The organism is Melioribacteraceae bacterium (assembly GCA_035362835.1).
Taxonomy (GTDB): Bacteria; Bacteroidota; Ignavibacteria; order Ignavibacteriales; family Melioribacteraceae; genus DSXH01.
This window is the reverse complement of the sequence record DAOSDY010000001.1, coordinates 1,211,100-1,268,770: the sequence shown is the minus strand read 5'-3', so window position 1 is coordinate 1,268,770 and position 57,671 is coordinate 1,211,100. Positions and strand designations below refer to the sequence as shown.

The window sequence follows — 57,671 nt, the reverse complement described above, 5'->3', positions numbered from 1 at the left end:
GAAATTCTTCGGGCGTCAGGGCCCGATCCGTAAACCTGACCAGTTTTATTTCTCCCTTAAAAAAAGATCGCTTATTCATTCTCATGCCTAAAGATACATTTCCGTCTTTGATCGGGATATAGTTAATTGTGCCGGACATTTCCTCCCGACCGTTTACGAAATGACGGACAACTCCCTTATCATAAACGAGAACGGCATGATACCACTCCTGCAGCGGATGAATATAATTTTCCGCGTAGAGCGTTCTGAATGTTGTATCGGCATTTATATGTGTATCCAGAAACCACTTGTTCCCATCGGTGAGTCTTAACTCAATTAACATTCTTCTTGGTTCATACCCGGGAGCCTGAATGTGCAAAAAGCGCTGTTCTTTATTCACCGGGTTTGATGATGTATCCGGTTTGAAAATAATTTCAACGGTGAAAGAATTTGCGCCGTCAATCGGGTTGGCATGAACAATGATTCCGTCATCAACTCCGTCGAACCTTACTGATTTTCCTTTTTCGGTTTCTACTTCAACCGGATTCCCGAATAGAGTAATTGGATTTCCACCGATTTTATTTAAGTTATCGACCTGCCAGGTAACCTGCCCCGGCTTACTCTGAGCAAACAAACCTGTTGAAAAAGAACAAACAATAATTAAGAGAATCTTATAAATATTTTCCCGGATCATATTTCTAATTCCCCGTAATAACTGCGAGTGATTTATTTAAGCATTCGATTTCTATCGGAGTAGTACCTGTAAGTTGCCCATCGGGCGTTAATTTTTTCACCGGCTCCGTCTCAATTTTTATTTTTTTTGCCTTAAATGTCTCCACTTCTTTCATTTTAATATGCTCGCCCGTAAATATCTTGGGCAGACACTGAAGAAGCCGGGTTCTCGATAATTTGTTGAGAAGCGTAATGTCGAGCAGCCCGTCGTCGACCGACGCATCGGGGGCCATCAGAAAATCCTTTCCCGTATAGCGCGAGTTTGAGATCTCAACAAAAACATTCTCCCTCTCTATTTTTTTGCCGTCAATTTCCATTTTCAGCGTGAAAGGTTTTAAAGAAACAGTCCTGTGCAAAACTCCTAATATATAAGAGAGATGGCCGAAGGCTCTTAATTTAAAAGCTGTTTGCGCCACATCTGTAACAAATCCCAGACCGAGAATATTTATGAAATAGAACTGATCGTTTCCGGTTCTGCAATAACCGACATCAACATGTTTGGTCTTTGCGGCAGATATTTTTTTAACTGCTTTGCACCAGTCTTCGGGATGAAGGTCCAGGTCCCTAGCAAAAGCATTGCCTCTTCCGACGGGTATAATTCCGACAGGAATTTTTCTCGACGAACTGTTCAGGAAATAACCGTTTATAGCTTCGAACAGCGAGCCGTCTCCCCCCGAGAGCGCAAGTAGATCATAGTTTTCGAAGTCGAGGTTTTTTACTATTTCGGTCGCGTGACCGGCATATTCGGTTTGTACGGCTTCCAGTTTTTTTACATCCGGCTCAAATTCTTTATTTATTTTATGAAAAAGTTTAGATCCGTTTCCATTGCCGGATGCGGGATTATTAAGATGAAATACTTTCATTTGGTCCTTATAGATTATTAGAAAACAAGAAAAACCGCATTTGTTATTTTGAAAGATATTCTATTATTGAACTGCAAAACCGGGGAAGATCGTCCGGTCGCCTGCTTGAAATCATGTTGCGGTCAACCACCACCGGTTCATCCACCCAGACGGCCCCGGCATTCTCAATATCGTCTTTTATTCCGGGTGTTGATGTGGACCTGTAACCTTTCATTATTTTAGCCGAGATTGTAATCCATCCGCCATGACAAATATGTGCTATCATTTTCCCCGAGTTGTTGAACTGTTTGGTCAGCTGGAGAACTTTCGGGTCCCTTCTCAGCTTATCGGGCGCAAATCCTCCCGGTGTTACAAGTCCATCGAAGTCTTTTTCCTCCAGATCTTTGTAAGATGCGTCGGACTTGCATGGATAGCCGTTCTTTCCCTGATAAACTTTATTGGCCTCGGGGCCGGCAACAACAACCGACGCACCTTCTTCGATAAGCCGGAGTTTGGGATACCACAGCTCCAGATCTTCATAAACATCGTCAATAAATAATAATATTTTTTTACCCGATAGCGATTTCATTATAATTTACCTTACAATATCATTTTATTAATTCATTCAATACTACTCAGCGTAATGCATTATTACTTTAGCAATATGCTCTTCGCAGACTTTGCAGAATGGTTTAGCGCCTTTTGTAAACATAATACAATCGAGCATCGACCTGTACATTCCCTTGGCGTTGTAGCCCGCACCCTCAAAAGCACCGACCTTTCCAATAAACTTTGATGATTTCAAATATTTATCCACTTCCTCGCTCCGTGCTTTATCTTTTGCATCATACTCAGCCTGTGCAGCTTTTATTATTGCTTCCCGTTCATTTTCTCTTTTCATTTTTGCAATGTTGTTGTTCATCTGTTTTCTGATTGTCTGCCAAGCATAATCAGTTCTATCATATTCCTCTTTTTCCCAGGGAGTTGGTATTTCAATTCCAGGAGTAATATGATTTTTCCATTTCAGATTATTTTTGTCGTAGAGACGGGTAATATTCGGTTCAACGGGTTCAATTCCTTCGGTATACATATCGTTATACGCTGTTTCGGAAGTATAATATTCATCGGCAAGGCCCGCGAACGAATGTCCGAATTCATGAAGGAATAGATAGTTGCAGAACTGATTATCGGCAACGAAAGTGCAGTATGTGTTGTACAGTCCCCCGCCTCCGTATCGCGATCCGTTTACCATAATATAAATCGCGTCATATGGAACATGAGAGGCTATATCGCGCAGAGTTCTGTTATCCTCTGTGAGTATGTATCTTTCCGATCCCATTGCGTAATAAGTTGTGTTAAGAACCGTTTTCTTATAAACATTGGCGCCAGGCTCATCAATTCCGCTTTCGGCAGAAGCTTTGAATATTCCGTACACATTAAATTTATCTTTGTGTTTCTTATACGGTTCGTGATTTAATAAAACATCTGTAAACCTCTTGAGATCGCGGTCGAACTTTTCGGATTCACCGGCAGTGTAGCCGTCGCCTATAATTACAACATCAACCCTGTTATGCGGATCGCCCGATTTGTGGCTGTTGATTGTCCTCACTCCGGCATCAGCGATTGGATCTTTTATTATGTAGAGGTCGTCTGGATTTATAATAGTTGAAAAAATTTCATTTAACTGATTCCGCTTGTCCCGTTTTTCAATCACAAATTTAATTTTAGATTTAGGATAAGGAATGATCGCGCTTTCGTGAAAAGATCTTTGAATTCCGTTTACGGCTTCTCCTGTCGTCTGATATTCTTTGAAATAACTGTCGAATCCTTTGGAATAAATTAAACGGCCTGAATTCAGATCATAAATTTTATGATAGTATGCCCCGTTATTGAAATTATCGATCAGGTTCTTAGTGCTCCCGGCCCATATTCCGTACTTATATATAAAATCGATTGTTATAATTTCGGTGACGGAATCACCAATATGAAAATAGTCGATCCGCATGGTCTGATCTTCGAAATACTCATTGAAGTTTACCGTTTGCGCGTTAATAAGAAATGGAAATAATAATATGATAAGGATTTGAATCGTCTTCATTGTTCTCTCTTAATTGTTATATAAAAAATAAGAAATGAATAAATGATTCGCCCGTTGATTTTCTTTTGGCTGTGCAAAGTGAGTATTAAATATTTATCTTCACCCTGTAAAATAAATGCAACCGATGAAATTACTTATAAGAATTCTTATACTATTTGCCACCTGGCCTTCCGTTTCCCCGGCACAGAATGACGGGGGATTTATGATTGCCCGGCTAAAATACAACGGCGGAGGCGACTGGTACAACGATCCTTCTGCCGAAGTAAATCTTTTAAGATTTATAGCACAGAACACTAATATAAAAACTAATCCGAAATATGAATTTGTAGATTTATCAAGCGGCAACGTATTCTCATATCCTTTCCTTTTCATAACTGGTCATGGTAATATTGTTTTTTCCGATTCTGACGCGCGGAAGCTGCGCACTTATCTTGAGAACGGAGGATTTCTTTATGTTGATGACGACTACGGACTAGATAAGGCTTTACGAAGGGAGTTAAAAAAAGTATTCCCGCAAAAAGATCTTGTAGAAATTCCGTTTGATTACGGACTTTATAATTGCATGTTTGATTTCCGGAACGGGCCCCCAAAGACTCACGAGCACGATAATAATCCGCCCCGTGGATTCGGAATTTTTCATGAAGGAAGATTGTGTGTTTACTATACATATGAAAGCAATCCGAGCGACGGCTGGGCCGACCCGGAGGTTCATAAAAATCCGCCCGCTAAAAGAGAAGAGGCTTTAAAGTTCGGAACCAACATTGTTGTGTGGGCGTTAATGAACTGATAGCAGCATTGAGAGAGAAAACATTTTAATAGCAACACGATTTTATTCGATGGATAATAATCTTATTAGCAAAATTTATAAACGTCTGGCCGAGGTTGAATCCCTGGACAAAAGGCGTGAAGCACTTGCCGGGACCGGATTGTTCATTCTGTTTTCGGTTGCTATTGTTACCTCGGTTTCCTTGTTTAATCTTATGTTCAATTTTAGTTCTTCAGCGCGGACAATTCTGTTCTGGTTATCAATAATTGCAGTGTCGGTATTCCTTATTGTTAAAGTAATTACACCGCTGGCGGCTTCCTTCTTCGTAATATCAAAACCCGATCATTTCTCGGCAGCAAAAAAAGTCGGCAACGTATTTCAAGAAATAAAAGATGAGCTGATCAATGCATTCGAAATCAGATCCTCTGTATATCCGGGTTATTCATCAGATTTGATTGCAGCGGCTTTTAACAGGATTTATACAAAATCGGAATCGATCGATTTCAGGAAAGCAATTAATTTCGGACCGGCCAAAGGGAGAATCCGTATTGCTTTAATAATCACGATTCTAGCAATCCTGCTGTTCCGGTTTTTTCCAGATCTTTCAGCTTCGGCATACCGGATTATCAATTATGATCGCGAATTTTTGATTCATCAAAAATTTTACCTTCATATACTTCCCGGCAACGATGAGATAACAAAGGGGGATGATGTTTCAATAAAGGTAAGCGCTTCAGGCGAAATCCCGAACATTTTAACACTCTTTACCAAATCAAATGAAAAAACGGAATTCGAGGAAATAGTATTAAATCCTGATTCTTCCGGAGTTTTTTATTATACCATCCGAAATGTTAAAAACTCCTTTCAATATTATGCCGCCTCTTCAGGGATTGAGAGCGATAAATATACTATAGCGGTAATAAACCGGCCGATTATAACGCGGCTTGACCTCACTATAAATCCTCCGGCATATTCCGGGCTTGCAAAGTCGGTTCAGCGTGATAACGGAAACATCTCCGCACTTCCCGGAAGTGAAATAGAAATATCGATTGACGCTTCAAGAGATCTTTCCGATGCTTTAATTATGTTCGATGACAGTTCACAAATTAAAATGGGGGTTGTAGAATCCAAAGCATCTGCCCTGTTTTCAGTCAATAAAGCATCGGCATATTTAATTTTTGTAAAAGATAAACAGGGTGTTGAAAATTCGGACCCGATCAGATACTCAATAGAACTTCTCAACGACAGGCCTCCGGAAATTGAATTGATCAGTCCCGCAGAAAATGTGAAGCTTGGTACAGACGGCCGGGTACCTGTTATTTCAAAAATAAGAGACGATTACGGTTTTACATCTCTGCTGCTTAAGCACCGTCTTATCGCATCTAAATACCGCGAACCGATGAATGTAGAATCTATAATTCCCATAACAATTAACAGCAACCGGCTTGAGGATGAAGTATACTATGTATGGGATTTAGCGCCTCTATACCTTGCGGAAGGTGAATCGATCTCTTTCTATCTTGAAATTTTTGATAATGATGAAATTTCCGGACCCAAATCCGCTCGCACCAAGGCGATAACAGTATTTGTTCCCTCACTCGATGAATTGTACCGTCTTGCCGACAATTCCCGGGAGGAAACAACCGGAGAGCTTGCCGAAACGATTAAAGAAGCTGAAGAATTAAACCGGGAGCTTAAAAAGATAGGCGATGAACTTAAACAGAACAGCCGGGAAATTTCCTGGCAGGAGAAGGAAAGAATTGAAAAGGCTTCGCGCAAATTTGAAGATCTGATGGAAAAAACCGGGAATATAGAAGACAAACTGAGCGGGATGCGCAAAGACCTGATGCAGAATAATCTGCTCTCCGAGGAGACTCTTCAGAAATATAACGAGCTTCAGGATCTGCTCGAACAGCTGAATAGCGAGGAACTTCGCCAGGCATTTAAAAGAATGGAGGAGGCGCTTAAAAGCCTTTTGCGGGATAATGTACAAGTCTCGCTCGATCAGATCAAAGCTAATGAAGAATATTTCAGAAAAAGCTTGGAGCGTACTCTAAATCTTTTAAAGAGAGTTCAGATAGAACAAAAGCTGGACGAGCTTATTAAAAGAGCCGACGATCTATCAGAAAAAATCGGGGAGCTCTCTGATAAAACCGAGAGGGCTGATCTAAACGACAAAAGGAAGCTGGGTGAGATTGCGGCACGGCAGGATGATTTAACGGAAAATCTAAATCAGTTGAAGAGCGAAATGGAAAAGCTTGATAGAATGATGGATGATTTAAAAGATATGCCGAAAGAAGAAATGGAAAAGCTGCTCGAAGAGTTCGCTAAGCAGAACAATACTAAGCTTTCCGAAGAAGCGGTCAGGAATTTACAAAGGATGCAAAAATCCGAGGCGCTAAAAAATCAACAGCAGCTCTCTAAAAATGTTCAGAGCTCGCGGGAACAAATGGAAAGTCTTCAGTCTGCTCTCCAGCAGATGAACCAAATGAAAACTTTTTACGAGATGATGAAGATTCTCGATGATCTGCTCGCTTTATCAAGGAGTCAGGAGAATTTAAAAAATGAGAGCAGGGATTTATCCGCTATGTCGCCGGAGCTTTCCGGTTTCAGCAGGAAACAAAGCGAGATGCAGGGTAATCTGAGCCGCATACTTCAGAAAATGACGGCTTTATCTCAAAAGACATTCGCAATTACTCCGGAAATGGGGAAGGCTCTCGGTAAAGCTTATTCCGAAATGCAGCAGTCGATTACATGGATGCAGAACGGGAACCCGGCTCTTTCGGCACAGCGTCAAACCGAAGCGATGAGAAACCTGAATGAGACCGCCGGTTTGATGAAGAGGGGGATGGACCAGATGATGAGCGGCGGCCAGGGAGGCGGAATGATGGGCATGATGCAGCAGCTTCAGCAAATGGCCCAGCAGCAATTGGACCTGAACCGCTTAACTCAAATGATGAATCGCGGGCAAATGTCGCAGGAAATGATGGCTCAGATGGAAAGACTGGCAGGGCAGCAGGAACTGATCAGGAAATCACTTGAAGAGTTGAACCGCGAGGCGGTAGAAACAGGACGCTCGAAACAACTTGCGGCTAACCTTGAAAAAATACTTGAAGAAATGAAAGAGGTCGTATCTAATCTTCAATCGGATAAACTCGATGATGATATCATTAAACAACAGGAAAGGATCCTATCAAAACTTCTGGATGCACAGCGCTCAATAAACGAAAGAGATTTTGAAAAGGAAAGAAAATCAAGTACCGGAAAGGATTTTGTGCTGACTTCCCCGCCTAAACTGATTCTTACAACCGAGGAGGGAAAAAACAAACTGAGAGACGAACTTATGAAAGCAATAAGAGAAGGTTACAGGAAAGATTACGAGGATCTGATTAGAAAATATTTCGAAGCCCTCGAGAAGGAGAACCGGTAACCGTTTTTTACTGCCCGGATATTGTAATAAAGAGCATTTATAAGTCTATCCCTTGAAGCATATCTTATCCTGATATAAATTGAGACCGGCGAAATAGCAAAATTTGTAAACTCGGGGCGCGGATTCCATTTTATGATCTTCTATAAGATTATTTTCCTTTTACTATTCGGCGCGGTTTTATACGCACAGCCGAAAATATTGCAAAACATACGCCCGATTTCACCGTCGGAAAAATATGTTGTAACAAACTGGAACTCCAATTCTGGACTTCCCCAGAATTCTATTAACCGGATTGTCCAGGATCAGAACGGATATATCTGGCTGGCTACTTACGGCGGACTTGTCCGTTTCGATGGATTAAATTTCCGAACATACTCAACAAGTCAATATCCGGTTCTTCAGAGCGATCGAATTAATTCTCTTTTCCTGGACAGCAGAAACCGCTTATGGATTTCAAACGAACTTGGAAAGCTAATCGTTTTTGACGGAAGAACATTCACCGATATAACCGGCATATTTTCGGACTCTCATTTTAATGTTTATCAATTTGCGGAGGACTCGAAAGGCAATTATTATATTTGCAGCACCAACCGGGACATGTTTTACTATGCCAACGATAAGGCAACAAAAATTGATTCCTTAATAAACGGCAAACCCATAAAAGATTACGATTATATTTCCTTCAGCCACAGGACAAAAAACGATACCTTATTCGCGATGTTCGATAATCAGGCGTTGCTTTTTTACAACGGCCGGATAGTTAAAGAAAAACTCCTTCCGCTTCCGTATGGATTTCATAATCAAAGTATATATAATGAAAAAGGGATTTGGATTTTGTTCGGCCTGAAAATATACTATTCTGCAACATTCGACGAGCTTTCAAATCCCGTAAACTTATTTCCGGATAAATTAATCAGCACTATATTTATGAAAGATTCGTCTATTCTTGCCGGAACATATGACGGGTCTGTTGTATTAATTAAGAATAATTCACTGGAAACAATTATTCCAAAAGGCAGAATATCAACCACCGTTTATTCACGCGTGTTCATAGACTCAGAAAACAACTACTGGGTGGGAACACAACTTTACGGACTTTTTCTAATTAAGAAGAAATTCATATATACTCTCGATAAAACTTTCGGCATTGACGAACTAAATACATACCCCATCTTTAATTCTTCTGACGGTTCTATCTGGATCGGTCAGAATCCGGGTATTCAGAAAATTGTGGACAATAAAAGAATAGTAACCCCATTTAAAGAATATGAAGCTTCAAATCCAAAAACGATTACATGGGCCTTTACAGAGGATAAAAATAACGACATCTGGATTGGTACAAACGGAACCGGTATTTATAAATCAAAAAACGATAAATTAGAAGAATTTATAGATAAAGACAGCTTAAGACAGAAAGCCGGCACAAATTTCTTTTCCGCTTTTACCGATAATTCCGGAAGAATCTGGTTCGGTTCAATCAGCGCGGTTACAATCTATGAAAATGGAAAATTTCGGGTTTATTATCCCGATAAATCTCGGAGAAACCTTTACAGACATTTTATACAGGACGAAAAGGGCATAGTGTGGATTGCCTCCGACGAGGGGCTGTTCAAATATGAAAACGGAAACTTCCATTTTGTTCAAGAGGCTAATGCAAAATCCGCACGCGCGTTATACATCGATAAGAAAAAACGTCTTTGGGTTGGAACCTACGGAAACGGTCTAAGAGTAAAGCTGGGCGATCGATTTGTTACAATTACCAGAAAGGACGGATTGTTTAACGATATTATTTCCGCAATAGCAGAGGACGGTAACGGGAATTTCTGGTTTACGTGCAACAACGGAATATTCAGAATCCGGGAAACAGAAATAGAAAATTATCTCGGGAATAAAAAAGATTTTCTTATTTCTATCAATTACGGCTCGGAAGAGGGATTGGCAAACATCGAGTTTAACGGCGGTTGTCAGCCAAGCTGGCTGCGGGATTACGAGGGCAATCTATGGTTTCCGTCATTCGGAGGTCCCGTAGTAATCGATTTAAAATCATTCAAGGATATTGTTGCCGAACCCAAAATTTTTATTGAATCACTGGAATTAAAGGATACTATTTATCATCCCGGCGATGAAATTATATTACCTAGCGATTACACTAATTTTACAATTAGATTTAACTCCCCTTCATTTTCATCTCCCCAGAATGTCCGGTTCAAGTACAAACTCGTCGGACTGGATAAAGAATGGCTTAATGTTGAAGGCAGGAGGGATGTGAGTTATCAAAAACTACCGTATGGAGACTACGAGTTTCAAATTTTCGCATCGGACAGTTACGGTAACTGGAGTATAAGCCCGGCATCAATTAAATTCAGTATTGAAGCAAAGATCACGGAGACGCCTGCGTTTTATATAATCGCCTTCTTAATTGCTGTATCGGGTATTTTCCTATTCTTCTATTACCGCTTGCAGAGCGCTAAGCGACATCGTTTGAACCTGGAAAAAATAGTTGAAGAACGGACTCAGGGCTACAGAATAGCAAAAGAGGAAGCCGAAATGGCTGCACGCGAAGAAAAGAAGCTTAGAGACAAAGCAGAGGAAGAGAGCCGCCAGAAAAACGAAATTCTCAGGATTGTTTCTCATGATCTTAAAAACCCGGTCTTTGCTGTAAAAGGATTTGCTGAAATACTGATGGACGATGTTGAATTAAAATCCGAAGAGAGAGAAATCGTTAAAATGATTGGTGAGGCCGGCGAAAGGATGCAGGACCTTATCTCACAACTTCTAAATTTCAGCAGGTTTGAGGGACAGAATTTCTCTATCGAAAAAAGCATTTTTGGTGTTACATCTGAGATCAACAAAATAATTACCAGGATGCTTCATTATTCCGACAGAAAAAATCAGTCTATTATTAAGAATTTCGGTCCCGGGGAATATTTCATTTTTGCTGATAATATATTATTTGTACAGATAATAGAAAATTTAATCAGCAACGCAATAAAATATTCTAATCAGGGTAAGGATATTATTGTAGGACTGAAAGAAGAAGGTGATAAAATTATAATTACAGTTAAAGATAGCGGACAGGGGTTCAGCGAGGAGGATATTAAGAATCTTTACAAACCGTTTGTAAAATTATCCTCTGTTCCGACTGCCGGGGAAACAAGCTCGGGACTTGGACTGGCAATAGTAAAAAGATTTGTCGAGCTTAACGAGGGGTCTATTCGGCTGGAATCGCAGAAAGGAGTCGGATCTACATTCACACTCGAGTTTCAGAAAGCAAAATAATAGCTGCCGCGCTCTCCCATTCGAAGAGCGCGGCACATTTCCTACCATCTTAAATCATCTTTTTCATTTAAAAGCTCTTTCAATCTTCTGTTTACAATATTCTCGCGGTTCTGCTTGCGGGTATTCAGAGATTCTTTCAGTTCCTGAAGTCGTTTTTCAAGACTTCTGATTTCTTCCTGTTTAAATGTCTCGCGGATATCGAAGAGTTTTCCAAGAGCATTGCTAAGTTCGCTACGCATTTTCTGCTGCTGTGCTTCATCGGCGCTTTTATACTTTAGCAGAATCAGTTCGACATCAATTTCCGCCTCCATCTGTTTTTTATTTACTTCGCTCTGTGTATCTGATTTTTTTTGGGATAAATATTCACCTCTCGCGGTTTCATAAAGCGCAACCCCGGTAGAATAGAAACCGTCGATTGAATAAATGCTCCGGTTTCTTAAAAGCTGATAATACTTATTCTTATTAAGTTTCTTTATCTCTTCGAGCTTGGTCTTTGTTTCAGGTGAAAGGTTTTTCAGATATTTTTCCTCTTCCTCCTGAGTCATTTCCCCCCCGAAAACTCTCAACGCATGTTTTGAACGATCGCTATCAATCGTAACCTGAGAGTAAGTTCTTGCTGCCGAAAAAGCAAGCAGGAGAATTAATATTATTAATGAGTATTTTTTCATTTTTCCCTCCTAAGATTATATGTTTGAATAAAACATCCTTTACTTATTAATAAAATGATTCCGGATCGCTGTTAGTTTCAAGATTGTTCAGGCGGCTGTTTATTCCATTCACCTCGCGGTTCCAGCCTTCCAGATTATCATATTTAATCAGTTCAATTCTGCTTCCGATATCGTTCAATTCCGTTCTTATCTCTGCGCCTTCCCAGTCAAGAAGTTCTCTGCTCACAGTTTTAATTGAATTCGGCTTGTCGGACATTAGCGAAATCAGAATTGCCGCAACAACAAGTACACTCGCAAAGACAACCTTGCCAACAGTAATTAGTTGGCGGCCCCTTTTTCCAAATAACCGGGGAAATATTTTATACCTATTTGACTTAATGCTTTTTCCGATCATCCTGTCGAACGAACTATCATCGATATCAAAAACGAGTTTTTCAGACGCCGTTGAAATAAGCCCTTCTGTTGACGATAGAATCTCCCTGCAATGATTGCACTGATTAAGATGTCTGCGCCAGAATTCCATTTTCTCGTCGCCCAGTGTTCTGTCTATATAAAGCCAGATATCGTGCTCGAACATTTTACACGTCATTTTTTCATTATTCGACATTTTGAAACCTCAACATTTTTCTCAGCTTCTTAACTGAGTAGTTCATGTGCGAAAGGACGGTATTAAGGGATTCGCCTGTTATCTCGGATATCTCTCTAAATGTCATCCCCCCATGAATTCGTAATAGAAACACTTCCTTTTGTTTTAAAGAGAGCCGGTCAACCGCCCTGGAAATTATTTCACCAGTTTCCGAATCAACAAGTTCTCTGTAGGGATCATTTGTTAATGCCGGGAACTCCATATCACCAATTTCATAAATATCTTTCTCTCTTTTATTCATTCTCAATTTATCCATTACCGTATTATGTGCAATCGAAAAGATCCAGGAAGAAAATTTGTTCTGATCTTTATAGTTTTTTAGTCCTCTCCAGATTTTAATCAGCGTTTCCTGGAAAAGATCCTCGGCCAGTTCCCTGTTTCCGCAAAGCTTAAACAGATAGGAGAGCATCCTTTGCCTGTAGAGCTTTATTAAAGGTCCGAATGCAGCAGATTCCCCCATTCTGCACCTGTCTATTAAATTATTCTCGTTTAATAGAGTCATATTCTTTTATTTTCTAACATGGTAAACGTATAAAAGGAAAATTTATTGTATTGGACGGAATTTTCTGAAGTAATGTTTCCGGGGAGCCGTAAAGTTATTGAAAGCAGTTTATTTCTCTTTTTCTTTTACTTCCAGTTCCTGCATTTTTGAGATAAAATCTTTTGAACCTGCGCCAAGACTGAGAACAGTTCTCATTGCCTGCTCAACCGGGTAATCAATTTTTGTAACATATTCTTTTCTGATATGATAGATATACCCGCCGGTGGGAGCCGGTGCCGAAGGGACAAATACTGTAATATAGCCGTTCGGACTTTCGTCTGTAATGAATGCAGTAATAATAGTGTCGTTATGAAAGGGGCGAATGAGCGCAACTCCTTTAAAGATCATTTTCTCTCCGCCGAAAAGCTGGATTACAGTTTCTTTTATAATTCTGTAAATCGGTATCCGCTTCAAGAGACGCTCTTCAAAAATCTGAAAGAAGAATTTTCCAAGCCGTGTCTGAACCAGAAGACCGACAAGAAAAAAGAGCAGGAGCATAATAATAATGGCAATAACGGCGGCAATTACCTCGCTTACACGGGCGGTTTCTACTAGAAGGTTTGTAATCGGGCGGATATTCTCTATCAGGAATTCATAAAACCAGTTAAGGACAAAGATCAGCACAATAATCGGAAGGACAACAAGAAACCCGCCGAAGAAAGTGGTCTTAAGAAACAGGTTCAACTTATTCATAAAAAAATCCTATTCGTACCGTTGCATTAAATCCGGGATTAAGATACTCAATATTTTTGTTTATCTTGTAAAGTAAAAATAATCATTGGCAACTTAAAAAAAGGACCGATTTGTATGAAGAGATTTTTTTTCATTCTTCTTTTTCCGGTAATCCTCTTTGCGGGTTCATTCGAACCTAATTCGCTGGACCGGCAGATAATCGATCATACATTCAACGAGGAATTCGACCGCGCATTTAAGCTGTCACAGGACCAAATAAAATCAATGCCCGGTTCCCCCAAGTACTATTATTATTATATAAACGCAAGGATACTGGAGTATTACCAGAGAATAGCAGAAATGGATCCGGCTAAACGTGATGCCGGCCGAAAAGTTCTCAACAAAGAGATAATTGATTATTGCGAAGGGGTAATAGAAAAATTCGAAGACTCTAAACTCAATACCGAAAATAAATTCTATTTCGGATCTATCTACGCATACCTTGGAAGAATATACGGAATTGACGGCTCCTGGTGGAGCGCATTCAGAAGCGGAATGAAAGCTAAAAATATTATGGATGAGATACTTGAATCCGATCCGAAGTTTTACGACGCCTATCTTGTGCTTGGTATGCTTCATTATTACGCCGACCGCTTAAGCGGTGTTACGGGATTTATTGCCGGCGTACTTGGAATGTCCGGCGACCGCGATAAAGGACTCGCCTATTTGAACTCGGCTTACGAAAAAGGAAAACTTACATACGGTCAAACAGCTCTTACTCTTATAGAAGTCTATTCGAGTCTGGAGGATAATGATGCTGCTTCGATTAGATACTTTGAAGAATTTCTAAAAAGATTCCCGAAGAGCAAAAGAACACTGAACTCCTACTGTCAGCGGCTATTAAACCTTAACGAATTCGAGAAGGTTGAATCGCTGATTAATTCTGACAATCAGAAACTGATCGAAGAATACACAAAAGCCCGATACTACGACGCAACCGGAAAGTCCGACCCGGCAATCAAACACGCAATCAATTCTCTGGAGAACGAAAAGCCGACCTGGAGAGGAGCGGCAGGCAATGCAAAATATATTATAGTTACAAATGCATGGCTTACAGGAAATGCTTCCCTTCTTAAGAAGTACGAATCGGAACTTGATGAAAGGTATAAAGAATCTTTTAACACCATGCGCCGGTTTGAAAAAGAGAGCCGTTGGCTTCACAAGTTTATTGTCGAGATTGCTTCAGGTAAATCCATTCCGGAATTGGAGAAATCTGCTTCGACCCGGCCCGACCTTAGTAAGGCTGATGATCTGGAGCGCCGGTTTAATCTGATTTTCGGTTTTGTTTATTTTAAGAAGAATCAGTTAAATAAAGCCGAACAGTATTACAGACAGGCACTCCGCTCCGCGGAAGATAGAGACAAGTATACAGCTTATAAATATCTTGTTGATATCTACATGAAACAGACAACAGAGCCAGCCAGGGTAAAACAATTGCTCGATGATATCGATGATCTTGAAAACGACAGACTCACATTCAGAGCAAAGGATCTTGAGAGAAAATACAATTTGTAAATAATTAGGGGACGATTATTCGTCCCCATTTTTATCTTTATTTAATTGAGTGAAAAGCCACCCTGTTTCCCTCGCTATCAATAAACAATGCCATATAACCGATATCCTCGGCAATAAATTTTTTATCCATAATAATTTTACCTCCGGCAACCTCGACTCTTGAAAGTGGTTCACTTAAATCCGGATTTGCATTAAGATAGATAACCGGACCATCCTGCGTGGGATTATAAAATTCTCCCTGACACAGTGCACCGCCTACTCCATCCCCCTCCATCGGGAAAAAAGCCATTTTGAGTCCGCCCAAATCTGTCCGGTAGAATTCTCCGCCGATCACCTGCGAATAAAATTTTACTGCTCTATTTAAATCCTTTGCGGGAATTTCGAACCAGTTTATAACATTAGCCATTCTACTGACCTTTCTATTTTAATTAATAGATTTATTTAACTGCTATTACCAGCAATTCGTAATCATCTTTCGAAAGCCGGTCGTTTCTGCTGAAGGCCCCGATTTTACAGCCGAAAATTTCCGATCCGGAAAATCCGACAGTTTTCAGATACCACGTCAATTCAGAAGGCATAAAATATCTTTCGTTGCACCGGAGTCTCATTTCCACACCGGAATCATCCGTCATTGTTATTTCTGAGTGGTCTCTTAAAGTCATTGGATCAAAATTATTCTGCACCGAAAAGACATTTTCGGAATCGCCGTTTATAAAATCTTTAACCGAGTTATTAAGGGGAAATAGTGCGTTAAGGGCAGTAAAGATAAATTTTCCGCCGGGTTTAATTGAGTTAAAAACATTCTGGAGGATTCTGAAATTCATTTCGTCCGTTTCCATCAGGGAGAAGGCCCCTTCGCAGATTAATATTGCATGATCGAATTTTTCGTTGAAATTAAAGTCCCGTGCGTCTTGAACCAGAAACTCAGGATTAACTCCCTGAATGTGAGCTTTTTCCCTTGCCCGTTTTATCTGCGCTTCGGAGAGATCAATTCCCGTGATTCTGTAGCCCCGTTTTGCAAGTTCAATAGAGTGCCTACCGGTACCGCATCCGACGTCGAGCAGATAAGCGGACTTATCATGTCCAATCTCATTTTCAATAAAATCGACTTCACCTAATGTTCCCTTTGTAAAAATCTCCTCGTCATACTTCCTTGCATAATTAGAAAACATTTCCTCGTACCATTGTTTCATTTAATACTCCGTTATTCTAATGAACAGATTCAAGAAGTTTGATTAGTTTTCTTCCTCTTGCCTTTACGCCCGGCGCGCCGTTAACCATTTGTCTCTGAATTTCGTCACGAACACTCTTTCTCATCTTTGTATGATTTATTGAGAGCTCGGCAAGAGTCTGCATACACATTACTTTAACAATTATACTCTCTTCTTCTTTAAGCCACTTAAAAAGGAATCCGGCCGCCCTGTTCATCTCCACTGAAGTAAGTTTAAGATAACCGATCATCGTCGCTACATGCCAGAGGACTTCCTTCTGTTTGAATTTCGGTAAGTTCTTAAGAATTGTTGATTTCTTTTTTTGAATATAGGCGGGGAAAGCCCTTGCGACTTTTTCAACCGCATCGGCGCATCGTGCCCGGATTATATTATCTTCGTGAAATATTCCGTTGAACACTTCATCGAACAGATCCGGGTCGCTTGTTACAAGCTTTACAACTTCATTGGATTTACCTATTGAGCGAAGATCGTGACCTTTAAGCAGGTCGTAAATTGTAAGCATCTATTTCCAGGCGGTAATTTTTAATTCGTTTCCAATGGATATCGTTCCGCATCCCCGGTGTACCAGGTTCTGACCGAACATAACTTTGTTATCAAAACTCCGGTATTCCGAAAGGGTCTTAAGCGGTTCTTCGTTTTTTTGCGCATTCTCCTGATTTATTGTAGTAACAACACAGCGTGCGCACGGTTTTACAGGAAAAAATGTAACGTCGCCTAATATAAAGCTTTTAATCCGGTCCTCGTCAAAAGGATTTCCGCCTTTAAAAACCAGATTCGGTCTGAAACGGTTAACGGGTAATTTTTCAATTAAACGGGAATTGAGTTCATCGAGCGAGGATTGTCCTATCAATAAAAACGGGTAAGCGTCTGCAAAGCTAACAATTTCATTACTGTGCGCATACCGGGTATCAACCGTGCGGTTTGTTTCGTCCGGCATAAAGACCATCCGGCACTTAACTTCGATCATATCACTGAACCATTCATCTGCTTCACTATCAACAAATTGCGTAGATACCTTGTCGTTCCAAATTACAACTTCAGTTTTGATACCGGAATTTCGCTCAATATTAAAACCAAAATTTTCCTTTTTAATCCTATGGCTAAATTCAAGTCTCCCGTTTTCAATCTCCACATCTATAAGTGCCATCTGGGGGTACACCCGCTGTGTTATAAACTTACCGGATTCATCTACCAGAAGCCATCGCCGGTCATATTTCAAACCGCGTTCAGTAACTTCAGAACTTTTAAGTCGGATTCCGCCGAGCGATTTAACGGGATAAATATACAGATCGCTCAAAACATATTTTTCTAATGAGAGCACTTTATTCTACAATCAGTTTCAGTGTTGAGGATTTAGTTCTTGCGGCAATCCAGTTTTCAAAGCGTTTTCTTTCGCCGGCGGAAAGACGCGAACCGAATTTTGCAAACGCAACCGTAACAGTATCGAGCAGATTTGTTTTTGAATTTGCAATAACCGTTTTATCAACAAAGAATTGAACAATACCGGGATATTGCGCTTTTGCTTCTAAGAAAATCTCATCTACCGGATAACGGGCAAGCCCGGCTTTTGCCAGTTCGTTTTCCAGGAATTCGATTCTTTTCTCTTTCGATTTAAGAAGCTCTTCGTTCTTTTTATATAAATCCTCAATTAATCCGGTTTTTATAAAATCCAGATTAAATTTTTCCTGACCCTCAACACCCTGATTGACAAATAGTTCGGCGTCTCCTATTCCGTATTTTTCAAGTTTCTCTTTAGTCAGATCGAGTGTTTTATCATCAAGTGTCTCGCCAACCAGAAAAACCTCAATCATTTTTTTACCTTTCTCAAGAATGATATTCTTGCTTAAAATGTGAGTGTTTCTGAAAGCGAGCTCGTTATTAATGAAGAGATTTGCATTCCTTTCGAAAATACTTCTGTCAACAATATTATAGGCCATAAAGAGACTCGGTACTACCGTAACTAGGATGATTACAAGTATATAACGTTTAACTTTTCTCTCTGTTGCTTCATCAATAAATTCCTTCTGTGGATATTTAAGAAAACGAACAATAACAAGTGTTGCGAAACTGATGAAAACACTATTAATAAAGAAGAGGAAAAACGCTCCGAGGAAGAACGGTATATTGCCAGAAGCCAGTCCATAACCGGCGGTACACAAAGGGGGCATCAATGCAGTCGCAATCGCTACTCCCGGGACTACATTGCTGACATGTTTTCTGGAAGCGGCAACAATACCCGCCAATCCGCCGAAGAGAGCGATGAGAACATCCCAGATTGCAGGTGTCGTTCGGGAGAGGAGTTCGGACTGCGCCTCACCGAGCGGCGAGATGAAAAAATAGACCGCCGAAGTAATAACGCTAATACCAACGGCTACAGCTAAATTCTTAAATGCTCTTTTTATAAGATCAAAATCGTTTATTCCTACTCCCAAACCGATTCCCATAATAGGGCCCATTAAAGGCGAGATAAGCATTGCACCGATAATGACGGCAGTTGAATTTACATTCAAACCGACGGAAGCAACAATGATAGCAAATATCAAAACCCAGAGGTTCGTACCGCGGAATTCGATCCCCTTTTTAATAGTTTCAATTGTCTGCAGTTCATCCGCTTTATCCTCATCCAGGTTGAACCTGTCTCTGAGAAAATTGCGTATCAAAGCAATTAGTCTGAGATTTTTTGATATTTTCATGGCAACACCGTCTTAAATTTCTTTTAAATATAATAATATTTTTGCGTGGAATTCAGTGCGTGGTTATAAGGACTAAGCGTTTCTATCGACCGTTTAACACTATTAAAGTAATTTCCGGTGTGGAATTGTACCTGATTGGGGCAAGAGACATTCCGAGTCCGCGGTTCACAATTGCCAGCATATCACCAATATGGAAATCCCCTTTTACATATCGGGTTTCAATCAGGGTAGGAGTAAGATTAATAAAAGGAAAAAAGAACGTCAGTTGCCCGCCGTGAGTATGTCCTGCAAAAAAGAGATCGTAGTTTGAATCGCCTGCCTGTTCAATTAAAAAATCGCGGGGCTGGTGTGTAAGGAATATTCTTAAATCCTCCCCGTTCAGATGATTTGTAAGACTATCAATTATTTCCCTCTCAATCCTTTCCACATAAGTGTTTGTAATAAAAGTAATTCCTATGCGGGAAGAATCAACCGGCAGAATTAGTTTTTCGTTGTCGATCATTCGAACGTTCCGCGATATAAGTGCGGCTTTAATTTCCCGCAGGCTTCGTTCAGTATCCTGCCGGTATGCCCAGTTATCATGATCTCCAACGCAAGAATAGACACCATACTTCGATTGAATTTTTCCAAGCTGCTCAGCCGCAACATTAATATAGTCCGGTGTCGATGTTATAACATCTCCTGCAATAAGAACAAGATCAGGATTTGTATTATTAACCGCTTCAATATAACGGCTCAGTCGTATTTCATCCGTATACCGGTCTGCCTGAACATCCGAGATAAGTACTATTTTAAAATTATGCAGACGTTCCGGAAGTCCTTCTTTTTTATACTCTACAATCCTGGTCGATACCGTCGAATAATCATAAAAAGTTCTGATTGGAACATATATTATAAATAAGAGGGCTATTATCAAACGGGCCGCCGCAAAATGGAATTTTAATTTTGAGTTAAGCTTCTTTGAGAAAAGGATCAATATGAATCTAAAAACATCCACTATTGCAAAAAAGAGAATTGATTGAACAACAATCAGAATATAAATCCAGAATGGGAACTGAATGATATAATCGAAGGATTTGAGCGGAGGCGGAAATACGGCGCGGGAAACGGAAAACTGATTATAGATCAGGTAGAATAGAGCGATAATCAAATAGAGATTTGCGAAGACCAGGGCCGACCAAACAACCATTTTCAGACGTTTACGGTTAATTACCGGGAACGCTGTTTTAAGCGATCCGGTTATTCCGGAAATAAAATAGAACTGGATTACAAAAGATAATAATGCGACAATCACTAACCGGAGAGTAAAACTCATATAAAAATTCTTCCTCGATAACTGTTATTCAAGTATTTTCAATTCCTTTAGAATCTTTCGCGATAGCCGGGTACGGATTTCCATAGTTTCATCGAATGTTTTTGCATCCACATTAAACGCAAAAAGAAAAACCTCGTTTCCCTTTTCAACGTAGCCGACAAGCCAGCCGATAAACTCCCCGGAGGATTTTGTTCCGGTACCCGTTTTGTATTTTAGAATTGATGCAGAATATTTTTCTTCGCTCATAATCTTTTTTACTATATCAACTGATCTCTTTGAAACAGGCAGTTTATAATTATAAAATTTTTTCATAAAATCGATCTGTTCGTCGGCCGAAATCACTAAAGAGCCGTCGAGCCAGAACGAATCTACTCTTTCGCCGATTGTTTTATTTCCATAATCCATTAGAGAAAGGAAGCGTTCCATTTTTTCTTTTCCCACCCTCCTTGCAAGCTCCTGGTAATAAGGGACAACAGAGAGTTTAATTGCCGAGCCGAGGGTGTGGTCTCTATTCCACTCCTGATTCCACCGTTTATTACCATCCCATGCGATAATAAAATTTTCATCCTTAATAATGCCGGTTTCCAGTCCGATAAGTGAATTCGGGATTTTAAAAGTGGATGCGGGCGTAAAACGGAGCGCCGCCCTTTCGCCATTTATTGTCAGATATTCGTCCTTATTTAAATCATAAACAACCATTGTTCCGGAATGTCCCTCAAAGAGGTCGTTGTTCTGCTGCCGGGCATTCAGAGTCAGAGTAAAGAATAATATTATAATTGATACGAATTTCATTTTTCCCTCTCATTAAAGATCGACATGTCTTCCGGTTTTATACGAGACCTGTAAAGATCGTAATACTTGCCGGAATAAAATAATTCAGACTGCGGCGGAATTACAGGTTCTCGGAATGGCGGTCCATGAATACCTGTTGGTCCGAATGGCGCTTTCTCCTTTTTCTGCACAAGGAAAAGGAGATAATCGAACCGGTCCCAGTATTCTTTTATCAGAACTTTTTCAATTACAACGCTAACGCGCAAAGCATAAGACGCCCACCATTCCATTCCGTGCCGGGTTACCAGCAAAAGACTCCCTTCCGACGGTAGTTTTTTCTTAATTACATTCAGTTCGTTGAACTGTTCTCTTTCCATATTTGAATAAGTTTTCATTCCTGTTCTTGCCAAGACTGACAAAGCTGCAATCACCACAATCATCGCCAGGAGAAACTTTTTCCGCATTAATGATCCGGTACTTGAATATATAAACGGGAGTAGCGGAAACATAGTAACATACGAGATGAAGTTTAACCGCTGCGACCATTCAAGACCAATAAAAGGGAATGCAAGGAAGATCGAAACAACAATAGATGTAAGAATAAATATTTTATTGCACTCCGGAATTACATTTTCCTTCTTTAAATAAATTACCAGAGCCGCAATTGATACAGCATTCACAAAGAACATGCTTAAAAAATCAATGGGAGAAAGAGAGGGTTGACGCTGTAAAAAAAGAATTAAAACCGGATCGCGGAAAATCTGAAGAGAAAAATCCATCAAAGTCTTAAAACGGGGCGGACTTATAAGTGAGATTATTGCATAAGATATTACTATAACAAACAACAGGGCTGTAAAAGGCATAATAATAGATTTTCTTCTTACCGCATATTTAATGAAAATCAGCAGAACCATATATAATATTGCAACCGAAAAACATCCGAAGTGGGTAATACCTGTTAAAATAAAAAAGAATAGGGTAAGGAGATAATTTCTAAGTCCTTTTTCCTGCAAACTTTTCTTTACATACAGCAGGAGAAAAAAAATCCAGATTAATCCCAGTGCATTTTTCTGAAAATCGGAGACAAGAATTAAAAACGAAATAAACAGAATAGAGAGTGATGAAATAATAACGGAGGAGTGATTTTCCCTATCCCCATCAATAAGTTTTTTCGCCAATAGATATGCGGGAATTATAGCAAGCGGTGGAATCAGAGAATCGAAAAGGCGAGAGGCAAGATCTATCGATTGTTCTATACCGGCAATTCCAAAGAAATTAATCACCCTGGCAGCAAATGCCTCAAGCCAGAATACAAGGGGGAAATCCTTAAAAAAAATTTCTCCCGTTTCAATAACCGACCTGATATTTACGAGATAAAACGCGCCGTTTGCGCCGGGAATAAATTCAGTAGAAAAATTGACAGACAGGCGAATGAAGGCTGAAACCAGATAGAGTAACGAAAGATATACGGCAGGCGACTTAGAGAATCTCATTTACCCTTAAACTGTTTTATATAATTCCTGGTAAACTCTGAGACTACCAGCCGGCCGTTGATTTCCGCTCTTTCCTCAAGCAGTTCGTCCCAATCTTCTGTTCCCTTCCAGAAAATTTTTTTCAATTGAGCAACAGAATCAAGATTGCAGTTCGCAATTTTCTTTGCTATTTCGGAAACGGCTTCGTCCAATTCCCTGTTTGTTGCAAAGACCTTTGTATAAAGCCCGTTCTGTTTCGCCCAGAACGCATCATGCCATTCAGCGTCAATCGACATTGTAATAAAAGCAGTCTTGCCGATTTTTCTTTCTACGGCCGGGCCCACAACAAAGGGACCGATTCCAAGCAGGAGTTCGCTTAAACGAACCGATGCTTCGTTTGAAGCGAGTGTATAATCGGCCGCAGCAGCAATACCGACTCCACCGCCGACAGTTTTTCCGTGAACACGGCAGATAATAAACTTGGGACATTTACGCATCGCATTAATAAGACGGGCAAAGCCCATAAAGAATTCTTTACCGCTTTTAAAATCTTTTATAGCGAGCAATTCATCGAACGTGGCCCCGCTGCAAAAAGCTTTTTCCCCTTCGCTTCTCATTACAATTACGCGGGCATTCTTATCATTAGCCATTTTATTAATTGCGTCGGTAATCTCTTTTAGTAATTTAGCCGGGAGAGAATTACTTTTAGGATGTGAAAAACTTATGGTAGCTATTCCGCTAATATTACTAACCGATACTTTTCCGTTTTCCATCTTTACCTCCCTACAAATTAATTTCCCCGGTTCAATAAATGCTCTATCTGTGCGATATTGTCAATCAAAAAATCCGGTTTCGTGTCCTCAAGCAATTTGCGGTTCCGGTATCCGTAAGAAACTGCACACGTAAGAGATCCCGCATTTTTACCGCATTCAACATCCAGTTCTGAATCACCGATCATAATAGTATTTTCAATTCGGATTTCAACTTCGTTGCATAATTTAAGAAGCGGTTCGGGCGAAGGCTTGTGTTTTATTCCGGGTCTCCTTCCCATTATTCCGTCGAACAACTCATACAATCCGAAATGCTTTAGTATCAACTCGGCCTGATCCTGTCCCTTTGTTGTAAGAAGCCCTACTTTTCTTCCCTCTTTTTTTACCGATTCAATCACAATCCTAACATCCGGGTAGAGTTTAGAGTTGTCGATATAATCGAAATAGATTGATTTATATATTCCGAGAAACTCTTCGAAATCCGGAACCTTAAAACCGAATTCCGAAAAAATATCTTCGAAGTGCATACCGATCATATTAAGAAATTTTGTGCGTTCAATATTATTATCAATTCCAACTTCCTTAAGAGCATGTTTTGTTGCCTTAAAGATTGTCTCGTGAGAATTTACCAGAGTTCCGTCCAGGTCGAAAACAAAAAAATCAATCTGCATAATTGAGGTCTGTTAATTTAATACTGTATTAGTTTTTTAGAATCTGCCGGAAAATCATTCATTCACTTCAACGAAGCGGGGAAGGAGCGTAGCTACTCCCTCTTTGGCCATTTCACCGGAGATCGAAAATTCACCGAGCGCTAAGAAGTAGCCGTCGGAACTGAACTCCGTTGATCCATAATTAAGACAGAGAACAGAGTAAGTCCGCGTTCCGTTATTCCAATACTCAATATTAATACAATTATTGAAATTCAGAAAATATCTGTTTGTCTTCGGATGGTGCTCTACTATCTCTTCAGCCTTATTTACGATCTTCGAGCCTCTTCTAAGTTCAAATCCTTCGTCCCTGAAACGATACCTTCCCTGTGCAAGTGATGATAGAAGATGAATGGTAGAGCCGAAGTAAGCTTTTTCCCTGTTGGTTATAAAATATTCCAATGAGTCTTCGTCGGTTGTTTTAACCGCATTAAAGAGCGGAAAAACCGAATACGAAACAGAGCCGTCGCTTTTATTGTACTCAAAATAATTCAGTATACACTCAATATCGTAACCCAGAGCTTTGTTTATTATCATAATCGGTGTTGACGCTTCGGCGAATAACTTATTGCCGTCCTCTCTAAAGTTAATATGATACGGATTTTTTATTTCACAGTGTTTTGCAAAATCGTTGTTGCCGAAAAAGATTTTTTTAAAACGCTGAAACTGGTTTTCCCAGTTTTCATCCGCTTCATCCTTAACGCTGACTTCCTCAAGAAGATAGACGGTGGGCTGGAGTTTAATATCGACATATTTGTTTTTGCCGTCTCTAAAATCTACGCTTACAATTCTGGTTTCATATCCGATTACAGAAACCACCAGAGAAAAGAGAGACAAGGGGACGTTCTGAATTTTAAAATATCCGTTTTTATCGGTAGAAGAGCCCAGTGTTGTCTGTGAAAGAAATACATTTGCCAGAGGAATTGCTTCGCCCGTTGATCCGTCGGTTACTTTTCCCTCAACGGTCAGTTTCTGGTTCTGGGAGCTAACCGTTCCTGTGATAAGTAAAAAAAACAGAAATATGCCCGGAATAAAAAATTTCATTTTATTTGTTGAATCAACCATTCGGATGTTGCCTGCTTTATTTTCTATTCACAGGATAATAATTAGAAAAATTTTGTTCAGTTACAATCTAAAAAAACCGGCAAATATTAAACGAGAAAGTAATCAAAAGAAGATAGGTATAATCAGGAGCATCGAAACATACGGGACAGATAACTCCACAAGCAGCCTAAGCCGGTCAAAGATCAGGCAGGCCACGCACCCAATATTAATCCGTTAATCAGCAGAACAATAAAATGATAACCGCCGTCGATGACGAATTGCTGGAAGGTTCTTCCTTCGAATAAAAAATTAACCGTCATTGTTGTTGCAATAAATCCGATCGCAGCCATAAACGCCACTTTAATCCCTTCTTCGGGCGTAGAAACTCCGACATAACTCATAATCATTGCGAGAACAAAAGCCAGAACCAGTTCCGCAAGAAATGAAACGGAATATGCTTTAAGCGGTTTGAAATCCTTCTTCAACTCATCTTCGGACTTATCGAGAGCGGCGACCCAGACTTTTCCTAAAAACATATGGCTATACCAGAAAGCGCCTATTCCCAGTGCGATTATTCCGCAAACGAGAACTGCCAGATAATTGATTTGATTGTGTAACTCCATTTTTCCCTCAGGGCAATTACAGCTAAATTATTTCATTTCAACGATTGCAGAAATCAGTCGTTATAAATTTTTACAACCGGTGGGTTACCGCTCATGTAGTATCCGCGGTACATTCCCTCGGTGTTGAAAGGCATTGCAACATTACCATCTTTATCAAGGCAGATAACCCCGCCGGCTCCTCCGAGATCACCAACTTTTTTTATTGCTTCTGCTGAGGCGGACAAAAGATCCATTCCTTTATACTGCATAAGAGAAGAGATATCTTTTGCAACGCCGATCCGGATAAAATACTCGCCGCTTCCTGTTGCAGAGACACCGCATGTTCTGTTATCCGCATAAGTCCCGGCTCCAATAATCGGTGCGTCGCCAACACGTCCGAATTTTTTCATCATCATTCCTCCGGTCGAAGTTCCGGCCGCAATATTCCCCTCCATATCGAGAGCCACGGCGCCGACCGTTCCGTGCTTCTCAATCTTCTTTGCCTCTTCGCGGCGATTAATCGTCTTCTGATATGATTCCCATCTTTCCTTTGTAATGAAATAACTGTTTTCTACCATTTCTAGATTATTCTCTTTGGCAAACTCTTCGGCTCCGTCTCCAATCAACATTACATGAGGCGATTTTTCCATTACCAGTCGCGCAAGCGTAATGGGGCTTTTAACATGTTTAATTCCGGCTACAGCCCCCGCGGCAAGAGTTTTGCCGTCCATTACCGAAGCATCGAGTTCGGCAACACCCTTCTCTGTCAAAACTGCTCCTTTACCGGCATTAAACAATGGGGAGTCTTCCATCATCCGGATAACTGTCTGGACAGCGTCGAGAGATGTTCCTCCCTCCGAAAGAATTTTGTAGCCCGCTTCCAGCACGCGCGTTAATGTGTTTGTGTATTCCGTTTCCCTTTCGGGACTCATATTCGATTTAAGAATTCTGCCGGCGCCTCCGTGTATTACCAAACCGAATTTTTTCTCCTGGGCCGGTGAATTTACAAAGGATAAAATGAAAAGGGGGATGATCAGACCAAAAAATTTGACTATGTTCTTCATTTCAACACTATTTTATTAGTAACAAAAATGAAATTAGCTCGGACTGAATTTAAAATCAATTGCCAGAAAAAATTATTCGTTATGAATTAAAAACCTGTTAATATAAATTTGAACCGGAAGATTAATTGTATAATTGTAATGGAGCCAATATGACCCGTATTAAAATTAATTTATGGACTATTCTGCTGCTGTTTGTTACTCCTTTATTTCTATTAGGACAGGAAAAGAGTAAAAAGGAAACCTATGAATTTACGATGGTGCATCAGGTAGAGACTACTCCGGTAAAAAACCAGGCGAGAACAGGAACCTGCTGGTCTTTTGCAACAACATCATTTATTGAAACTGAATTGATTAGAATGGGTAAAGGGGAACATATCCTTTCCCCGATGTGGTTTGTCCGTTTTGCATATCCATCCAAAGCCGAAAAGTATCTGCGGTATCATGGTCAGTATAATTTCGGAGTTGGCGGACAGGCGCATGATGTAACAAATGTAATAAAGGAATACGGATTCGTGCCCGAAGAAATTTATAAAGGATTGAATACAGGCGACGAAGAACATAATCACGGTGAAATGTCTTCCGTGCTTGAAGGAATAATGGACGGTGTTAAAAAGAACCGGGGCGGAAAAATTACACCGTTATGGAAAAACGTTCTGGAATCAACGCTTAATATCTACCTTGGTATTCCCCCTGAACAATTTACTTATCAGGGGAGCGTATACACGCCCGTCAGCTTTGCAGAAAAACTCGGATTCAATCCCGACAATTATGTTGAACTGACATCCTATAATCACAAACCCTTTTATACCAAATTCGACCTGGAGATTCCCGACAATTGGAGCAAAGACTTTTATTACAATCTGCCTGTCGACGATCTGATGAAAGTAATGGAGAATGCCCTGGCGAACGGTTATTCGGTCTGCTGGGATGGCGACGTGAGCGAAAAAGAATTTGACAGAAAGAAAGGAACGGCCATAATACCTCTTGATCCGGCTGATATAAAAGAAGGAGAAGAAGGGGACGGCCCGGTAAAGGAAAAGATGGTTACACAGGAAATGAGACAGGAATCGTTCGATAATTACACAACAACGGACGATCATCTGATGCATCTTACCGGCATTGCGGTCGATCAGAACGGAACAAAGTATTATTACACAAAGAACTCGTGGGGGACAAAAGACAAAAAATTTGACGGATTCTGGTACATGAGCGAACCATATGTAAGACTAAAAACTGTTGCTATTATGATACATAAAGATGCTATACCAAATGATATAAAAACAAAACTGGGGCTATAAACCGGGGCCGGATTTTCAGGAATGCCGGATCTATCCGGCATTCTCTTCTTTTCTTAACGATCTTATTTTTTAGAATAAATATAAATTTCTGCTGGTACTTTTTCTTCTCTGGAATATTCAATCAGGGTCTTGTCATCGTGTATAACTCTTTGTAGCTTTGACCGGCAATTAAAGGAAGTTAATGTACAAACAGATATTATTTCTTCTGTTAATATTTTCGTGCACTCTCCAATCTCAAAACACGATCGATTCAATCCGCGGCAAAATTTCTTCTCTCGACGATTCATCAAAAGCCAGAGTCCTTCTTGAAGAAACCTGGAAGCGAAGAAGTAACGACCCTTTAGCAGCCATTCAGCTCGGGAAAGAGGCGCTGAAAATTTACTTCGATCTGAAAGACCGATCCGGTGAGGCAAGAGCCAATAACTATCTCGGGATAACATATGTTAATACCGGCGCTTTAGAAATAGCTTATGAATATCACATTGCCGCATTAAGAGCGGCTGAAAATGCGGGAAATTCAATTCAAGTTGCTTACTCCTACAATAACATAGGCGAGATTTTCAGACTAAAGAATAATGTGGTTGCCGCTACAGAGAATATACAGCGTGCAATCCAAATTTTCGAATCGGTTAACGATCAGAGGGGATTGGCATACTGTTATGTTAATATGGGTCGGTTATATGCAGCACAGGAAGATCCCGGACGCGCGCTCGAACTCTTCGAAAAATCCGAAAAAATTGCCGTCAGCCTGAACCTCGAAGAGATGCGCGGCAGAATACTTCTGGCAATTGCAAGAATTTCTCAAAGGAGCGGTGATTTTTCACGGGCAGAGAAATCCTATGTTGCGCTCGAAAAGTTATACGAAAAACTTAACTATCAGAAAGGGATCGCGGAGGTCTGGAGCGGCTTAAGCGATGTCTTATACCGCAAGGGGGAACTGCGGAAAGCCCTCGAATATTCTTTTAGATCTCTCGATTTGAACAAGAAAATATTAAATGCTGTCGGCGAAGTAAATAATTTAAACAGTCTTGCCGGGATATATCTCTCATTAAATAATCTTAAAGCCGGAGAAGAATTCCTTTCGCTCGCACTAAAAAAATCGAACGAGTTAAACTCATCCTCGCTGATAGCTTCTACTTATAAAAAATACTACGAACTTTATAAAAAAAGCGGACGTCTAGACAGCGCCCTATACTATTTTGAGAAATTCAACACTTTAAAAGACTCGATTGTTACCAAGGACGAGATGATTAAGCTGGGAGAGCTTGAATCTCTTATTAAGTTTGAGAAATCGGAACGAGAAAAGGAAATTCTTCAGAACGATCTAAATCATCAAATACGACAGCGAAATTATCTTGTAGTGATTACAGTTCTATTTCTAGTAATTGCCGTAATTCTGACTTTCCGTTATTTCGAAAAGAAAAAAGTATCTGAGGAGCTGAACAGAATAAATATAGTAAAGGATAAATTTTTCAGAATTATAGCTCACGACCTGCGTGAACCTTTCGGCGCTACTTTTTCCGCACTTGGACTTTTAAGGGATCAGTACGACGAACTGAGCGAGACAGAGAAAAAGGACGCTATTGAGGTTGTCAGCGGACTGATTAAAAAAGATTTCGACCTACTGGAAAATCTTCTTATGTGGGCCAAGAACCAGCGCCGCGAGATTAAATTTGAACCATCAACAATCTATTTACAAAGTGTTGTGGATAAAATTATTGCTCTTGTTTCATCCCGCATATCAGCTAAAAACATTTTAGTGGAAAATATCTGTGGCGATAATGATACTGTCCTGGCCGACGAGGAGATGCTTAACGCAATACTTCGAAATGTGATTTTCAATGCCGTTAAATTTACAAACCACGGGGGACAGATAACAATATCCTGCAACCATATTAGCGAAGAGAGTGTTATTACTATAAAAGATAACGGCATCGGTATGGATAAAAACACAATAAAGGATCTTTTTTCACTCGATACGAAAAATACTTCTATCGGAACAGCGGGCGAATCCGGCTCGGGTCTCGGTATGATTCTCGTTAAAGAATTTGTAGATATGCACAAGGGAAAAATTGAAATAGAAAGCGAATCCGGTAAAGGAACGACTGTAACTATTATTCTGCCCAGTAAAAAAGCGTAAAGCGGTCTTCTCTTCATTCATCCCAAGACAGACGGAGCGCCAATTAAAACTAAATAAAGGAGTGTTATGAAATCGATTAAATTAATTTCGTTTCAATTTCTGTTTATCATGGTTGCCTTTTCCTATACTTATATAAATGCTCAGCCGGCGATGCTTGAAAAGCAAATGGCGGATTTTACAATGCCATCTATTGACGGCAAGAGTGTCTCCCTCTCGGATTACAAAGGGAAAAATGTTCTGCTAGTTTTTCCAAGGGGCTACGCGGCAGAAGGAAGATGGTGCTCCATTTGTAATTACCAGTATGCTCAATTACTTGAACTCGAAAAACGGACCAAAGGAAAATTCGATCTTCAAATACTCTATATATTCCCGTACAGCGAAGAGACCACGCACGCATGGATCGATTCTTTTCCGGAACAGCTAGCTTTAATAGAGGATATGAAAAATCCTAAAGATGAAAGCGATGCAAGCAAACGTAGGGCTGAATTCGCAAAGAGCTATTTCACAGAGAAGTATGAATTCAAGAAGGGGGAGGTTCCTACTCCATTTCCGATACTGATTGATTCATCGCGTACCGTATCCAAATCCCTTCGCCTATTTATGAATGAATGGGGCGGGTCTAAGGTTGATCAGAATATTCCCGCGGTTTTTCTGATTGATAAAAACGGTGTTCTGAAATTTAAGTATGTGGGACAATCTACAACCGATAGACCGGGTGTAAATTATTTAATTAAGGTAATGGATTCATTATTATAATTGGAATATGTGGATTTGATAGAGCTGGTTAAACCCGGTAATTACCGACGGGATTATTTAACCAGCTTTTTCATTTTTTCAATTTCGTCCCTGAGGAAAGCCGCTCTTTCAAACTCAAGATCCCTGGCGGCGGTAAGCATTTCATCCGTCATCTGTTCTATCAGTTCCTCTTTCTGTTCTTTTGTCATAAAGCGCACAACCGGTTCGGCAACTTTAAGGAATTGAGCTTCCTCTTTTTCATAATCCTTCTTTCTAACATCAGCAATAGATGTTGAGGAAAGAATCTCTTCAACACTTTTAAAAATGGTCTTTGGAGTAATGCCGTGTTCTTTGTTGTATTCCTCCTGTAACTTTCTGCGTCTATCCGTTTCCTGAATTGTTTTACGCATCGATTCAGTAATCACATCGGCATACATCATTACTTTCCCGTTTACATTTCTGGCGGTTCTGCCGGCTGTCTGCATAAGCGATCTCTCACTCCTAAGAAAACCCTCTTTATCAGCATCCAGAATTGCGACAAGTGAAACCTCGGGCAAATCCAGTCCCTCGCGCAAAAGATTAACGCCGACAAGAACGTCAAAGTCTCCGATCCGAAGGTCCCTAATTATTTCAACTCTTTCAAGTGCGTCGATATCACTATGAATATATCGGACTTTAATTTTCAATTTATCCAGGTAATCGGAAAGATCTTCGGCCATTTTTTTAGTAAGTGTGGTTACAAGAGTTCTTTCATTTTTTTCAACCCGTTTTCTGATCTCCCCTATCAGGTCGTCAATCTGACCTTTAATAGGTCTTACTTCAATTTCGGGATCAAGCAGCCCGGTCGGACGAATAACCTGCTCAACAAAAACGCCGCCGCTTTTGGCGAGTTCATAATCGGCAGGAGTTGCGCTTACATATATCACCTGATTGGTTAATGCATCGTACTCTTCGAATTTAAGAGGACGATTATCGAGAGCGCTCGGAAGCCTGAATCCGTATTCAACAAGAACCTCCTTCCGGGAACGGTCGCCGTTATACATCCCCCTTATCTGCGGAACAGTTACATGCGATTCATCAATAATCAGCAGAAAGTCTTTAGGGAAATAGTCGAATAAACAGTATGGTCTTGAACCAGGCGGGCGGTTATCCATATGCCGCGAATAATTTTCTATGCCGCTGCAATACCCTATCTCCCTCATCATCTCAATATCGAACTTAGTGCGCTGTTCAAGCCTCTGTGCTTCCACATATTTCTCCTGCGCCCAGAAATATTTTAACCGATCCCGAAGCTCCTCATCAATTGATTGAATTGCTCTGTTAACCTGCTCCTTGGTGGTAACGAAATATTTTGCCGGATAGATTGGGGCGGATTCTACCTCGCTTATAACATTACCGGTTATAGAATCGATAATTGAAATTCTCTCAATCTCATCACCCCAGAATTCAACCCTTACCGCCTCCTCATACTGATAAGCCGGAATTATTTCCACTACATCGCCCCTCGCCCTAAAAGTTCCTCTGGAAAAATCGGCGTCGTTCCGGACATAATAGATATCTATCAGATTCCTTAATAGTTTTTTTCTTTCAATATATTCTCCTTTATGCAGAAAAAGGATCTGGCGGGCATACTCGTCGGGGGCTCCGATACCATAGATGCATGAAACACTCGCAACAATAATCACATCGCGTCTTCCTTCTATCAGCGATGTTGTTGCTTTAAGGCGCAGGCGGTCAATCTCTTCGTTAACAGAAAAATCCTTCTCGATGTAAAGATCCCGCTTAACAACATATGCTTCCGGCTGATAATAATCATAATAGCTGATAAAAAACTCAACAGCATTATTTGGAAAGAAGGATTTAAATTCGGAGTAGAGCTGTGCGGCAAGAGTCTTGTTGTGAGAAATTATAAGCGTGGGGCGGTTTAGCTGCTGAATCACATTAGACATTGTATAAGTCTTACCGCTGCCGGTAACACCGAGCAGAGTCTGGTGCTTTACCCCCCGGTTAAGTCCTTCTACAAGCTCATTAATTGCTTTGGGCTGATCGCCTGCGGGTTTGTAATTCGATATTAATTCAAAAGCCGGCATATAAATTTTTTACTAATTTCTCAGCGTTACTGAAGCTGCGTGGAAATAATCTGCGTGAAGATGTCCCCTCAGAGTCACCCGGCTTGTAACATCCATTCCCGGTGGTAGCGTTAAAGGACCTACAACTTTTACAACCTGTCCGGCTCCGTCTTCAACGTAGAAGACTGTACCGCCGGAATTTTTATCCTGTAAAAATCCCCTCTCGGGAAGAACCTTTACAATTATATCCCGATTTGCGTTGCTGTTCGTATCAAAATCGGAAAAAAGTCCGAGATCGTCCTTGGGGCTGAAATATAGGAAGTAGAGCGTGGCTAATACAGCCAGGATAAGAACAGGAAGAATTAGTTTTTGTACTTTCATACTTTCCCTTTTTACTATTTGTTAAAGCGTGAATTGCAATATATAAAAAAGGGAGAATACGGGATAAAAAAATCGATACCGGAAAAATTTTAGCTGGCTGTAAAGAATAAACATAAAAGTTATTCTTATTTTAAAGCAGTAAATATTTGAACCATGGAGACACTTATGAAAAAAATAATATTATTATCTCTGATAACCGCCGTTTCTTTAGTTAACGGACAGGAGGCTGATTCCATAAAGGGGAAATGGGATCCCTCTTTAACAACGGGACTTGGAATCAGTCAGATTGCTTTCAGCAACTGGGTAAAAGGCGGTGAAAATTCAATTGCGTGGACATTGATCGGTGATTTTTTGCTTAACAAGGAGAGCAAACCCTGGTCGTTTAAAAACCAGATAAAGGCCCAGTACGGAAGAGCCAAGATCGGAGAGGATACATACCGGACAACTACAAACGATCTATATGTAGAAAACCTTGCCAGTTACAATCTCGGTTGGGCGGTAAGTCCGTTTGCTTCTAATGCCATCAGAACCCAGGTTTCAAAAGGATTCGATTATAAAAAAACCGACACGCCGAATATTTCCGATTTTTTCGACCCCGGTTACATAACACAAACGATCGGTTTTACATATGATAGATTTTCGAATATTGTTACCCGTTTCGGTATCGCGTTTCAGGAGGTAATAACGAATAAATTCACGCAGTATTCGGACGATCCCGCCACGCCTGAAATAGAAAAATTCAAGTTTGAAACCGGCATTGAATCTGTCACCGATATTGCGCTTGAACTCGATACAAATCTGAAATGGAAAAGCAAGGTCCGTTTCTTTTCACGTTTCGAAAGTCTGGACGTTTGGGATGTCTTGTGGGATAACACCGTAACCGGCAAAGTAAATTCCTGGCTCAGCGTAAACTTTACATATATTCTTCTGTATGAAAAAGCACAGTCGTTAAGAACTCAAATGAAAGAAGGATTGCAAATAGGAATTACTTACACGCTCTTATAATAAACAGTATTAACAACTATTGTAGCTAAACAAGATGACTATACATAGAATTCAGGAAGAAATAATAAAAGAATTTGAGCAGTATATTGAGTGGGAAGACAGGTATAAAAGAATTATTGAAATAGGAAAGGAGCTTCCCCCTCTTAATGAAACTCTGCGGACAGAAAAATATAAACTTGCAGGATGCCAGTCTCAGGTCTGGATAAATGCAAAATTAGAAAACGGAAAGATCTATTTCGAAGCTGATAGTGACGCTTCGATTGTTAAGGGATTAATTGCACTTTTGATAAGAGTCTATTCCGGCCATACTCCGGAGGAAATACTGGAGAATCCTCCCGATTTTTTCAGGCGAATTGGAATCGACAGTCATCTCTCCCCAACAAGAAAGAACGGCCTTTCGGCTATGATGAAACAGATTCAGATGTACGCTCTGGCTTTTAAAGCGCTTAATAAAAAAAACCAGGGCGACAATATTAATCAGCAGGGAGGTTGATATGAAACTGAATGTCAGTATCCTTTGTGCGGCAGTAATATTTATATCGTTCGGGTGTAACTCGGGAGAAAAAAACAACAGCTTGCAGAACAGTAATTTTGAGTTCGAGCAGACATATATTCCGCAAACAATCTCAGACTCAATCGACTGGGCAGGAACTTACAAAGGGATTCTGCCATGTGCCGACTGCGAAGGAATTGAAACAATGCTGGCAATTACCGAGGAGATGACTTTCCATATAAAAACAAGATATCTAGGTAAAGACGAAACAGTTTTTGAACAGAAGGGTAATTTTTTGTGGAACGAAGAGGGGGATAAAATCATAATAAACGAAAAAGGGGGTTATAAAAGAAGTTATCTTGTCGGTGAGGATTATCTTATTCAGCTTGATTTAGAGGGGAACAGGATAACCGGCGAGCTTGCCGACAAATACTATCTGAAGAAAGAAATTAGAAAGTAGTTTAGAAACATTGCTTTCTACAAATTTCTGTTTCCCAGCAGGTTTCTTACAAATTCGATTTCGTCCATATTGATTGTGTGACCCATTCCATTATAAATTCTTTTGGTAACATTCGCATTCATTTTTCTGAAAACATTTTCAGTTTCATTAACGCGTTCAACGGGAATGTGGGGATCAACATCACTGCAGCCGAGAAATATTTCAGAGTTATCAAAGCTCCCGCCGTAATTTCTAGGTGTGCCTGGCGGACCAATCAATCCTCCGCTTAGACCAAAAACGCCCCCAAACTTTGCGGGATTTCTTGCGGCATACTCCAGACTTAAACACGCGCCCTGAGAAAAACCGAGGAGGAAAATTCTATCGGTTGAAAAACCTTTGCTTAACAAATCATTTATAATGGAATCAATCAATTCGAGTCCGGAGGTTATTCCCGGTTCATTCATTTCTATTGGTGACAAAAAGCTGTAAGGATACCAGGTATTCATATTGGCTTGAGGTGCAATGTATGCAACATTTCCCAAACCAAGTTCATCAGCTATGGTTAAAATACTTTCTGCTGAAGCTCCGCGTCCATGAATCATTATCATTGAGGCGTCAGCATTTTCAAGCTTCTTCCCTTTATGATAAATCGGTTGATCCTGATGCGGTCCCTTTATTTTTTCCTTTTTATTCATCTATTGTAATAAAAATTGATCTTCTGAGTTTGCCGTCAATACTTTTTGTTTTATGACCCCGTCCTGAAACATCTTCAACTAAAAGTACGTCGCCGGATTTAAATCTTCTTCTTTCACCACTTCCATTTTCTATTTCTATTTCTCCGTCGAGGAGAATAATAAACTGTTTTTGAGGTGCCGGATGAAAGTCGTAATTATAATCACCGTCGGTTTCTCTAAACATTAGATCTTTTACTTTAATTTTATTCGAGAGCCGTCCAATCATTCCGTTATCAAATAATTCATAATCAATAATATCGAAATGCGTTTCGTTATCTTCGCCGGTATATAAACGAGTTACCTTCATAACTAATTCTGCTTTACAAAACTTTTGGTTCTCAGTGGAATTAGAATCTGCTCAATTAATTTTCTTTTCGGTTCATGCCAAGGCGGGAGCTTCAGCTCGCTGCCGAGTGAATCAAAGCTTTCATCAACCATAAATCCCGGACCATCAGTTGCTATTTCAAAAAGAATTCCTCCCGGTTCGCGGAAGTAGATCGAGTGGAAATAGTTTCTGTCAACCATTTCTGTCGGATGCAGTCCATATTCAATGACCTTATTTCTCCAGTTATTCTGCTCTTCATCATTTTCGGTACGCCATGCAATATGATGAACCGTTCCGGCACCGCTTAAACCGCGGGATGTATTTTCGTCTTCGTAAAGATCAATAAAGGCTTTGCTGGAATCCTTCCCGAAAGAATAACGCTTTGTATTCCCCTCTTTTGCTACAAAACTGGCGCCCATTACATTTTTTAGCAGTTCTTCAGATTTGTAAGTGCTCTTCAGATAAAAATTAATGCTGAAAAACTTTCTGATCGAATTCTCTGCGGGTATTTCTCCGTTATTCCAACCGATTATTTTATCAGCGTCCGGATCCGCAACAATTTCGATTTTCATTCCGTCGGGATCGAGAAGACTAATATATTTATAGCCGAATTTTTCAGACGGGCCGTCGAAATCCACAGCAAGATCCGCCAGCCTGTTGATCCAGAAATCGAGGGAACGGGATGGAACGCTGAAGCTGACGGTAGTTATTTCCCCGGTACCGCGTTTTCCTCGCCGCGCGTCCGGAAAAGGAAAGAAAGTAAGAATTGTTCCCGGAGAACCGACTTCGTCACCATAATAAAGATGATAAACATCCGGTGCGTCGAAATTTACAGTTTTTTTAATGAACCGCATTCCAAGAGTCTGAGTATAAAAATCGTAATTTGCCTGCGGATCGCCAGCCATTACGGTAATATGATGAATTCCGTTTATTGCCTTTTTCATTCTATTGTTCCTTTCTAACCGCGAAGCTTATCTAACAGCTCGTTAAGTGTCTTTACTTCTTCGCTGTTTAATCCTTTGAATAATTTATTGAAGCGGTCTTCAATTCTATCCATCTCTTTCAACAGGGCGAGCCCCTTTTCGTTTATCTTTACTTCAACGCGGCGCCTGTCATTTGGACAAATTTCTCTTTCAACAAGTCCCTTCTGTTTAAGTCGTTCAACCAGTCGGGAAGCGTCCGACATTTTATCGAGCATTCTATCTTTCAGCAGATTCACAGAAGCCGGATTGGGATGCTGTCCCCTTAATATCCGGAGTATATTGTACTGAGGCCCGGTAATTCCGAACTTCTTGAAATATTTGGACTGATGGTTCATAAACCAGCCGTGAGTATAAATCAGATTCACGGCCAGTTTATGAAAATCGTTTTTAAATTTCTTCTGAGTGATTTCTTCTTCCAATTTCATTATGATTTTTTAACCAATTGTAAATCAATTATTAATTCAACTTCTTTACCTACTACAAGCGCTCCGGTCTCAATAGCCGTATTCCATTTAAGGTTGAAATCGAATCTATTGATCTCACCGGTAACTTTAAATCCTGCTTTTGTATTTCCCCACGGATCTTTTACCATTCCGTTATATTTCACATCCAGTTCGACTTCTTTAGTGACGTCGCGGATTGTAAGATCGCCTACGAGTTTATACTTGTTGTCGCTAGCCTTTTTCATAGCTTTTCCTTTAAAGGTCATTTGGGGAAATTTTTCGGCGTTAAAGAAATCGTCAGAACGTAAATGCTTGTCTCTTCCGTCATTATCAGTAAATATGCTGCCTGTATTGACTGAAAAATCGATATTGGCTGTTGAAAAATCGTCCCCTTTGGTTGTAACTTTTGCATCATATTCTTTGAAGAAACCATCTACGTCAGTTATAACAAGGTGACTAACCGAGAATCCAACTTTAGAGTGGGATTTATCAATTCCCCAGTTTGTTTGAGCGGAAATTGCAGTTGCTGTGAAAATTAATAATGCTGCCAAAAGATTTGTTTTTTTCATTTTACTTCTCCTTTATATTAATAAATGATGTTGTCACGTTTAATGTTACAACATATAATATTGCGGCAGGGTTCCCTTACAAAAAATTATTTTTGATTATTGTGTTTTTGAATTAAAAACGCGGTTTTGGAGTAGGCTTTTTGAAATACCCTTTCAAAAAAGTAGTGTGGGAGGTGGTGGTGTATTAGTACCTGGGCCGGACCGACTACAAAAACCTTTTCAGCCTGTCAATATCATCATGTTTGCCCATAAGAATTAAAGCAGTGTCCGGCAAGAATTTGTAGGAAGCATCCGGAACCGGAACCATCTCATCATGCAGGATATTTTTAACTGCAATTATTGTCACATTGTATTTCTTTCTTAAATCAAGTTCGCCAATATTTTTTCCGATAAAACTATCCGGCAGCGCTATTTCAACTATACTATACTCGGGAGCCAGGGATATTTGATCTATAAGCGTGGGAATAGTCAGCTTTCTGGCAAGTCGAATCGCCGATTCTTTCTCCGGAAATATTATTTCTGTAGCTCCAATGGACCGGAATACTTCGCCTCTAAGTTCATTCATAGATTTTACTATAATCTGTTTTACCCCGATTTGTTTTAGATGAACGATTGTAAGTATCGTCGCCTCCATATAACTTTCACCCATACCTAAAATTGCCGAATCAAAACCTCCATCCACAAATTCATCCAGTGAGTTTTTATCCATCGCATCTACAACAACCGATTCAGTAACCAGGTTTTTAATCCGGTCAATTATTTTCTTGTCGGAATCAATTGCAAGTACCTGGTGACCCTGCTTTGCAAGTTGTACAGCAACGTTAAATCCGAAGGTTCCCAAACCAATTACAACAAATTGTTTCATTTTACTCTCCTAACCTGTTAAAATATTGCCTTGCGGATATGAATATTTAATAGACTTGATTTTTCCAATGAGTGAGTATCCGATTGCAAGTGGACCAATACGACCGACTATCATTGTGATTATTATTAATAATTTCCCTGAACTTGAAAGTGTGGGAGTAATTCCCATTGAAAGTCCAACCGTACCTAATGCCGAGGCGGTTTCAAATGTTACTTGAAGAAGTGAATAATTCTCGGTTACTAACAACAAACTAATTATTGTGATGAGATAAAAAAGAGATATAAATGTAATCGCAATCGCTTTATTAACCGTTGATTCGCCTATCGAGTGTTTGAACGCAGTTACTTCGTTTCTGTTAGTAATAACTTTTTTTAAGAACAGGATAACAATTCCAAAGGTGGAGGTTTTAATTCCTCCACCCGTGCTTCCCGGGGATGCGCCGATAAACATTAAAAGAACAAGAATCAGCAAACTTATTATCTTCATGCTTCCGATATCTACAGAATTAAACCCGGTTGTTGAAGAAGCAGATATTGTTTGAAATGATGCAGTAAGTATTCTATCCGAAACAGAAAAACTTTTACCATTACTCGCTTCGGTAAAGAATAAAATCACAGTTCCTAAAAACATCAAAACAAAAGTTACCACTAGTACTGTTTTTGTATGGTCGGATAATTTAACGGGTCTTTTTCCTTTAATTACATTTACGCAATATTCAAAGAGATCATACAAAACAAAGAATCCTATTCCGCCGGCAATGGTAATAATAGCAATAATAATATTTGCAGTAAGACTTCGGTAATACGCCATAAAACTATCCGCGTATAATGAAAAGCCGGCTGTACAGAAAGCTGATATCGAGTGGAAGATTCCGGAATAAGCTGCATTAACAAAATCTTGTTTATCAAGAAAAACTATAGTAAGCACCAAAGCGCCAACAACCTCAAAAGTTAGTGTAAAAAGGATAACAGCTTTGACGAATTTTTTAATTTCCAAGCCGCCCGGACGTGCAATCGATTCATTAAATATTTGTTTACCATTAAGAGAAAATCTATAGCCGGCAGATATGGCAATAAATGCAACAAATATCATATACCCCAAACCGCCAATTTGGACGATTATAAGTATTACAGTCTGTCCAAAAGTTGAATAATGTGTACCCGTATCAACAACACCAAGTCCCGTTGTACTTAGAGCTGATGCCGAGGTGAATAATGCGTCGAGAAAAGATGTACCGCTTTTATCTTGCGTAGAGAAGGGCATACAAAGTATAAGCGCCCCCAGCAATGCAATTACAACATATCCAATTGAAAGAAGCTGAACCGGTGTAATTCTTTTTTTCATTTCTTGTAGTTATAATACCAATTAAATGACAGGCTCTAAAATGTATTTTGGATTATGATTTCCAAATAATCCCGAAATTCCTTACAAAATCTTTATACCGGCCAAATTCTTTTTATACTTTCTTTACATACTTATTCAAAGTTTATAAATATTTTATGCCCGGCAATAATTTATTTACAGCACTTTAATAAACGGTTGATTAGTTTTAATAGCGCTGATACGATGGCTGTGTGTTTTAGATAATCATGGGAGGAAGGTCCGATGAAAAAAACAGACAACTACAAGCTAAATAATTCGTGGACAATCTCGCTTTATAGGGGATTTATTTCCCATTCAAAAAATATCTGGACCGCGCCATTATCCAAATACTTTCTTTCCGCACTAATTATATCGATTTCCGGATTCACCCTTAATTTAATAAGTCCACACGTTGGCTATCAATCAATCTCGCTTATATTTTTGTTTATTGTATCTCTTTTGCCGTTGCTAAAATTTAAGCCGGGACCGATATTTCTTGCCGCTGTTATGAGTGCTCTCATCTGGAATTTTTATTTTATACCGCCTTATTACACTTTCCGTATCGGCAAAGTTGAAGATGGGATGATGTTTATAATGTATTTTGTTATTGCTACTGTTTCCGGTTTACTCATTTCCAGAATACGAACACAACAGGTTTTAATAAACCAGAAAGAGCGAAGAACATCCGCACTTTACAATTTAACGCGGGATCTCTCTTCCTCCAGATCGCTAGATGAAGTTACCGCTTACGCCATAAACCATTTAAAATCAACTTTTCATGCGGAGGTTGTATTTATTTACTCCGGGAATGAAAAATATCTTAACGATAGAGCACATAATTCAAGTACATTTATTATTGATGATGCAGAGCGTAATATCGCACAGATCGCTCTTCTTAGCTCGGAAAAAGTTGGAAAGTTTACTCGGAATGTGTCCTCCATTTCACCGATTACATACCTTCCTCTGTTTACCACGAACAGGAATTACGGCGTTGCCGGCTTACTTTTTCCTGAAGGTTACACAATTGAGCCCGATGTTGAATCCCTGCTCGATACTTTTATTGCGCAAATAAGCGCCGCGGTAGAGCGCGAATATTTAACGGATTTAGCAAAGAATAATTTGATAATTGCCGAGTCAGAAAAATTATACAAAACACTGTTCGATTCAATTTCCCACGAGCTGAAAACACCAATCACCACAATCATTGGCGCAATAAGTTCGCTTAAAGACGATAAGATATTCAGCAACAAAAAGATTATCACTCAATTAATTGATGAAGCCGGCATTGCTTCAGAACGACTTAAACGTCTTGTTGAAAATCTATTAGATATAACGCGCCTTGAAAGAGGAAATTTAAAACTCAAGCAAGAGTGGCATTCAATTTCCGATTTAATAAATTCTTCCATCAGCAGAGTTGAGACAGAAAGTCAATCCCGTAAAATTAATTGTGATATTGGAGAAGAAATAGGGATGCTGAATTTTGATTATCCGCTTCTTGAACAAGCGCTAATAAATATACTTCACAATTCCATTGAATATACATCGTCCGAATGTAAAATTGATGTTACGGCCAAAAGAAAATCCGATTTACTAATTATAACCATCTCCGATAACGGCATGGGTTTTCCAGAAAATGAAATTAAGAATCTATTTACAAAATTTTACAGGATCCCCGGAACGAAAGCGGGCGGAACCGGACTTGGTCTTTCTATCGCAAAAGGATTTATTGAAGCACACGGCGGTACAATAAAAGCTCAAAACCGTCCTGGCGGCGGCGCGGAATTTATAATTTCACTTCCAATAAATTCATAAACAATATGACATCGCAAAACGTAATAGCAGTAATTGATGATGAATCCCAGATAAGAAAAATATTATCGATTACACTCGAAGCAGAGGGATTCAAAGTTATTGACTCTCCGAGGGGCAGAGACGGAATTGTATCCGTTGCGAACAGCCACCCACAATTAGTTATTCTCGATCTTGGCTTGCCCGATGAAGATGGATTTACCGTTCTAAAAGAGATTCGCACCTGGTCCAATGTTCCAATAATAATTCTATCGGTTAGAAATTCGGAAGACGATATTGTTAAAGCCCTTGAGCTTGGGGCCGATGATTACGTTACCAAACCATTTAACACTTCGGAACTAATAGCCCGAATACGCGCAAACATCAGAAGAACACAGCAACCCGATAATCAATCTGTTATTGTTAATGGCAAAATTAAAATTGATATTTCAAAAAGACTCATCTTTAAAAACAACACGGAATTAAAAGTAACAAACACGGAATATCTCCTGCTTTTTCTTTTTTTTAGAAATCTTGACAAGGTCTTGACACACAATTTTCTTTTAAAGGAAATATGGGGGCCTGTTCATTCGGAGGATTCTCAATACTTAAGGGTATTTATAGGACAGATAAGAAAAAAGATTGAAGAGGATCCTGCTCACCCGGAATATATAATTACAGATTCCGGTGTAGGTTACAGAATGAAAATGATAGACGGAAAATAAAATCAAAAGGGACACTGTAACGTGCCCCTTTACAGTAATTATTTACCTGTCTTAATATTCGTTTCGGAATTTGCAAATTCCCAGACAGCGAGAAATCCCATTTTAATAATCTTCGTCATCTTCTCGAAATCAATTTTTTCAACATGATCGGTTGGCTGATGATAATCGGGATGCATTGCAGCCATAACTCCATATACCGGAATATCCTTAGCTGAAAATGATGAGAAATCCGATCCGCCCGAAGGACGCTTAGAGGGATTGAATCTGATCTCGAGGCCGAGATTATAATCTTTGTTTGCTTTATCAACAACTTCTTTGAGAGCCGGAAAATCTTCTGAATACTGGATTCCAAGTTTTACCCCCTTAGTATCGTCCTCAGAATTTCTTCCTATCATATCATAATTCAGATTAAGAATAAGGTCCTCCAGCGGTTTAAACTTGTTAACAAAGTATCTCGAGCCGAGCAGTCCTTTTTCCTCGCCAGTCCAGCATGCAAAAATAACGGTGCGTCTCGGCTTAACCCCCGATTCAGCAAAAGCCTTTGCAATAGTCATTACTCCCACAGTTCCGGATCCATTGTCGTCGGCTCCATTCCAGATGAAACCTTCATTAATTCCAACGTGATCGTAATGACCCCCAACTACGATAACTTCATTCGGGTTTTCTCCTTCAATCATGCCAAGGACATTTCTTCCTCTTACAACTTTTGTTTTAACATTTGTTTTAATAAATGCGCTCTTTCCTTTAATTTCTTTCGCGCCGGATTTGAGTTTTTCAGCGGCTTCCTTTTCATATTTTTTTATATCAATACCGCTTCCTTTCAATATCTCGTGAGCAATCCTTTCGCTTACCGTAATAACATTCAAGCCTGTACGTAGAGTATCCTCGGGTATTCCAATCCTGATGGACGTGCCCGCGGTTAATCTCTTATCGCGCTCATAAAACGGCGTATTGTATCTAAACGGATAATTAACAACAGCGCCCTGAGTCATATCCGCACCGATATTATAGTCGATTACTCCAACGGCTCCGAGCTTCTCAATAATATCATTCCGTGAGCGCAGGTAACTCATGAGCATCATTCGATCGTTAAGTTTCAGTTTTTTATAAGCCGCCGAACTTGTATCGCGCATACCCGGTATTCCCGATATCCGGAAAACAATCTTTCCTCTAACATCCACACCCTTAAAGTCATCATACCCGGCTTCTTCGCTTTTAAATCCGTATCCGACAAATACGATTGGACTTTCCAATTCAACTCCAACCCCAGAAGGAGTAAGTGAAAAATCCGTTCTATAAGAAAAAGTTATTCTTTTCTTAGAGACGCCGTCATTTACTGCTATACCGAAGGTTTGATCGTCAACCGGTTCCGAAGCAAGAAAATTAATATTCTGGAAATATGATCTCGTTCCCTGCGGAGCGGATGACTGACCCGGCAATTGAAACTGCGCCCTTCTACCGCGTCCTGCCTGAGCATATTCAAAATCGCCTGCCGGTTTAATTCCATACAATTTGAACAAGCCGGCAAGGTAATCGCCGGCAAGGAATTCCCCCTTCGTGGTTGCCTCTCTTCCCTCCATCCAGTCGGATGCAAGAAATTCGAGCTGCGCCTGAATTATCTCCTTATTAATAGTTGCAAGACCTTTTTCAACAGACGTGGTCTGCCCAAACGATACCGAAAAACCCGATAAAATAACGAATAGTGAAAAAATAGATTTTGCTGTTTTCATTTATTCCCCGTTGTTTAAGTGAAATGAATTTCAATATTAGAGGGTTCCAGCCAATTATTGGTTTAATTATGTGTGCTGTTTTATAAGACCGACATCCGGGCATTGATTACATTCGAATTGCAGTGTAATATGTTCGATCCCGAATTTATCGTGAAGGCGCGACTCGATTTTTAATCTTAGCGAATCGCTTTCACTTATCTTCATATCATTAACATTTACATGGGCTTCAAGATGAATATCCCCGTCGCCAACCATCCACAGGTGAATATGGTGGATGTCCTGAACCTCTTCAAATTTTTCCACCTCTTTTTGAATCTCCTCAATCTTAATACCTGTTGGTGCTCCTTCCATAAGTACATGAAGCGCCTCCCCAAGAATAACAAAACTCTCTTTTATTATATACAGGCCTATTAATATTGTTAGAAGCGGGTCAATCCAGTTTATCTTCCAGACGGCGATTGCAATTCCTCCAACAACGACAGCAACGGAAGAGACAGTATCTCCCAGCAGATGAAGATACGCCGACCGGATATTCATACTCGAACGCGAATCCCTTTTAAGAAGAAGCATTGCGGCCAGATTTGCGGCCAGACCTATTGCTGCAACAATCCCCATAATGCCGGGATTAATTTCACCCGGCTCCAGAAATCTTTTAAAAGCTTCATAAAAAAGATAGATGCAGATCCCGATCATAGTGGCAGAATTGATCAGCGCAGCTAAAATCTCCGCGCGTTTAAGTCCGAAGGTGTGTTTATGAGAATTTTCCTTCGATTTTAATTTTAGAGCAATATAGCTGATTATTATCGAAATACTGTCGCTGAAATTGTGAAGCGCATCGGATATAAGCGCAAGGCTTCCGGAAATTATTCCGCCGATTAATTCCGCAATAGTAATTATAAAATTGAGCATTATTGTCAGAATCAGCCGGCCGCCCGTCGAATTTATATTCCCGCTATTATTGTGTGAATGACCGTGTGCCAAATAAATTTTAGGACTATTATTTATTAAATTAATGTTGTCTTTTACAAAAATGTGAATGATCGAGATGAAAAACAAATTCTATACTGATTGGGATCTTGAAAGAATTAAGTCTAGCCGAAGGAACGACGACTACCGTTCTCCATTTCAGATCGACAGAGACCGGATTATTCACTCCTCGGAATTCCGACGGCTTCAGGGAAAGACACAGGTCTTCCTGCCTGGTGAATACGATTTTTACAGAACCCGGCTTACGCATTCTATAGAAGTCGCTCAGATCGGCCGGTCTATATGCAATTATCTACGCTCCTCGTGTGCCGACTGCCTGTCGGACGAATTCTACGTTGATCCCGATCTTGTAGAATCGATCTGTCTTGCTCACGACCTCGGGCATCCGCCGTTCGGACATGCGGGCGAAAGAACTATAAACAAATTAATGAATGCTTACGGCGGGTTCGAGGGAAATGCACAGACACTTAGACTGATAACAGAAACGTTTTACAGGTCCGAGGACTCCAGGCGCGGAATGAATCCCACAAGGGCTTTTCTTGATGGAATTCTGAAATACAAAGCGCTATTTAAAAATTTCAAAAATCCTGAAAATCATTTTATATACAACGATCAGAGAAAATACATTGAGTTTGTTTTCGGGAAGAAGGGTTACAGCCGGGATTTTTCCACTCCCAAAGAATTAAATAAATTCAGAAGCATCGAGTGCCAGATAATGGATTGGGCTGATGATACAGCCTACGCCGTTAACGACCTTGTAGATAGTATCTCCGGGGGATTTATAACAATTGCAAAACTGGTTCAATGGCAGAAACAGAATAACCTTAGCGATAATCAGAGCGAGATTGTAAATGAAATGATTGAGTGGATTAAGTCCGGTAAATTCAAACCGAAATTCGGTATTCAAATCGGCGACTTTGTAAAAGCCTGCAGCCTTAGAAAAAGAAAAACGTTCCTTGATAACCTTACAAACCGTTACAGCCTCGAACTTAAAATTTCAAAAAACGTCTTTGAAAAGGCCGAATTATATAAAAGAATTTCAGTTGAGCTGGTCTTCCGTTCCCCGCAGCTTCATCAGATGGAATATAAAGGGAAATATATGATCGGTAAAATGTTCGATCTGTTCAAAGAGAACTATATCGATTCTACCGGAAAAATGAAACTGTTGCCGGAATTTACAGACAGGATAATACGCGGAGAAAAAAACAAGGTTCAAAGAGCCCGGCTTGTTTGCGATCAGATAGCCGGAATGACCGACTCGTATGCTATGCGAACATACAGGCGCCTGTTCGATCCCGACTACTCTTCTATTGCTGATTTAGTATAACAGCGATTGGTGATTGTAGTTGATGATTTTACTGAAGGCTGCGCAATACTTCTTTTACATCGGCGCTGTTTTCAAAAAATCCGATCAGTTTGTTCAAAACATCATCTACAATTGAATCCGGGCAGGAAGCTCCGCTGGTTACGGCAATAACAACCGGTCGATTTAAAGGGAGAAAGTTTTCGGTTATCCTTTCAGAATGCGTGGAAAGGTCGTAATGCAAAATCCTGCTGTCCGATATAATTTTATCCGCTTCCGAAACAAAGTAGGTCGGGAATTTATCCTCCAGCAATTCGACAAGGTGCGACGTATTGGAACTGTTATATCCTCCCACAACAATTGCCAGGTCTGCTTTCTCATTCATTAAACCCAATGTTGCCGACTGATTGTCGTTAGTTGCGTAGCAGAGGGTATCCCGTGTATCAGCAAAATGTTTTTTAATATTTCCCAGACCGAATTTTTCAATCATTGTTTGCCGGATTAAATCTGCAATGGCCTCTGTTTCGCTCGCAAGCATTGTCGTTTGATTTACAACTCCCACCTTGATCAGATCTTTTTCAACATTAAACTCATTTGAATATTTCCCGCGAAAAAACTGATAGAACCGGTCTGTTGGAAATTCACCCGAAATAATTTTGCACAAAAACCGGGTTTCTTCAATATCCCGGACAATTACGGATGGAGAGTTCAGCGTGCTGTGAGAAAAAGTTGCTCTGGTTTCTTCGTGTTTATGTTTGCCGTGAATAATAATCGTGTAATCTTCCTTGCCGATTGATTCGGCGCGGTTCCAGACTTTTTCTACAAACGGGCATGTCGTATTATATTTAACCGTATCAATTCCTTTTTCTTTAAGAAGATTCTCTATTTCGATAGTTGTTCCGAAGGCCGGAATAATCACAATATCATCTGAATTTATTTCGTTCCACGGAATAAACTGCTTGCCGTAATTATCCATTATAAATTTAATTCCACGGCTGTTCAGGTCTTCATTCACATGGGGATTGTGAATCATTTCGCTCAGCAGAAAAATCCGTTTACCCGGATTTTCATTAATAGTCCTGTATGCAATCTCAATAGCGTTTTCAACGCCGTAGCAGAAACCGAAGTGGCGGGCGATCAAAAAAACCACGGGGCCGAAATCGAGCCGGGTAGGTTTAAAATCTTTTTTCCTCGGATCTTCATTCTTTCGAAGCTCTTTGATTTGAGAAATAATCGAGCTTTTATAGTGTGCAGGGATATCGAATTTTTTCATTTTCTAATATTAATTGACTTTAAAACAGAACACATTTAGCTTCGAAAAAATTCACATGCTGCTTTTTATCTGTTTTTCAAGGAAATCGACCTGAGAAAAAAACGAATCCCAGTTTTTATCGGTTCTTCCTACTTCGCGGCACTTTTCAATTGTTCTAAGAGCATCTACATACTTTTTCTGTGCAAAAAGAATTTTTGCTTTAAAGAAATAAGAAACATATCCGCCCCCGTACAATACAGCTTTATCGGCCCAGCCAAGAGCTTCGTCCAGAAATACTTCCTTTTCGGCTGCAAATTTAACGCAGGCATTATATACAGAAGGATCCTGAGGACTTTTATTAATCGCTTCTTTCATTTTCAGATAGGCCTGGCTTGCTAAATCGGATGTAACATTAAAAGAGATCTGAATATTTTCCCAGTTCATTAATACAAGGCACGAAGCATCGGAGATTTCGGAAAAACAGAACTGAAGCTGTTCAACAAATCGGGATTGGGCCGGTTTTACGGAAAACCTGATGTAATCGTGCTCGGGCTTATAACTTAATCCCCAAATTTTAGAGTCGTTGTTTAAAATCAGTATCCAATCTCTTTCTGTAGGAATTATAAAGAAGGAATAGATTCCAGCTGCAACTTTATTTCCAGCAATTGTTACATCGGTAGTAAACTGTATTGTGGTTGCCTCGTTTGCTCCAGCTCTCCAGACTTTATCGTACGGTACCAGGGCGCCCCAAATTTTTCTGCTGTGAACCGAAGGACGGCTGTAATTTATTGTGATTGTTGTATATCCGAACATCTGCGAAACGGTTGCCTGGGGACTTACCCTGGGTGGTTCGAACTGGGCAGTCACTGTTAATACGAACAGAAAAAATAACGAGATCGTTAAATACTTTTTCATTTCATTATCCCGACTAAATTTATTGATTTTCGCGGTGTATAAACCGTTGCTGAAAGTTAATGAAAGACGGCAAACAAATCTAATCATTAATATTTCTATATATTGTCGAACCTTTTACTAAACATTTTGTGGGCGGATAAAGTCAGCTTGGCGAGATGTTGGAATAACTCTTTGTCGTATTCCTTAAAATTAAAACACGATTTCCCCTGCATTCTTTTTTTAAGAGGAGAGGGAATTTCCTTTACAAGCTCCGGATACATATAAACCGGCATCAGATGGTAACTAACATAATTCTTCTTAATATGAAGCGAGGCGAACCAGAGCTCTTTCTTAAACTTTTCTGAATAGGGTCCGATTAAATAATAATTTTCCTTACCTTCGTCTTTAACGTTCATCCCGTTTTCAAATTTTTTCAAAATCTTTTTCAGCTCGGTATAGACATTTAGGAATTTATTTCCTGAATTCATTGTGATTTCCCTCTCCGGTTTGTAATAATCAAAAAGGGCTGATAAAATCAGCCCCTTTAAAGATTACTTAATTAAAATCATTTTTTTCACACTGTTAAAACCGCCGGAAGTCAACCGGTAGAAATAAACGCCGCTTGACAATTCTCCCCCGTCAAATTCATAGGAATATTTTCCAGCAGTGAATTCGTTGTTTATCAGTTCTTTCACTTCTCTTCCGAGCGAATCGAATATTTTTAATGTTACATGCTGCAATTCAGGTATCGAAAACTCGATCTTAGTAACCGGGTTAAATGGATTGGGGTAATTCTGATTAAGAAAATATTCCGACGGCAGTTCGTCAATTTTGTTAATTGATGCCGCAATTTGAACAGGTATTTTATATAGCCCGAATGGAACTATGCCCGCCGAAAAATGATAAAGGAACGCGTAAGAAGAATTTATTGCCAGGTTGTAAGTTTCAACCTGATTACCGGGGGGAAGTCCAGATCCAACTTTCTGCCATGAATCACCATTATTATCGGACTGATATACATCCTGGTTCCCGTCAGCAAGAACAATTGAAATAAACAAACTGTTACCACTGCTTTGAATCTCCCTTATGGTGGGTGGCTGATTAGACATTAACGGAAGGCCTGTCTGAATTTTTACCCAGCCGCTTAAATTTTCGGGCATTCTAACCAGCCCAACATTTGAGTAACCGAAGAAATACCCATTGAAATAATATACACCCCGCAGTTTTCCCGATACGGAAAGATCGGGATTTAATTGAGTCCATGATGTTTTGGCCTCGTTCGATACAAAAGCGCCGTCGATCGTACATGTATAAAGCCACCTGCTTCCGGACGACGCTATGTCAGTCCCGCCCAGTATTTTAACATTATCTACAACAACCTCTGTCCACGAATTGCCCTTATCGGAGGATTTAAAAAATGATGATCGGTCCGTTACCGCAAACAGCTCATTGCTGTTAAAAGTAAGGTTAATAATATTTGCATTTGCCGGAGGTGTTATTTGAGAGGATGTTTGCGCCCAATTCGCTCCATTATCGTTTGAAAAGTAGAAAGCATAGCGGTTGCTGCTTTGCAGGTAGACCATAGCTACAATGCTTGTTCCCGCGCTAACCATATTTTTTACCGTAGCTTGAAATGAGGATGTTATCTCGGTCCAGGTGTCACCGTTGTTTGAGGACCGGAAAGTCTGTGTCCCATAATGAAATAAATAGTTTCCGTGCATCATGAGCTTTCCGGTATTAGAAAGATTCCTTTCGAGTATTTTCTGCCACTGAGCATTTACAGGCGAAATAATCAACATAAAAAGGACTGCGAGAATACTTACTTGGTTTTTCATCTTCTTACCCGACAATTTTTAAGTTAACAAAAATAAAATTATTAAATTTTTTCAACAGTTAATATTCAATTCTATCATCAATTATCCTCAAAGTCATTTCTGTTAGAAATGCAACTAATTCGCTATTTCATTTATTACTTTATCAGCATCATTTTTTTTACATCACTGAAATTTGCCGTACTCAGTTTGTAGAAATAAATTCCGCTCGACAGATTCGATCCGTCAAATTCAAAACTGTAGCTGCCCGCACTTAATTCCCGGTTTACCAAGTAGGTTATTTCTCTTCCGGTTAAATCATATATTTTCAGCGAAACTAATTGTGTTGTCGGAATTGAAAAGCTGATTCTTGTCGCCGGATTAAACGGATTAGGATAGTTCTGTGATAGAGAGAATTCTGTCGGGAGCTCTCCGGAATTTTCTTCTATAGACGAGATTACATCCGACAAGTTTCTTTTATATACTGTTCCCGATGACGAGGCGGCATACAGGAAACCTCCGTCGATTATAATTGATCTGATACTCGTGCTTGACGGTAGGCCGGTGTTGATTTCGCTCCATGAAGACCCTGCGTTACTTGTTTTGAAGACACCTCCGTTTTCGGTACCCGCAAACAGAACCTCACCGCTAACAGCAAGAGCGTTTACATTCCTGTATGTCAAACCAGTGTTTACGGTTTTCCAGTTTTTCCCATCATCCGTTGAAAGAAAAACTCCATCCAAAGAGCCTGCATAGAGATTTTTTCCGCCTGAAGAATTCGGGGTTTCTGCAAAAGCTTTAATTGTCGTGTTCGAAGTAACTACACTCGTCCAATTTAACCCGTCATTGGTTGAGCGGTATATGTAAGGTCCGATCCCTAGAAGCAGCGATGAATCTGTTCTATACAGGGCGTTTGCAATGTTAGAAATAGCAAGTACATTACTCCAGCTTGAGCCCCCATTTAAAGATGTAAATACGCCACCGCCTCCAGAGCCGGCAACAATGTTATTGCCCGAAAAAATCAAAGCGTATATATAGGGCACGTTTATTCCGCTTCCGGCTGTACTCCAATTGTTTCCGTTATCGCTTGAGATAAAGACACCGTTACCATATGTACCTGCTAATATTTGACTTCCGTTTCCAGCAAGAGAATATACTTTTAAATTAGTAAGGCCTGCATTACTCTGACTCCAGTTCTGATCAGCATTATTAGACACATAAACACCGCCGTCAACGGTTCCCACAATTAACGCGCTTCCGTTTTTAATCATGGTTCTTATTTCCTTACCGAAAGAATTGTTAAGCTGTGTCCATTGCGCATTTATCAGACCGGAAATTAACAACAGGGTTAAAAGTGTTCTTGTATAAATTTTTTTCATTTATTTTCTCCTTATTTAATTAAAATCATTTTTCGCGATTGACTTAAAGGCCCCGCATTCAAACGATAAAAATATATACCGCTCGACAAACCGGATCCATTGAAGTCAAGGCTGTATAAACCTGCGTTTAACTCCTGATTTATTAAAGATAAAATCTCTCTACCGGTTACATCATAAACCTTCAACGAAATAAATTGACTAGAAGGAATTGAAAAGCTGATCTTTGTTGTCGGATTAAACGGATTTGGATAGTTCTGCAATAAAGCAAATTCTGAAGGTATTGTTCCTGATGATTGAATGCTTGTGGGATTTTCACTTGTCCCATCGCCACTTGACCAGGTCACCTGCTCAATTTGAACGACTCCGGTATTCGACTGATTTTCTTTAACAGAAACTGTAACGGTTTCACCAGTCCTGGTTAAGAACTGATAGTTAACGGTCGTTGTTGTTGATCCCTGCTGGGTTGTGATTGATGTTGTTTCTTTCAACCGAAGACAGCTCAGCAGCTTTCCCCCCGGTAATTTCATTTGACCGTAAGCATCCACAATATAACTTCGGTTAACCGTGTTAGTAAGCGTCGTTGTAAACTCCCCGAATTGAGTTTTAACAACCGAAATTACTTCCTGCTGGGTCTGTTGTGAATTCGTTGAGTTAAATGTTAAAGGTAAATTATATAATACCTGAGCGGGATTGTATTTTATTTTTGTTGTTGTTCCGGCCGAAGCAACATTGGTTCCGGTTCCATTCAATAGATAAGATGAGGTTACTGAATTATAAACCCATGTGTTTGAAGTAGTCCCCATGTAAGTATTTTCGGAGTTGGATGCAAAGCCGGCTCCGCTAAAATCTGAAACATACGCTGACGAACCGACGGTTTTACTGGTGGTTACAAACGTATGTGTAGAAACAAGGTTACTGAAATCCCAGCTTGAGGCCCCGGTTGTTCCGATATCAATTGTTTGTGTGTTCTCATCCCAGTAGGTAGTATAGGATCTGCCGAGAGCCAATACCAAGCTAACGTCGGAAGCAGAGATTGAAATTTGTGAATTCGCGGTTGTTAGGTAAAGTGTAAATAAACAGAATAATGTATAGGCTTTTTTCATAAATAGTCTCCTTTAATTAATAAATACAGGTTTGATTGAGAAAACATTATTAATCAGCTCTTTAGAGATTTTGTTTGAATTGAAGTCGGTTTTATTTAACCGGCAGAATATGGATTACCGGAGCGACCATTTACTGATTGAGCGCTTTGAAAAAATACAAAAAGTCCTATTATTAACAATGGGGGTATTAAGAAAAAAAATAAAAGATATCAGGAGCCCTTTAGATTGTCGAGAGCGCTTTGATAAAGCAGAACATACTTCTCCGCCGATCTCTTCCAGGAATAATCTTTATTCATTCCGTTAAGTTGAATTTTCCGCCAGACATCCTTGAGTTTAAAATCATTAACGGCTCTCTGTACAGAGTGAATAAGGGCGTTGGCTGTATAATCCTGAAAAGAATATCCAGTACCTATCTCTTTGCCTTTGGCCAGGAATTCATTCCAATCCTGCACGGTATCTGCCAGACCTCCTGTTTTCCGGACGACAGGAACCGTTCCGTATTTGAGTGAATAGATCTGGTTAAGTCCGCATGGTTCGTAATAAGAAGGCATAAGAAAAATATCCGCACCGGCTTCTATCAGATGGGAAAGCTCGTTATTGAATCCGAAATAGACCGAAACTTTATCGGGAAAATGATTTTTCGCGTGCTGAAACATTTCCTCGTATTTGTATTCGCCGCTACCGAGTATGATCCATTGAGCCTCCAGTTCCATAAGGTGGTTTAAAGCATAAGCAATGATATCCAATCCTTTCTGTGCAACGAGTCGGGATACAATACCAATAACCGGAACATTCTCATTAAAGCGAAGATGAAGATGCTCTAAAAGAAATTTTTTGTTTTTTATTTTTCCTGAAAGGTCGTCTATTGAATACTTGTGAGGGATAAATTTATCATTTTCCGGATTCCACACATTATAATCGACACCGTTTAATATTCCGGAAAAGTCTCTTATCCTGAATGATAACGGAACCTGCATGCCATATCCATATGCTGGTGTAAGAAGTTCCCGGGCATACGTTTCGCTTACAGTATTAATTGCATGGGCAGAATAGATGCCGGTTTTCAAAAAATTTACACCCCCCTCATATTCTCCTATCCCGCCGTGTAAATAATATTTTTCTTTCATCTCCGCTTTAGCAAAAGAACTTTTTGCAAATTGTCCCTGATAGGCAATGTTATGTATTGTAAGAACCGCGGCTGTGGTGTCGAACATTCGATCCCACGAATAGTTGTCCCTCAACAGCAAAGGAATTAATGCGGTCTGCCAGTCGTTGCAGTGAATAATATCCGGCGCCCAACCGATGCGTTGTAAAACTTCTATTACTCCTTTTTGAAAGAGAATAAATCTTTCGTCTTCATCAAAATCATTCGTGTAGATTCTGAACCGGTGAAAAAAATGCGGACAGTCTATAAAATAAACTTCTACCTTAGAGCCCGGCAACAATGCTTTGTGAACGTGGGTCTGGTGAACTCGTCCGTCAACACGAACAGGTATTTCCCCGATATCCCACTGATAGTGAAGACCGTGTTCCGCCTCGCCGAAAGTATTGTATTTAGGCATAAATATTTTGATCTCGTGGCCAAGAAGCGCAATTTCTTTCGGAAGTGATCCGGCCACATCAGCAAGGCCGCCTGTTTTTGCGTAAGGGAAAACTTCGCTCGATATAAAAGCAATTTTCATCAGAAACCAGATATATTAGTGAAACAAAAATAATTAAAGAAATTCGAAATTGCGGTCCTCTGTTTTTTACAATCAGATCAGGATGATTTAATTCTTACATCCACCGCATAGTAATGTCCGTCTCCGTCCAGTATTAAAGGATTGAAATCGAACTCGGTTATATTCCCGCTCTCTATCATCATTTCGGCTGACGATTTGATTATTTTCCTCAGCGCGGGTAGGTCGGCGGGTTTTTCTCCCCTTACGCCATTTAAAATTTTTCCGATTCTGGTTTCGAGAATCATTTCTTCAATATCGGCTTCAGAAATATAACACGATCTGATAGAGGTATCATCAAAGGCTTCAACATATTTTCCTCCCGAACCGAACATAATAACAGGTCCGAAGGAAGAGTCTCGAAAACCTCCTATCAACAGCTCATGCTTTGTCTCTATAAAAGGTTGAATCAGGAACTCTTCAACAAAAAATCCTTTTGCCGAAAAGCCGGATCCAATTTCTTCTGCTGCATTAATCAGTTCGCGGAGGTTGCTGATATTCAATCTTACCGCATTCAGCTCCGTTTTGTGAATTACACCGGGGCCCAGACCTTTAATAACAACCGGGTAAAAATTTATGGCGGCATTTTTAAGATCTTCTGGTTTAACAAGAAGGTTATTTACAAGAGGAATTTCATACTCTTCGGCAAGGCGGGCGATATCTTTCTGGGACAAATACCCTTGGCCCGATGTATTCTTTTCTCTGTCTCTCCTGTTAATCAAATCAAAATATTCTTTTCCGAATTGATGAAATTTTTGTTTACCCTTATTGTAAAAAAACATGTTCGATATTATCTCGGCGGGATCTTCCGGATTTCTGAACAACGGTAGTCTCTTTTCGGATTCAACTCTATACTTGTCCCAGAACTCCGGCAGGGGCATTACAACCTGAAGAACCGGTTTTTCGCTTTTAACCGAATAGACGCTTTCAATCACTTCCAGAGGTGAAACCATAACGGGTTCTACAAAGATCGAAATTACCGCATCAACGTTTTCGTCCGACGCAACTAGCTCATTTACCTTTCTGTAAATTTCCGCTGTTCCTCCCGGCAACAGGTCAACCGGATTGGATACACTCCCCTCGGGATGAACTACCTCTCTAAGTTTTTTTCGCGTTTCTTCTGAGAAAGTGGCGAGTATTAGTCCCTCTTTTTCAATTTTATCAACACAGAGGATTGCCGGTCCGCCGGCATTTGTAACAACAGCAATTGAATTTCCTTGCGGAATCGGGAAGTTCTCAAATCCTTTTGCCGTATTAAAAAGTTCGTTCAGGTTTTCTGCGCGGATGATGCCCGACTGTTTAAGAAGCGCTTCTGTTATTTTATCGTTGCTGCTAAGCGCGCCGGTATGAGAAGAGGCGGCCTTCATTCCGCTCTCGGTTCTACCGGCTTTCAATATAATAGTCGGCTTTGTTACCTTGCCAAGCATGAACGGAAGAATAAATTCTTCGCCGTTCACAAAGCTTTCCAGATAAAATGTAAGCGTCTTAATGTTTTTATCGTTCTGCCAGAACTCTAAAATATCATTCTCGTTGATATCGGCTTTATTGCCGACACTTATAAAATGAGCAAACTTAATATCAGTTTCGCGCAACGAGTTAAGCACCGCGGCGCCGAGTGCTCCGCTTTGGGAAAGGAATCCGATTGCGCCGGTCTCCGGTTTTTCTGCTACAAACGTTGCGTTTAGTTTTACATCGTCAAGCGTATTTATTACGCCCATGCAATTTGGTCCAACCATTCTGGCGCCGTGAGATTTTATTTTAGCGATAAGTCTATTTTCAACCTCTTCTCCTTCTTTACCGATCTCTTTAAAACCGGCGGTAATCAGAATTATTGAACCGGTGGTTTTCATGAGTAGGGCGTCGATCGTTTCCTCAGCAAATTGTTTCGGCACAACTACAATTCCAAGATCTATTGGATTTGTAATTTCATCAATCGAACGGTAACATTTAAATCCAAGAATCTCCCCGGCCTTCGGATTAACCGGAAATATTTTTCCCTTATAACCGTAATTTTTAATCGTTCTCAACAATTCATAACCAATGCTTTTTTCTTTTGTCGAAGCGCCCGCCACACAAATAGTTTCTGGATAAAAAAAACTTGAAATGTTTTTCATACAATTCCCAATAATATTCTTGATAACCAAACGTAAAAATATTTGATTCAAAAATAACTATTTATGAGCTTTGGAATGAACTAATAGTTTGCGTTTATAGCCCAAGCCAGTTTCTTATTATTGCTTCT

Annotated in this window: 54 protein-coding genes (2 of these 54 cut by a window edge); 13 read left to right on the top strand and 41 right to left on the bottom strand. The window is 40.0% G+C overall.

The genetic code is table 11. The features are described 5' to 3' along the window. The 4 genes in view from PLZ15_05360 to PLZ15_05345 are tightly spaced (at most 43 nt apart) and all read right to left on the bottom strand, a layout consistent with a single transcriptional unit that may run on beyond the window. Positions 1 to 673, bottom strand: partial view of a LamG domain-containing protein gene (locus PLZ15_05360; GenBank protein ID HOI29172.1) — the 5' portion only. Its footprint begins 14 nt before the window's first position; the window shows 673 of its 687 coding nt (coding positions 1–673); its start codon is at positions 671 to 673; the stop codon falls past the left edge of the window. Between the two features lie 4 nt (positions 674 to 677). Next, positions 678 to 1,574, bottom strand: a complete 897-nt coding sequence (locus tag PLZ15_05355) for a diacylglycerol kinase family lipid kinase (GenBank protein ID HOI29171.1) — start codon at positions 1,572 to 1,574, stop codon at positions 678 to 680. 43 nt (positions 1,575 to 1,617) lie between these two features. Further along, positions 1,618 to 2,142 carry a type 1 glutamine amidotransferase domain-containing protein gene (locus PLZ15_05350; protein HOI29170.1) on the bottom strand — a complete coding sequence of 175 codons (525 nt, stop codon included), beginning with the start codon at positions 2,140 to 2,142 and terminating at the stop codon, positions 1,618 to 1,620. Between the two features lie 42 nt (positions 2,143 to 2,184). Further along, positions 2,185 to 3,651, bottom strand: coding sequence for a M64 family metallopeptidase (locus PLZ15_05345; GenBank protein HOI29169.1), 1,467 nt, complete (start codon positions 3,649 to 3,651; stop codon positions 2,185 to 2,187). 124 nt (positions 3,652 to 3,775) lie between these two features. On the opposite strand from PLZ15_05345, the gene PLZ15_05340 reads away from it, so the two are divergent. The 3 genes from PLZ15_05340 to PLZ15_05330 all read left to right on the top strand — a co-directional run bounded on the left by PLZ15_05340 (position 3,776) and on the right by PLZ15_05330 (position 11,126). Further along, positions 3,776 to 4,438, top strand: coding sequence for a DUF4159 domain-containing protein (locus PLZ15_05340; protein ID HOI29168.1), 663 nt, complete (start codon positions 3,776 to 3,778; stop codon positions 4,436 to 4,438). A gap of 49 nt (positions 4,439 to 4,487) precedes the next feature. After that, on the top strand, positions 4,488 to 7,847 hold the full coding sequence (locus tag PLZ15_05335) for a hypothetical protein (protein HOI29167.1): 3,360 nt from the start codon (positions 4,488 to 4,490) through the stop codon (positions 7,845 to 7,847). Between the two features lie 132 nt (positions 7,848 to 7,979). Next, positions 7,980 to 11,126 (top strand): two-component regulator propeller domain-containing protein, encoded by a 3,147-nt coding sequence (locus PLZ15_05330; GenBank protein ID HOI29166.1) that lies wholly within the window; start codon positions 7,980 to 7,982, stop codon positions 11,124 to 11,126. Positions 11,127 to 11,167: 41 nt separating this feature from the next. On the opposite strand, the gene PLZ15_05325 is transcribed toward PLZ15_05330, so the two are convergent. The 4 genes from PLZ15_05325 to PLZ15_05310 all read right to left on the bottom strand — a co-directional run bounded on the left by PLZ15_05325 (position 11,168) and on the right by PLZ15_05310 (position 13,674). Beyond that, entirely contained in the window at positions 11,168 to 11,794 is a 627-nt protein-coding gene (locus PLZ15_05325) for a hypothetical protein (protein HOI29165.1), read from the bottom strand. Positions 11,795 to 11,840: 46 nt separating this feature from the next. Next, positions 11,841 to 12,401: a hypothetical protein gene (locus PLZ15_05320; protein HOI29164.1), complete on the bottom strand. Its 561-nt coding sequence runs from the start codon at positions 12,399 to 12,401 to the stop codon at positions 11,841 to 11,843. After that, positions 12,391 to 12,942, bottom strand: a complete 552-nt coding sequence (locus PLZ15_05315) for a sigma-70 family RNA polymerase sigma factor (GenBank protein ID HOI29163.1) — start codon at positions 12,940 to 12,942, stop codon at positions 12,391 to 12,393. The genes PLZ15_05320 and PLZ15_05315 overlap by 11 nt, the downstream gene beginning before the upstream one ends. Positions 12,943 to 13,050: 108 nt before the next feature. Continuing rightward, positions 13,051 to 13,674 (bottom strand): DUF502 domain-containing protein, encoded by a 624-nt coding sequence (locus PLZ15_05310; GenBank protein ID HOI29162.1) that lies wholly within the window; start codon positions 13,672 to 13,674, stop codon positions 13,051 to 13,053. A 114-nt stretch (positions 13,675 to 13,788) separates the two neighbouring features. Here PLZ15_05310 and PLZ15_05305 point away from each other — a divergent pair, with 114 nt between their 5' ends. After that, a complete protein-coding gene (locus tag PLZ15_05305) occupies positions 13,789 to 15,228 on the top strand; it encodes a hypothetical protein (GenBank protein HOI29161.1) in 1,440 nt (479 codons plus the stop codon). A 37-nt stretch (positions 15,229 to 15,265) separates the two neighbouring features. Here the strand turns inward: PLZ15_05305 and PLZ15_05300 are convergent, their stop codons facing one another. The 13 genes from PLZ15_05300 to PLZ15_05240 all read right to left on the bottom strand — a co-directional run bounded on the left by PLZ15_05300 (position 15,266) and on the right by PLZ15_05240 (position 26,898). Then, on the bottom strand, positions 15,266 to 15,634 hold the full coding sequence (locus PLZ15_05300; GenBank protein ID HOI29160.1) for a hypothetical protein: 369 nt from the start codon (positions 15,632 to 15,634) through the stop codon (positions 15,266 to 15,268). 31 nt (positions 15,635 to 15,665) lie between these two features. Beyond that, positions 15,666 to 16,421 (bottom strand): class I SAM-dependent methyltransferase, encoded by a 756-nt coding sequence (locus PLZ15_05295; GenBank protein HOI29159.1) that lies wholly within the window; start codon positions 16,419 to 16,421, stop codon positions 15,666 to 15,668. Between the two features lie 16 nt (positions 16,422 to 16,437). After that, positions 16,438 to 16,962 (bottom strand): hypothetical protein, encoded by a 525-nt coding sequence (locus tag PLZ15_05290; protein HOI29158.1) that lies wholly within the window; start codon positions 16,960 to 16,962, stop codon positions 16,438 to 16,440. Then, a complete protein-coding gene (locus PLZ15_05285) occupies positions 16,963 to 17,757 on the bottom strand; it encodes an MOSC N-terminal beta barrel domain-containing protein (protein HOI29157.1) in 795 nt (264 codons plus the stop codon). 25 nt (positions 17,758 to 17,782) lie between these two features. Next, positions 17,783 to 19,153 carry a TIGR00341 family protein gene (locus tag PLZ15_05280; GenBank protein ID HOI29156.1) on the bottom strand — a complete coding sequence of 457 codons (1,371 nt, stop codon included), beginning with the start codon at positions 19,151 to 19,153 and terminating at the stop codon, positions 17,783 to 17,785. A gap of 82 nt (positions 19,154 to 19,235) precedes the next feature. Next, positions 19,236 to 20,468 carry a metallophosphoesterase gene (locus PLZ15_05275; protein HOI29155.1) on the bottom strand — a complete coding sequence of 411 codons (1,233 nt, stop codon included), beginning with the start codon at positions 20,466 to 20,468 and terminating at the stop codon, positions 19,236 to 19,238. Between the two features lie 24 nt (positions 20,469 to 20,492). Continuing rightward, on the bottom strand, positions 20,493 to 21,260 hold the full coding sequence (blaOXA, locus tag PLZ15_05270) for a class D beta-lactamase (GenBank protein HOI29154.1): 768 nt from the start codon (positions 21,258 to 21,260) through the stop codon (positions 20,493 to 20,495). Then, the gene (locus PLZ15_05265; protein HOI29153.1) at positions 21,257 to 22,732 is read right to left on the bottom strand and encodes a hypothetical protein; all 1,476 of its coding nucleotides are present in this window, start codon (positions 22,730 to 22,732) and stop codon (positions 21,257 to 21,259) included. The genes blaOXA and PLZ15_05265 overlap by 4 nt, the downstream gene beginning before the upstream one ends. After that, the gene (locus tag PLZ15_05260; protein HOI29152.1) at positions 22,729 to 23,484 is read right to left on the bottom strand and encodes an enoyl-CoA hydratase/isomerase family protein; all 756 of its coding nucleotides are present in this window, start codon (positions 23,482 to 23,484) and stop codon (positions 22,729 to 22,731) included. The genes PLZ15_05265 and PLZ15_05260 overlap by 4 nt, the downstream gene beginning before the upstream one ends. 17 nt (positions 23,485 to 23,501) lie before the next feature. Beyond that, complete coding sequence (locus tag PLZ15_05255) at positions 23,502 to 24,152, bottom strand: HAD-IA family hydrolase (GenBank protein HOI29151.1); 651 nt, start codon at positions 24,150 to 24,152, stop codon at positions 23,502 to 23,504. A 54-nt stretch (positions 24,153 to 24,206) separates the two neighbouring features. Beyond that, positions 24,207 to 25,253: a carboxypeptidase-like regulatory domain-containing protein gene (locus PLZ15_05250; GenBank protein HOI29150.1), complete on the bottom strand. Its 1,047-nt coding sequence runs from the start codon at positions 25,251 to 25,253 to the stop codon at positions 24,207 to 24,209. A gap of 182 nt (positions 25,254 to 25,435) precedes the next feature. Continuing rightward, a complete protein-coding gene (locus PLZ15_05245; protein HOI29149.1) occupies positions 25,436 to 25,855 on the bottom strand; it encodes a DUF1761 domain-containing protein in 420 nt (139 codons plus the stop codon). A 53-nt stretch (positions 25,856 to 25,908) separates the two neighbouring features. Then, on the bottom strand, positions 25,909 to 26,898 hold the full coding sequence (locus tag PLZ15_05240; protein HOI29148.1) for an isoaspartyl peptidase/L-asparaginase: 990 nt from the start codon (positions 26,896 to 26,898) through the stop codon (positions 25,909 to 25,911). 149 nt (positions 26,899 to 27,047) lie between these two features. Between PLZ15_05240 and PLZ15_05235 the strand changes: the two genes are divergently transcribed. The 3 genes from PLZ15_05235 (at position 27,048) to PLZ15_05225 (ending at position 31,092) form a co-directional block, all read left to right on the top strand. Beyond that, a complete protein-coding gene (locus PLZ15_05235; protein HOI29147.1) occupies positions 27,048 to 28,196 on the top strand; it encodes a C1 family peptidase in 1,149 nt (382 codons plus the stop codon). 181 nt (positions 28,197 to 28,377) lie between these two features. Then, complete coding sequence (locus tag PLZ15_05230) at positions 28,378 to 30,336, top strand: tetratricopeptide repeat-containing sensor histidine kinase (protein HOI29146.1); 1,959 nt, start codon at positions 28,378 to 28,380, stop codon at positions 30,334 to 30,336. Between the two features lie 66 nt (positions 30,337 to 30,402). Continuing rightward, positions 30,403 to 31,092: a redoxin domain-containing protein gene (locus PLZ15_05225; GenBank protein ID HOI29145.1), complete on the top strand. Its 690-nt coding sequence runs from the start codon at positions 30,403 to 30,405 to the stop codon at positions 31,090 to 31,092. 53 nt (positions 31,093 to 31,145) lie between these two features. Here PLZ15_05225 and uvrB read toward each other — a convergent pair whose 3' ends face one another. Both uvrB and PLZ15_05215 read right to left on the bottom strand, forming a co-directional pair. After that, the gene (gene uvrB, locus PLZ15_05220; GenBank protein ID HOI29144.1) at positions 31,146 to 33,161 is read right to left on the bottom strand and encodes an excinuclease ABC subunit UvrB; all 2,016 of its coding nucleotides are present in this window, start codon (positions 33,159 to 33,161) and stop codon (positions 31,146 to 31,148) included. Between the two features lie 12 nt (positions 33,162 to 33,173). Then, positions 33,174 to 33,521: a hypothetical protein gene (locus tag PLZ15_05215; protein ID HOI29143.1), complete on the bottom strand. Its 348-nt coding sequence runs from the start codon at positions 33,519 to 33,521 to the stop codon at positions 33,174 to 33,176. A gap of 165 nt (positions 33,522 to 33,686) precedes the next feature. On the opposite strand from PLZ15_05215, the gene PLZ15_05210 reads away from it, so the two are divergent. From PLZ15_05210 to PLZ15_05200, 3 genes are read left to right on the top strand one after another with little or no spacing between them, the layout of a single operon-like run. Beyond that, a complete protein-coding gene (locus PLZ15_05210) occupies positions 33,687 to 34,526 on the top strand; it encodes a DUF3078 domain-containing protein (protein ID HOI29142.1) in 840 nt (279 codons plus the stop codon). Positions 34,527 to 34,560: 34 nt separating this feature from the next. Then, positions 34,561 to 35,019 carry a SufE family protein gene (locus tag PLZ15_05205; GenBank protein ID HOI29141.1) on the top strand — a complete coding sequence of 153 codons (459 nt, stop codon included), beginning with the start codon at positions 34,561 to 34,563 and terminating at the stop codon, positions 35,017 to 35,019. A 1-nt stretch (position 35,020) separates the two neighbouring features. After that, positions 35,021 to 35,479, top strand: a complete 459-nt coding sequence (locus PLZ15_05200) for a copper resistance protein NlpE (protein ID HOI29140.1) — start codon at positions 35,021 to 35,023, stop codon at positions 35,477 to 35,479. Positions 35,480 to 35,496: 17 nt separating this feature from the next. Here PLZ15_05200 and PLZ15_05195 read toward each other — a convergent pair whose 3' ends face one another. From PLZ15_05195 to PLZ15_05165, 7 genes are all read right to left on the bottom strand, one after another. Continuing rightward, positions 35,497 to 36,153 carry a dienelactone hydrolase family protein gene (locus PLZ15_05195; GenBank protein HOI29139.1) on the bottom strand — a complete coding sequence of 219 codons (657 nt, stop codon included), beginning with the start codon at positions 36,151 to 36,153 and terminating at the stop codon, positions 35,497 to 35,499. Further along, positions 36,146 to 36,499, bottom strand: coding sequence for a hypothetical protein (locus PLZ15_05190; GenBank protein ID HOI29138.1), 354 nt, complete (start codon positions 36,497 to 36,499; stop codon positions 36,146 to 36,148). The genes PLZ15_05195 and PLZ15_05190 overlap by 8 nt, the downstream gene beginning before the upstream one ends. 2 nt (positions 36,500 to 36,501) lie before the next feature. Further along, the gene (locus tag PLZ15_05185; protein HOI29137.1) at positions 36,502 to 37,461 is read right to left on the bottom strand and encodes a ring-cleaving dioxygenase; all 960 of its coding nucleotides are present in this window, start codon (positions 37,459 to 37,461) and stop codon (positions 36,502 to 36,504) included. Positions 37,462 to 37,475: 14 nt separating this feature from the next. Then, positions 37,476 to 37,925, bottom strand: a complete 450-nt coding sequence (locus PLZ15_05180; GenBank protein HOI29136.1) for a MarR family transcriptional regulator — start codon at positions 37,923 to 37,925, stop codon at positions 37,476 to 37,478. After that, positions 37,925 to 38,512, bottom strand: a complete 588-nt coding sequence (locus PLZ15_05175; GenBank protein HOI29135.1) for a YceI family protein — start codon at positions 38,510 to 38,512, stop codon at positions 37,925 to 37,927. Before PLZ15_05175 ends, PLZ15_05180 begins: the two co-directional genes overlap by 1 nt. Positions 38,513 to 38,717: 205 nt before the next feature. Then, entirely contained in the window at positions 38,718 to 39,377 is a 660-nt protein-coding gene (locus PLZ15_05170; GenBank protein HOI29134.1) for a TrkA family potassium uptake protein, read from the bottom strand. A 9-nt stretch (positions 39,378 to 39,386) separates the two neighbouring features. Next, entirely contained in the window at positions 39,387 to 40,721 is a 1,335-nt protein-coding gene (locus PLZ15_05165; GenBank protein ID HOI29133.1) for a TrkH family potassium uptake protein, read from the bottom strand. A 261-nt stretch (positions 40,722 to 40,982) separates the two neighbouring features. Between PLZ15_05165 and PLZ15_05160 the strand changes: the two genes are divergently transcribed. Next, complete coding sequence (locus PLZ15_05160) at positions 40,983 to 42,551, top strand: ATP-binding protein (protein HOI29132.1); 1,569 nt, start codon at positions 40,983 to 40,985, stop codon at positions 42,549 to 42,551. 5 nt (positions 42,552 to 42,556) lie between these two features. Continuing rightward, entirely contained in the window at positions 42,557 to 43,252 is a 696-nt protein-coding gene (locus PLZ15_05155) for a response regulator transcription factor (GenBank protein HOI29131.1), read from the top strand. Between the two features lie 38 nt (positions 43,253 to 43,290). Here PLZ15_05155 and PLZ15_05150 read toward each other — a convergent pair whose 3' ends face one another. Together PLZ15_05150 and PLZ15_05145 are read right to left on the bottom strand one after the other, a co-directional pair. Next, positions 43,291 to 44,982 (bottom strand): M20/M25/M40 family metallo-hydrolase, encoded by a 1,692-nt coding sequence (locus tag PLZ15_05150; protein HOI29130.1) that lies wholly within the window; start codon positions 44,980 to 44,982, stop codon positions 43,291 to 43,293. A gap of 66 nt (positions 44,983 to 45,048) precedes the next feature. Then, complete coding sequence (locus PLZ15_05145; protein ID HOI29129.1) at positions 45,049 to 45,963, bottom strand: cation diffusion facilitator family transporter; 915 nt, start codon at positions 45,961 to 45,963, stop codon at positions 45,049 to 45,051. A gap of 64 nt (positions 45,964 to 46,027) precedes the next feature. On the opposite strand from PLZ15_05145, the gene dgt reads away from it, so the two are divergent. After that, a complete protein-coding gene (dgt, locus tag PLZ15_05140) occupies positions 46,028 to 47,296 on the top strand; it encodes a dNTP triphosphohydrolase (GenBank protein HOI29128.1) in 1,269 nt (422 codons plus the stop codon). A gap of 28 nt (positions 47,297 to 47,324) precedes the next feature. Here the strand turns inward: dgt and PLZ15_05135 are convergent, their stop codons facing one another. The 9 genes from PLZ15_05135 to PLZ15_05095 all read right to left on the bottom strand — a co-directional run. Further along, on the bottom strand, positions 47,325 to 48,545 hold the full coding sequence (locus tag PLZ15_05135; protein ID HOI29127.1) for a 4-hydroxy-3-methylbut-2-enyl diphosphate reductase: 1,221 nt from the start codon (positions 48,543 to 48,545) through the stop codon (positions 47,325 to 47,327). A 51-nt stretch (positions 48,546 to 48,596) separates the two neighbouring features. After that, the gene (locus PLZ15_05130; GenBank protein ID HOI29126.1) at positions 48,597 to 49,439 is read right to left on the bottom strand and encodes a DUF2911 domain-containing protein; all 843 of its coding nucleotides are present in this window, start codon (positions 49,437 to 49,439) and stop codon (positions 48,597 to 48,599) included. 95 nt (positions 49,440 to 49,534) lie between these two features. Next, positions 49,535 to 49,906, bottom strand: a complete 372-nt coding sequence (locus PLZ15_05125; protein ID HOI29125.1) for a hypothetical protein — start codon at positions 49,904 to 49,906, stop codon at positions 49,535 to 49,537. 63 nt (positions 49,907 to 49,969) lie between these two features. Further along, the gene (locus tag PLZ15_05120; GenBank protein HOI29124.1) at positions 49,970 to 51,253 is read right to left on the bottom strand and encodes a T9SS type A sorting domain-containing protein; all 1,284 of its coding nucleotides are present in this window, start codon (positions 51,251 to 51,253) and stop codon (positions 49,970 to 49,972) included. 134 nt (positions 51,254 to 51,387) lie between these two features. Further along, a complete protein-coding gene (locus tag PLZ15_05115) occupies positions 51,388 to 52,608 on the bottom strand; it encodes a T9SS type A sorting domain-containing protein (protein ID HOI29123.1) in 1,221 nt (406 codons plus the stop codon). Between the two features lie 11 nt (positions 52,609 to 52,619). Then, positions 52,620 to 53,711, bottom strand: a complete 1,092-nt coding sequence (locus PLZ15_05110) for a T9SS type A sorting domain-containing protein (protein ID HOI29122.1) — start codon at positions 53,709 to 53,711, stop codon at positions 52,620 to 52,622. Positions 53,712 to 53,920: 209 nt separating this feature from the next. Next, on the bottom strand, positions 53,921 to 55,393 hold the full coding sequence (gene glgA, locus PLZ15_05105) for a glycogen synthase GlgA (protein ID HOI29121.1): 1,473 nt from the start codon (positions 55,391 to 55,393) through the stop codon (positions 53,921 to 53,923). Between the two features lie 77 nt (positions 55,394 to 55,470). After that, on the bottom strand, positions 55,471 to 57,543 hold the full coding sequence (locus PLZ15_05100; protein HOI29120.1) for an acetate--CoA ligase family protein: 2,073 nt from the start codon (positions 57,541 to 57,543) through the stop codon (positions 55,471 to 55,473). Between the two features lie 94 nt (positions 57,544 to 57,637). Further along, positions 57,638 to 57,671: the 3' portion of a gamma-glutamyl-gamma-aminobutyrate hydrolase family protein gene (locus PLZ15_05095; GenBank protein HOI29119.1), read on the bottom strand. Its footprint extends 536 nt past the window's final position; the window shows 34 of its 570 coding nt (coding positions 537–570); its start codon lies beyond the right edge, outside the window — the gene reads right to left on this strand; its stop codon occupies positions 57,638 to 57,640.

Bases quoted from the DNA above. Each gene is read 5' to 3' on its own strand.
- PLZ15_05240 (HOI29148.1), bottom strand. From the start codon at position 26,898: ATGAAGAACATAGTCAAATTTTTTGGTCTGATCATCCCCCTTTTCATT.
- PLZ15_05190 (HOI29138.1), bottom strand. From the start codon at position 36,499: ATGAAGGTAACTCGTTTATATACCGGCGAAGATAACGAAACGCATTTC.
- PLZ15_05310 (HOI29162.1), bottom strand. From the start codon at position 13,674: ATGAATAAGTTGAACCTGTTTCTTAAGACCACTTTCTTCGGCGGGTTT.
- PLZ15_05195 (HOI29139.1), bottom strand. From the start codon at position 36,153: ATGAATAAAAAGGAAAAAATAAAGGGACCGCATCAGGATCAACCGATT.
- PLZ15_05165 (HOI29133.1), bottom strand. From the start codon at position 40,721: ATGAAAAAAAGAATTACACCGGTTCAGCTTCTTTCAATTGGATATGTT.
- uvrB (HOI29144.1), bottom strand. From the start codon at position 33,161: ATGCCGGCTTTTGAATTAATATCGAATTACAAACCCGCAGGCGATCAG.
- PLZ15_05300 (HOI29160.1), bottom strand. From the start codon at position 15,634: ATGGCTAATGTTATAAACTGGTTCGAAATTCCCGCAAAGGATTTAAAT.
- PLZ15_05125 (HOI29125.1), bottom strand. From the start codon at position 49,906: ATGAATTCAGGAAATAAATTCCTAAATGTCTATACCGAGCTGAAAAAG.
- PLZ15_05185 (HOI29137.1), bottom strand. From the start codon at position 37,461: ATGAAAAAGGCAATAAACGGAATTCATCATATTACCGTAATGGCTGGC.
- PLZ15_05355 (HOI29171.1), bottom strand. From the start codon at position 1,574: ATGAAAGTATTTCATCTTAATAATCCCGCATCCGGCAATGGAAACGGA.
- PLZ15_05260 (HOI29152.1), bottom strand. From the start codon at position 23,484: ATGGAAAACGGAAAAGTATCGGTTAGTAATATTAGCGGAATAGCTACC.
- PLZ15_05225 (HOI29145.1), top strand. From the start codon at position 30,403: ATGAAATCGATTAAATTAATTTCGTTTCAATTTCTGTTTATCATGGTT.
- PLZ15_05160 (HOI29132.1), top strand. From the start codon at position 40,983: ATGAAAAAAACAGACAACTACAAGCTAAATAATTCGTGGACAATCTCG.
- PLZ15_05100 (HOI29120.1), bottom strand. From the start codon at position 57,543: ATGAAAAACATTTCAAGTTTTTTTTATCCAGAAACTATTTGTGTGGCG.
- PLZ15_05175 (HOI29135.1), bottom strand. From the start codon at position 38,512: ATGAAAAAAACAAATCTTTTGGCAGCATTATTAATTTTCACAGCAACT.
- PLZ15_05275 (HOI29155.1), bottom strand. From the start codon at position 20,468: ATGAGTTTTACTCTCCGGTTAGTGATTGTCGCATTATTATCTTTTGTA.
- PLZ15_05120 (HOI29124.1), bottom strand. From the start codon at position 51,253: ATGAAAAACCAAGTAAGTATTCTCGCAGTCCTTTTTATGTTGATTATT.
- PLZ15_05320 (HOI29164.1), bottom strand. From the start codon at position 12,401: ATGTCGAATAATGAAAAAATGACGTGTAAAATGTTCGAGCACGATATC.
- PLZ15_05350 (HOI29170.1), bottom strand. From the start codon at position 2,142: ATGAAATCGCTATCGGGTAAAAAAATATTATTATTTATTGACGATGTT.
- PLZ15_05210 (HOI29142.1), top strand. From the start codon at position 33,687: ATGAAAAAAATAATATTATTATCTCTGATAACCGCCGTTTCTTTAGTT.
- PLZ15_05305 (HOI29161.1), top strand. From the start codon at position 13,789: ATGAAGAGATTTTTTTTCATTCTTCTTTTTCCGGTAATCCTCTTTGCG.
- PLZ15_05325 (HOI29165.1), bottom strand. From the start codon at position 11,794: ATGAAAAAATACTCATTAATAATATTAATTCTCCTGCTTGCTTTTTCG.
- PLZ15_05115 (HOI29123.1), bottom strand. From the start codon at position 52,608: ATGAAAAAAATTTATACAAGAACACTTTTAACCCTGTTGTTAATTTCC.
- PLZ15_05215 (HOI29143.1), bottom strand. From the start codon at position 33,521: ATGAAAGTACAAAAACTAATTCTTCCTGTTCTTATCCTGGCTGTATTA.
- PLZ15_05315 (HOI29163.1), bottom strand. From the start codon at position 12,942: ATGACTCTATTAAACGAGAATAATTTAATAGACAGGTGCAGAATGGGG.
- PLZ15_05280 (HOI29156.1), bottom strand. From the start codon at position 19,153: ATGAAAATATCAAAAAATCTCAGACTAATTGCTTTGATACGCAATTTT.
- PLZ15_05235 (HOI29147.1), top strand. From the start codon at position 27,048: ATGACCCGTATTAAAATTAATTTATGGACTATTCTGCTGCTGTTTGTT.
- blaOXA (HOI29154.1), bottom strand. From the start codon at position 21,260: ATGAAATTCGTATCAATTATAATATTATTCTTTACTCTGACTCTGAAT.
- PLZ15_05290 (HOI29158.1), bottom strand. From the start codon at position 16,962: ATGCTTACAATTTACGACCTGCTTAAAGGTCACGATCTTCGCTCAATA.
- dgt (HOI29128.1), top strand. From the start codon at position 46,028: ATGAAAAACAAATTCTATACTGATTGGGATCTTGAAAGAATTAAGTCT.
- PLZ15_05200 (HOI29140.1), top strand. From the start codon at position 35,021: ATGAAACTGAATGTCAGTATCCTTTGTGCGGCAGTAATATTTATATCG.
- PLZ15_05110 (HOI29122.1), bottom strand. From the start codon at position 53,711: ATGAAAAAAGCCTATACATTATTCTGTTTATTTACACTTTACCTAACA.
- PLZ15_05335 (HOI29167.1), top strand. From the start codon at position 4,488: ATGGATAATAATCTTATTAGCAAAATTTATAAACGTCTGGCCGAGGTT.
- PLZ15_05245 (HOI29149.1), bottom strand. From the start codon at position 25,855: ATGGAGTTACACAATCAAATCAATTATCTGGCAGTTCTCGTTTGCGGA.
- PLZ15_05330 (HOI29166.1), top strand. From the start codon at position 7,980: ATGATCTTCTATAAGATTATTTTCCTTTTACTATTCGGCGCGGTTTTA.
- PLZ15_05265 (HOI29153.1), bottom strand. From the start codon at position 22,732: ATGAGATTCTCTAAGTCGCCTGCCGTATATCTTTCGTTACTCTATCTG.
- PLZ15_05135 (HOI29127.1), bottom strand. From the start codon at position 48,545: ATGAAAAAATTCGATATCCCTGCACACTATAAAAGCTCGATTATTTCT.
- PLZ15_05130 (HOI29126.1), bottom strand. From the start codon at position 49,439: ATGAAAAAGTATTTAACGATCTCGTTATTTTTTCTGTTCGTATTAACA.
- PLZ15_05230 (HOI29146.1), top strand. From the start codon at position 28,378: ATGTACAAACAGATATTATTTCTTCTGTTAATATTTTCGTGCACTCTC.
- PLZ15_05180 (HOI29136.1), bottom strand. From the start codon at position 37,925: ATGAAATTGGAAGAAGAAATCACTCAGAAGAAATTTAAAAACGATTTT.
- PLZ15_05255 (HOI29151.1), bottom strand. From the start codon at position 24,152: ATGCAGATTGATTTTTTTGTTTTCGACCTGGACGGAACTCTGGTAAAT.
- PLZ15_05250 (HOI29150.1), bottom strand. From the start codon at position 25,253: ATGGTTGATTCAACAAATAAAATGAAATTTTTTATTCCGGGCATATTT.
- PLZ15_05340 (HOI29168.1), top strand. From the start codon at position 3,776: ATGAAATTACTTATAAGAATTCTTATACTATTTGCCACCTGGCCTTCC.
- PLZ15_05150 (HOI29130.1), bottom strand. From the start codon at position 44,982: ATGAAAACAGCAAAATCTATTTTTTCACTATTCGTTATTTTATCGGGT.
- PLZ15_05345 (HOI29169.1), bottom strand. From the start codon at position 3,651: ATGAAGACGATTCAAATCCTTATCATATTATTATTTCCATTTCTTATT.
- PLZ15_05295 (HOI29159.1), bottom strand. From the start codon at position 16,421: ATGAAACAATGGTACGAGGAAATGTTTTCTAATTATGCAAGGAAGTAT.
- PLZ15_05170 (HOI29134.1), bottom strand. From the start codon at position 39,377: ATGAAACAATTTGTTGTAATTGGTTTGGGAACCTTCGGATTTAACGTT.
- glgA (HOI29121.1), bottom strand. From the start codon at position 55,393: ATGAAAATTGCTTTTATATCGAGCGAAGTTTTCCCTTACGCAAAAACA.
- PLZ15_05155 (HOI29131.1), top strand. From the start codon at position 42,557: ATGACATCGCAAAACGTAATAGCAGTAATTGATGATGAATCCCAGATA.
- PLZ15_05205 (HOI29141.1), top strand. From the start codon at position 34,561: ATGACTATACATAGAATTCAGGAAGAAATAATAAAAGAATTTGAGCAG.